A 56145-nucleotide genomic window follows, 5' to 3' on the forward strand; every position below is an offset into this window, starting at 1 on the left:
CGGTGTTCCGCGTCCAGCGCCTGGACAAGCTGCGGGCCGAACGCCAGGCGCGGCGCGAGCGGATGGGCAAGGTCAATCTGCAACTCGATGCCGGCGACAAGAGTGGCAAGCTGGTTGCCGAACTGGAGCATGTCGGCAAGTCCTTCGGGCAGCGGGTCATCGTCCGCGATTTCTCGATACGCATCCAGCGCGGCGACAAGATCGGCCTGATCGGGCCCAACGGCGCCGGTAAGACGACGCTGCTGCGGATGATCCTCGGCGAGTTGAAGCCCGACGCGGGCACGGTCCGCCTGGGCACCAAGATCGACGTCGCTTATTTCGACCAGTTCCGGACCCAGTTGAACCCGGATTCCACATTGATCGACGTCATCTCGCCAGGTTCGGATTTCGTCGAGATCGGCGGTGCGCGCAAGCATGTGATCGGTTACCTGGAGGATTTCCTGTTCGCTCCCGAACGCGCCCGTTCGCCGGTCAGTTCGCTCTCCGGCGGCGAGCGCAACCGCCTGCTGCTGGCCCGCCTGTTTGCCAAGCCGGCCAATGTGCTGGTGCTCGACGAGCCGACCAACGACCTCGATATCGAAACCCTCGAACTGCTCGAGGAACTGCTGGCCAACTATGATGGGACGCTGTTCCTGGTCAGTCACGACCGGACCTTTCTCGACAACGTGGTGACCCAGACCATCGCGGCCGAAGGTGATGGCCTGTGGCGCGAATACGCAGGTGGCTACAGCGATTGGGCGGCGTATCAGGCGAGCCGCGCGAAAGAGGCGATGAAGCTCAAGGCCGAGGCGAAACCGGTGGCGAAGGCCGCCGAGGCGACGAAGGCCAAGGGCGACAAGCTGTCCTGGAAAGAGCAGAAGGAACTCGAGACGCTACCCGAGAAAGTCGCTGCGCTCGAAAGTGAGCAGGGGAGGCTGAGTAAACGCCTCGAAGACCCGGCGATTTACCAGACCGATGCCCAGGGGGCGCAGGATGCGGCGGCGCGCCTGGCGGCCATCGACGACGAGTTGATGGTCTTGCTCGAACGTTGGGAAATACTGGAGGCGCGCGCCGCCGGTTCCGCCTGAGCTGCGGCGCTCGGCGCGGCGGGGCTAGTCGTCCTCGGCCTCGCGGGCCGGCATTGGCTCCAGGCCGAGGCGCTGGCGCACGGCTTCCGGGGTGATGTTGAGCAGATGGCCGATGTCCCGGTAATCGTCGGGTAGCGCCGGGTCCTCCCAGCCGTGCGACGAGTGCCGGGCCAGGCGAACGGCCAGGGCGACGTTCTGGACCCGCGGGTTGGCGGCGTTGGCATCGTCGAGCAGGCGCAGCAGCAGGTCCGGCAGGTGCCAGATCCGGCACAGTTCCGGCTGAATGTCCTGAAACGTGAAACCGATGGTTTGGGTCTGGGCGTCGACGCTGCGCATGGTCGGCTGGGCCAGTTGCTGGGCGCGAATATCCAGCCCCAGCTTCGGCGCGAAACACCAGACCAGGATTTCCGTAAGGTCGTGGAGCAGGGCGGCGATGCGCACTTCTTCCATATTGATGTCGTGGCGCCAGATCGCCCAGTCCTGGGCATAGTCGGCGGCGCGCTGGGCGCGGCGGATGACTTGCAGGACGCCGAGCAGGGCATGCGGGTCTTCCCCCTTCAGCATGCCTTCGACGGTGGGCAGATCTTCGAAGCGCCGGAAAAATGGATTCATGCCGGCCATCAGGACGGCGCTGGCAATGGTCGTGATGTCGTGCTGCAGGGCGCGGCCGCGCATCGGCTGGATGAAGGCCAGCACGCGCACCGTCATGATCGGATCCTGGAGGATGAGGTGGGCCAGTTCCCGGGTGTCGACGCGCTCTATATCCTCACGCATTTCGTCGAGCCGGCGCTTGGTGACGCGGAGCACGGGCAGGCTGTTGTTGCTGAAGAGCAGGGCCCAGGCGTCGATATCTGGCAGCGGGTGGTCGAGCATGTTTTTTGTTGTCCTCGAAAATGTGCGCCTTCCAACGCCGCGAGTTTAAGGGGCGCTGCCTTGCCGGGCAAGGTTCCTCGCATGCGATAATGCCGCCAAATCATACGTTTCGGGCTGGTTATGCGCTACAAGATCGTTCCTGTTACTCCATTCGAACAGAACTGCACCATTTTCTGGTGTGAAAAAACCAAACAGGCGGCGGTCATCGATCCGGGTGGCGATCTCGATCGGGTTCGGCAGGCGCTGGAGGCCGAAGGCCTGACGCTGGCCTGCATCCTGGTGACTCATGGCCATATCGATCACGCCGGCGCAGTGGCCACGCTTGCCGGACAGACCGGCGTACCGGTCGAGGGGCCGCACGAAGACGACCGTTTCTGGATCGACGGCATGGCTCAGCAGGGCAAGATGTTCGGTTTCGCCAATGGTCAGAGCTTCACGCCGACGCGCTGGCTGAAGGGTGGTGACAAGGTCCGTTTTGGCGAGGTCGAACTCGATGTGCTGCATTGCCCCGGCCACACGCCAGGCCATGTGGTCTTTTTCCATCCGCCAAGCCAGTTGGCACAGGTCGGCGATGTGCTTTTCCAGGGCTCGATCGGTCGCACCGATTTTCCCAAGGGCGATCACGAAACATTGATCGGTTCGATCAAGGAGCAGCTCTTTCCGCTCGGCGATGCGGTGGCATTCATCCCGGGCCATGGCCCGATGTCGACGTTTGGCGAAGAGCGGAAGTACAACCCCTTTCTGAGCGGGCGCTTCGGCTGATCGGGCAAGCGGCTGATTGTGCCGCGAGCCCCGTCTGACCATTAAGCGTTCGGGCGAATTTTTGCGGCCCAGCTAAATGCTTCCAACTGGGCGTCAAGATGGTCACTGCTCAGCACTTCAAGCTCGCACAGGCGTTGAGCAGCATTTCCCAGGTCACGTCCTTCGGCCGCTTCGATGGCCAGCAGCAAGCGGCCGAGCACTCCGCCATGGTCGGCCAGCGCCGAGCGCACAAGGTCGGAAAGCGGCAGCTGCTGGAGAATTTCCGTCATCGACATGTTGAGCAGGACATTGAGCAACGAGAAGGCGCCGATCATGAAGGCGGCATCAGCCAGGTTCTCGACTTGCGGTTGCGGTTTCAGCTGGGGGGCGAGCAGTTCGAGCAGGTGACCGCGGGCGGCGGCCTTCTGGAGCAGTGGGTTGGGTTGATTGCCATTGTTCGGATCGGCATAGACCAGTAGTTGCAGCCAGCGCTGCAACTGGCGTCGTCCGAGCAGGTTGATGGCCTGGGAAAAACTGGTAATCGGGGTACGCGGCGCGATCGCCGCCGAATTGACCAGGCGCAGCAGGCTGTAGGAAAGCTTGGGTTCCTGGCGGAAAATTGCTTCGAGGGAGCCAGTGTCGGCATCTTCGGCAATCAGGGCGAGCAGTTCTAGGAGTTTGATTCGGGTGGTGTCGGCCTTGGTGCTCGGTGCGCGCCGGGAAAGCAGGAACTCGCCGGTCGCCAGGGTGCAGGCGTTGTCGAGCAGCCACTGGCGATCAGCATGGCTATGAATATCGGTCGCAACCAGGATGGTGCGGCTGCATAGGCCGAGTAAGGCAAAGGGCGGCAGGCAACGGGCGTGGCTGGCACTGAGCAGCAGATAGTCCCAGGTTCCGGTTGCCGGTAGCTTGCAGTCGGGTGCGGCGCTTAGCCCGATCTTGCGGTTGGCCTGGCGCAGGCTGGTCTCAAACAGCTGCAATGTTTCGGCATCAGTGGCGGCGGGCCGGGCCGGGAAAATGACGACGGTGCGCTCATCCAGTCGGGATTTGGCGCTCGCTTCTGGGATTGCAGGGATCAACCATGGCAGGCGATGGTCGAATTCATCCAGCTTGTCCGCATCTTTCAACCGGCGCAGAGGGTCGGGGCTGGTTTTTCCGGGAGCGAACTCGACGCTGAAACCCGACCAAGCATCGTCCGCGCCGAGCAGCGGGTGTATGAAGAGAAAATCAGAAGAGGGCATTGCAGACTTTCCAGACTATTTCACATGATGTTAGCAAAGTAGCAGGGGGGGCGTCTTGGGGCGACAGAATTTTTAGTGGATTTCCCGCTTGGGCTGCGACTGTGGCAACTGGATGAATCGGTGTGAGTATTGTTGGTCTGGCGCGGCAAACGTTTAGGGTAAAATACGCGCCGACCTAGAAAACGAGCTGTCCATGAAAACAAGTTTCCTCGACTTCGAGCAGTCCATCGCTGATCTCGAAGCCAAGATCGAAGAGCTGCGCTTTGTTCAGGATGATTCCGCCGTCGATATCTCGGAAGAAATCGAACGTCTGGAAAAAAAGAGCGGTCAGCTGACCAAGGATATCTACGCCAAGCTCTCGCCCTGGCAGATTTCTCAGGTGGCCCGCCATCCGCAGCGGCCCTACACTCTGGATTACCTGTCGCTGATCTTCACCGATTTCGAAGAGTTGCACGGTGACCGCGCCTTTGCCGACGACCACGCGATTGTCGGTGGCTTGGCCCGCTTCAATGGCCAGCCGGTGATGGTGATCGGTCACCAGAAGGGGCGCGATACCAAGGAAAAAATCTACCGCAACTTCGGCATGCCGCGCCCGGAAGGTTATCGCAAGGCACTGCGCCTGATGAAGCTGGCCGAGAAGTTCGGCCTGCCGGTGATGACCTTCGTTGATACGCCGGGCGCTTATCCCGGCATCGATGCCGAAGAGCGCGGCCAGTCCGAGGCGATCGGCCGCAATCTCTACGTGATGGCCGAGCTCAAGGTGCCAGTGATCGTCACCATCATCGGCGAAGGTGGTTCGGGCGGTGCGCTGGCGATTGCCGTCGGCGATGTCGTGCAGATGCTGCAATATTCGACCTACTCGGTGATCTCGCCGGAAGGCTGTGCCTCGATCCTCTGGAAGAGTGCCGAAAAGGCCCCGGAAGCTGCGGAAACCATGGGGATCACGGCGCAGCGCCTGAAGACGCTGGGCTTGATCGACAAGATCGTCAATGAGCCCCTGGGCGGCGCCCACCGCGATCACGCGGCAATGGCACAGAGCCTGAAGAAGGCCCTGCAGGATGCGCTCAAGCAATTCTCCGGGCAGTCGGCCAGCGAGCTGGTGGCGACCCGTTACGAGCGGCTGATGAGCTATGGCCGCTTCAAGGAACAGGCTGTCAGCTGATCTCGGCGAGCGGGTCGGCGCTTTCCTGGCCACCCGCCTGGCGCTGCATGAGCGCCTTTGCGTCGCTCTTTCCGGCGGCTGCGATTCGGTCGTTCTGACCCATGTTCTGAGCCGGCTCCCGCTTGCCGGTCGTCTCTCCGCCATTCATGTCCATCATGGCCTGTCGCCCAACGCCGACGCCTGGGCTGATTTCTGTGCCCGCTATTGTCGGGATCTGAGTATTCCTTTGAACGTGCGCCGGGTCACGGTCGGCCTGGGGGCCGGAGAGGGCCTCGAGGCGGCAGCCCGTCGGGCGCGTTATGCCGCCTTTGCCGACGGTGCTGCCGGTTGCCTGCTGCTCGCCCAGCATCGGGGCGATCAGGCCGAAACATTGCTCCACAATCTGCTGCGTGGGACTGGCGTCACCGGTGCCGCCGCGATGCCGGGTGAGCGTCGGTTCGGTGGCTTGCGCCTGATCCGGCCGCTGCTCGATGTCTCCCGCTCCGAGATTGAGTCTTATGCACGTCAGCATGGTCTGGCATGGGTCGAGGATGAAAGCAATGGCGATCTTTCTCTGACTCGCAATTTCCTCCGCCACCAAGCGCTAGGTCTGTTGAGCGAACGTTTTCCTGCAGCCGAATCGGCGCTGGCGCAGGGCGCCGCCAACTTCGCCGAGGCTGCCGCCTTACTGGACGAGCTTGCTGAACTGGATTGGACTCGGGCCCGTGAAGGCGATGCGGTACGGCTCGTCGTCTTGCGCCAACTGTCTATGCCGCGGCTGAAAAATTTGTTGCGCCATCGGCTGCGGAAACTCGGCTGGCGAGTACCGGTAGCCGCGCGGCTCGACGAATTTGCCCGGCAATTGCAGACCGCGGCGCCGGATCGCCATCCGGAACTACTCTTGCCGGAGGGCACGATGCGTGCCGGGCGTGGTTTGCTGCGCTGGTTGTCGGAAAAATAACAAACAGTTACCAAGCGCCTTTCCGCTCTGAATGGCCATCAGTTACAATCGCCCGATTACTTATTCTCATAAACAGGCCATGATTACCGGATCCATTGTCGCCATCGTTACGCCCATGCATGAGGATGGCAGCCTCGATTTGAATTCCCTGCGCAAGCTCGTCGATTTTCATGTTAGCGAAGGTACCGATGCCATCGTGGTCGTCGGTACCACCGGCGAATCGCCGACGGTCAATGTTGATGAACATTGCGAACTGATCAAAGTGACGGTCGACCATGCGGCTGGCCGCATTCCGGTCATCGCCGGCACCGGAGCCAATTCGACAGCGGAAGCGATCGAACTGACAGAATTCGCCAAGAAGGCGGGCGCTGATCTGGCGCTCTCCGTCGTGCCCTATTACAACAAGCCGACGCAGGAAGGCCTCTATCGCCACTTCAAGACGATTGCCGAAGCCGTCGAATTGCCGGTGCTGCTCTACAACGTACCGGGACGCACCGTTGCCGACATGAGCAACGACACCATCCTGCGCCTGGCCCAAGTGTCCGGCATCGTCGGTGTCAAGGATGCGACCGGCAACCTGGACCGAGCTAGCGACCTGATTGCCCGCGCTCCGAAGGAATTCGCGCTCTATAGCGGAGACGACATGACCTGTGTCGCTTCGATCCTGCTCGGCTTCCACGGCAATATTTCTGTGACCGCCAACGTTGCGCCGCGCCTGATGCACGAGATGTGCGTCGCCGCTGCTGCCGGCGATGTCGCCAAGGCGCGGGAAATTCATTTCAAGCTGCTCGGTCTGCACCGCGACCTGTTCTGCGAAGCCAACCCGATTCCGGTCAAGTGGGCAGTCGAACAACTGGGTCTGATGCCGGGTGGCATCAGACTACCCTTGACCCGTTTGGCAGAAGCCAATCAGGGTCGCGTACTGGCCGCCATGCGCCAGGCTGGCGTGATCGCCTGACGGAGATAGAGAATGAATCGTCGGCTTTCCGGCCTTACGCTTTCCCTGCTGGCCATCGCAATGGCGGGGTGCAGCATTTTTCCTGATTCGCGCAAGATCGAGTACAAGTCGGCGGGCAAGGTGCCCACTCTCGAAGTTCCGCCGGACCTATCGCAAGTTGCCAAGGATGATCGTTTTTTGGTTCCCGACGCAGATGGCAAGGGCAGCGCGACATTCTCGGCTTATAGCGCCGATCGTACCCCGGCAGCGCAGGCAAAAAATGCGACAGTCCTGCCTGAGATCGATAAGGTTCGTGTCGAGCGTTCGGGTAATCAACGCTGGCTTGTGGTTGCCGTTCCGGCCGATAAACTGTGGGATACGGTCAAGGATTTCTGGCAGGAAACCGGTTTTATCATCAATGTCGAGCGCCCCGATGCTGGTGTGATGGAAACCGACTGGGCGGAGAATCGCGCCAAGATTCCGGACGACATTATTCGCAACACCATCGGCAAACTGCTCGACTCGCTCTATTCGACAGGGGAGCGCGACAAGTTCCGGACCCGTTTCGAGGCTGGCAGCGAGCCGGGCACCACCGATGTTTTCATCAGCCACCGCGGAATGGAAGAGGTCTACACCTCTTCGGCCAAGGATGACACACGCTGGCAGCCCCGTCCGCCCGATCCGGAGTTGGAAGCTGAAATGTTGCGGCGCCTGATGGTGCGTCTGGGTTCGGAGGAGAAGCGTGCCGAAGCGTCGCTGGCCAACGTCAAAGCCGAACCCCGCGCCAAGCTGGCCAAGGCAGACGACGGTTCCGGCACCCTCGAAGTTTACGAACGGTTCGACCGGACCTGGCGCCGGGTAGGTTTGGCGCTGGATCGTGTCGGCTTTACCGTGGAAGACCGGGACCGTTCGCGCGGGCTGTATTTTGTCCGCTATGTCGATCCCGAAGTCGATAACCGCAAGAAGGACGATGGCTTGATGTCCAAGCTTGCCTTCTGGCGGAGTTCGGAAGCATCGGCAAGTTCCAAGGTGCAGTATCGCATTCACGTCAGTGATGCCGGTCAGCAGAGTGTGGTTCAGGTGCTTTCCAGCGAAGGCGGTACCGACAAGTCGGATACCGCCAAGAAGATTCTCGGACTGCTCCTCCAGCAGTTGCAGTGATACGGTTCGCCTCGCTCGGCAGCGGCAGTGCGGGTAACTCGCTGCTGGTCGAGAGTGGCGACACCTGCCTGATGCTCGATTGCGGGTTCGGGTTGCGGGAAACCGTGGCCCGGCTTGCCCGACTTAGGCGTCAGCCGGCCGATTTGACCGGCGTCCTTGTCACTCACGAGCATGGCGATCACCTTGGCGGTGCTTGTCGACTCGCCCGGAAATTCTCGCTTCCAGTCTGGATGACTCATGGCACCTGGTGCGCAGCTCGTGAGCCCAATGCCGGACTGGATCTCCATGTAATCGACAGCAGTTGTCCGCTGGTTATTGGCCGGCTCGAGGTGCAGCCTTTTCCTGTTCCGCATGACGCGCGCGAGCCGGTCCAATACGTGTTTTCGGATTCGGCGCATCGTCTGGGGGTGCTGACCGACATTGGCGAAATCACGCCACATGTTCGTGACGTTTTGTCAGGCTGCGACGGTTTGGTTCTCGAGTGCAACCATGATGCTGCAATGTTGGCTGCATCGTCCTATCCACTTGCGGTGAAACGACGCATTGCCGGTCGTTTAGGTCATCTCGAAAATTCTGCGGCAGCCAACCTGCTCAGCCAGATTGATTGTTCCCGCCTGCAACATCTGGTTGCAGCTCACCTTAGCGAGCGCAACAACCTGCCGAAACTGGCGGTTGGTGCCTTAGCGCGGGTCTTGGGGTGCGCCGAGAGTTGGGTCGGTGTGGCTACGCCAGATTCGGGGTTCGACTGGCGGCAGATTGTATGAGTTGGAAAGAAATAAAAAAACGGGGCCGAAGCCCCGTTTTTGCGATGCAAGAAGATTACTTCTTTTCCTCAGTGGCCGGAGCAGCAGCCGGGGCCGGGGCAGCTTCGGCCGGCTTGGCAGCGTCAGCGGCCGGAGCCGGAGCGGCTTCAGCGGGCTTGGCGGCTTCAGGGGCCGGGGCGGCGGCAGGAGCCGGAGCAGCAACCGGAGCCGGGGCTTCCTTCTTGCCGCAAGCGGTCAGGGCAACAGCAAGCAGGGCAGCAACGAGTAGAGACTTATTCATGGGGTTTCCTTATCGACAAGTACCAGCAAAAGCCAAAAATTTTCGGAGATCAGAACTGCCTGATCAGCGCGCGATTATAGCAACGTTTTGGTTGTTTTGGCACCGAATGCTGCGCTGCGGCATGGCGATTGCGTATCAAAGACCTAGCGTGGAGCTGCTAATGGACTCGCCGCCCTCAGAAAGTATTTCCGCAAAGCGGATCAGGTAAGGCCTGACTTCATCGGCTTCATCGATCAGGAGTTTGCTTCTTGCTTGGTCGTGGTCGAAACGAATCAGCGCATGTCTGTCATCAACGAGAATCATGCTGTCACGCAGATGCGCAAGCTGCTCGGATGTTTGCTGGGCCAGCAGACGGTGGCTGTATGTTGTCAGCAAGTTGTTGAGCAAGGGATGCACCTTGCGCAGAGCCGTTGCATCGCGTACGGCTATTTGCAGAGCATCCTGCTCTGGGCCTTGCAGTACGCGTTTCAACGCATCCAGGCGGGAAGGCGTTTCCAGCTTGAGTTGGCCGATATCCTGGTCATAGATTTGGATTTTTCGACAGGCCAAGCCCAGCAGGCGGTCGATCGCCACCTGATAGTCACTCCAGGATGTAATCAATTCACGAGCCATAGCGCTTAGTGTAACCGATTGATAGAATTCGTGCTTTTTCGGAGCTGACCGTGCCGATCGGGATCATCGAATCGCTGGATCACGAAGCGAGGGGTATCACCCGCCTCGAAGGCAAGACTGTATTTGTCGATAGCGCCCTGCCCGGGGAGACCGTTGAATATGCCAGCTTTCGGCGAAAACCGAGCTACGAGTTGGCACATCTGGTTGCTGTTCTAAAGCCTTCGACGGCACGGGTGATTCCGCGTTGTGTGCATTACGGCGTTTGCGGCGGCTGCGCCATGCAGCATATGGAGCCATCGGCTCAGGTCGCAGCCAAGCAACGGGTGCTGGAAGACAGCCTTTGGCATATCGGGCGCGTTCGACCGGAGACCATTTTGCCGCCGATTCACGGCGCGCCCTGGGGATATCGGCATCGGGCGCGGCTCGCTGTACGTAAGGTGGCAAAAAAAGGTGGGGTGCTGGTCGGTTTTCATGAGCGGCGCAGTAGCTACATCACCGACATGCGGGGATGCGATGTATTGCCGCCGCATGTTTCGGCATTGCTCGTGCCTTTGCGCGAATTGTTCGCTGTGCTGTCGGTCGCCGAGCGCTTGCCGCAGGTAGAAATCGCTGTTGGCGAGAAATGTACTGCTCTGCTTCTGCGTATCCTGGAGCCGCTGAATGCTCGCGACGAACAACTTCTGCGCGATTTTGCCGATCGCCACGATATCGTGTTCTATCTGCAACCGAAAGGACCGGATACAGCTTATCGTTTCTATCCGGTGCCAGGGCCGCGCCTGTCGTACACCTTGCCCGAGTTTGATCTTGAGCTGGATTTTCGGCCAACCGATTTCACCCAGGTCAATCATGCGGTCAATCGCCTGCTCGTCCGCCGGGCATTGCGTTTGCTCGACCCGCAAGCCGGCGAACGCATCGCCGACATGTTCTGCGGCCTCGGCAACTTCACCCTGCCGATTGCCCGTTCCGGCGCCACCGTGGTTGGTATCGAGGGTAGCGAAGCGCTGGTTCGGCGCGGGCGCGAAAGCGCAACTGAAAATGGTTTGGACGGCAATGTCGCGTTCGGTGTCGCCAATCTGTTCGAATGTACCGAGGCGTCGCTGGTCGCACTGGGGCGCTTCGACAAGATGCTGATCGATCCTCCACGCGAAGGTGCGCTTGAGCTCGTCAAGGCGTTGGGCGAGGATGCACCGCGCCGCATCGTCTACGTCTCCTGCAATCCGGCAACGCTGGCCCGCGATGCGGCCGTTCTGGTGTCGGACAAGGGTTACCGCTTTGTTGCGGCCGGAGCGGTCAACATGTTCCCGCATACGGCGCATGTCGAGTCGATCGCCGTATTCGAACGGCCATGAAAAAGGGCGGCCGTGGCCGCCCTTGTCGATTCCGTCGGGAACGGCTTAGTCGCGATCGCCCGTGAAGGCCATGATCAGGTGCAGCAGACTGACGAATACATTGTAGATGTCGAGATAGACCGCCAGAGTCGCGCTGACATAATTGGTTTCGCCACCTTGCATGATGCGGCTGATGTCATACAGGATGTAGGCCGAAAAGATCATCACGGCGGCGGCCGAAATGGCCAGCGCGAGCGCCGGAATCTGGAAGAAGATGTTAGCGAGGGCGGCGAGCAGGATGACGATCATGCCGACGAACAGGAACTTGCCCATGTTGCTGAAGTCACGCTTGCTGACGCTGGCAATACTGGCCATCGTGAAGAAGACTGCGCCGGTGCCGGCGGCCGCCATCGCAATCATCGAGCTGCCATTGGAAAAACCGAGGGCGACTTGCAGGATGCGGGAGAGCATCAGGCCCATGAAGAACGTAAAGCCGAGCAGCAGGCCAACCCCCAAGGCGCTGTTCTTGTTCTTCTCGATTCCGTACATGAAGCCCCAGGCGACGCCGAGGAAAAGCATGAATGCAATAAAGGGGCTGCCGGCCAGGAAGCTGAACTGCAGCTGGATGCCGACCAATGCGCCGATAACCGTCGGCACCATGCTCAAGGCGAGCAGCATGTAGGTGTTGCGGAGAACGCGGTTCTGTTGCAGAGCAAGGCCGGATGAGCCTTGATTGATTGTCTCGAAGTGGGTGTTCATGCGGGAAGCTCCCTTTCTGTGGATTGCTCAGCCGGTAAGACTAGCGGAGTCGGGTAGAAGTTTCAATAATTGCCTACTGAATCAGTCGGATATTCTCCGCGGCCTTTATGCTATCATGCGCGCCGTCTGGGGTCTGTGGCAGAGCGGTTGAATGCACCGGTCTTGAAAACCGGCGTGGAGAAATCCATCGTGAGTTCGAATCTCACCGGACCCGCCAGATACCAACGACAAAAGCGCCTACCCGGGCGCTTTTTTTCTGCCCGTCGGTTGGAGAACGCCTTCCCGTAAGCGTTTCCAGCCCTGCACATATTTTGTGCAGGACCAAAAGACGCTGACGAATCAGCTTTGTGCGAAGCTTGCCAAGCGCTAACCCACAAGCTTATCCACAGATTTCGGGGGTAACTGGCGGATGATGGCTTTTGTGGCCATTCACGGGTTTCCTGTAGCGTGACTACAGATCGTCAGAGTCTAATTTTGCTATTGGTCTGACATTGGTGGGGTTGAGAAAAGTAGAAAAATGACCGGAAACCATTCTTGTTGCCAATTTTTAGTCGAGAAATCTTACATATTGTTTGTGATTTGTGAATTTCGGCAATTCGCAAAAATTCAAAAAACGTTCTGAATCAATTGTATGGTGTGTATTTCGGGTGGCTGGCGTACTTGTTGCTGATAAGGCTTGCGCGTCATGTGCCCGGCGCAAGCAGCGTTATCCCAATCGAGGTCAAGCCATGAAATTTCTCTTACTCCCTTTGCTGACGGCGGTGGCCTTGTCCGTTTTTGCACCCTGGGCGCAGGCGGGAACTGTCACGGTCACATTTGCCGGCACGGTCAGTGGCTATTGGTCACTACCGATTGTCGAGGATGATTTTCCGATTGGCACTTCAGTTGGAATGACCCTAGTTTATGGCGACGGGTTTATCGGTCTGCCGGCATCTCAGCTTTATCTGGGGATGAGTACAACGGCAAGTGGAACCCTGACACTCGGCTCCTCCAGTTACATGCTCAACGCCATGGAACTGACGTCCTATAGCTTTGGCTCCACTCTTGATGATCCTGCGCCAATTATGAGTTTTCATGTGACTGGTACGGGCCCGGCTACGGACGAAAATGAGCCGTTCTCAGGGCTAATGTTCTCGATATTCAACAGCAATCCTCAGGGAGGCGCCCCCCTTGTCGGCTTTGGGAACGTGAATTGGATGGTCGCAGATAACGGCTACCTGTTTGCATCGGGTAGTTCGAGCTATGTTCAGATCGAGAATCCGATTCCGGAACCGTCTTCCTTGTTGTTAACCCTGGCGGGGCTGGCGTTGTTGAGGCGGCGCTTCCCTAGAACTTGAAAATCGGCGCGGGGAAACCCCTCGTGCTTCGAATCACACCGGACCCACCAGATACCAAAGACATAAGCGCCAATTCTGGCGCTTTTTTTGTGCCCATCGATTGGAAAAGGCCTTCCTGCAAGCGTTTTCAGCATTGCATATATTTTGTGCAGGACCAAAAAACGCTGATGAATCAGCTTTGTGCGAAGCTTGCCAAGCGCTAACCCACAAGCTTATCCACAGATTTCGGGGGTAACTGTTGGCGCAGAGCCGGAGTCTGTTCGGAAAATTGTTATACTGTAAAAATGAACAGCATTCGTCGAATTGCCCACCTCGATATGGATGCCTTTTTCGCATCAGTCGAATTGCTGCGTTACCCGGAACTGCGCGGGCAGCCGGTGGTGGTTGGCGGACGTAATGTCCATCGGCCGTTGGAGCAGGTCGATGGCAGCCGGTGTTTTGCGCGTCTGCGTGATTATGTCGGTCGTGGCGTGATCACCACGTCGACCTACGAGGCCAGGGCTCTTGGCGTGCATTCGGGGATGGGGCTGATGAAGGCGGCGCGACTCGCGCCCGATGCCATTCTTCTGCCCGCCAATTTCGATGCTTATCGTGACTGCTCGCGCCGTTTCAAGGATGCGGTAGCGACAATTGCGCCGCAGATCGAGGACCGGGGTATTGATGAGATCTATATTGATCTCAGCGACTTGGCGGAAGAGACCGAATCGCTGGCGCTACGGATCAAACAAGCCGTATTTGAAGCTACAGGGCTGACCTGTTCGATTGGCATTACCCCAAACAAGCTGCTCTCGAAAATCTGTTCGGATCTGGACAAGCCGGATGGTCTCACCATCCTCGGCATGGACGAGGTTCCGAACCGGATCTGGCCGCTGCCCGCCAGGAAAATCAACGGGATCGGCCCCAAGGGCACGGAGCGGCTGAGCCGACTCGGTATCCATACAATCGGCGAACTGGCGGCGACCCCGGTGGAATTTCTGGTCCGCCAGTTTGGCCGGACTACCGGCGCTTGGCTGCACCGGATCGCGCATGGCATTGATGAGCGGCAACTGCTGGCCGATTCGGCGCCCAAGTCGATCAGCCGCGAAAGCACCTTCGAGCGCGATTTGCATGCCAGGCAGGACAGGAATGAGTTGTCGGAGATTTTCACGTCCTTGTGCGTGCGCGTGGCGGATGACCTGAAGCGGAAAGGTTATACCAGCCGAACCATCGGCATCAAGCTGCGCTACGCCGATTTCCACTCAGTGACCAGGGATGTCACGTTACCCGTTGAAGTGAGTGAGGCGGAGGAGATTCGCAAGGCGGCAGGGGAGTGTCTGAAACGCGTTCCCTTGGCACAGAAAATCAGGTTGCTCGGTGTGCGGGCCGGCGGTTTAATTCCTTGCAATCAAGCCAAGCTTGAGGTTTGCCCGGTGCAGGCGGAATTGCCGTTTTAGTCTGCCCAGGATGGTTTAGGTGTGCGGGCGAGGGGAGCAAGTGGTGAAAATTAAAATATTTTTTGCATTTGGTGCGCAACGCATAGCCCTGTCCTCTGGTCAAATGAAGTAGCAAGATGAATGGTCGGGTCGGCTTCACCGGCCGGGCTTGGCTGTCAGGCCGGTGAATTTGCTTTGCTTGTCCTGCTTCGAATTGCTGCTCGCGATCGCTTGATTGTTTCTCGTTGCCATCGAGTTTTAAGCCCGTTGGGCGGGAGGTGCCATGTGAACCTGTTCAACAGAATCCCCGGCTTCGTGGTGACGCCGCCGGGAATGGAGCGCCGGGTGCTGGCCCTGCTGCCGAAGGCGCTGGTCGTAGGCAGCCTGCTGCTTGCCCTGCCATCATTGGTGATACGCCTGTTGGTGAACGATGCGTTGGAATTGGGCACGTCGACACTAGTGTCTACGGTCGACATCTATGGCATCAGCCTACTGCTCCTGCATTGGGCCGTGGTGATCACCGTGGCCATCGCGGCCTTCATTGTCATGGTCATGAAAGGCCCGGCCTATGTGGCCGATCCTTACCCGTTGATTGAAACCGATGAACCCAGCCCCTCAAAGCTGCAGGAAGTCCCCGACCTCGACTGATCTCGCCATGGTGTCGGCGTAGCCCAGATCGATCAAGGCTCTGGTGTAGGGCTGTTCGAATAGCAGGTAGCTAGTAAGTGCGCCACCGTGGCGGTTCATCGCGCCGACGCCGCGCAGCAAACCCCGGACCGCCCAAGGCAAAGCTCTGGCATGTTCGGCCGCGATGCGATCCAGCCGGTCGGAGGGGGCGATGACTAATGTCTTGATGGGGCGGAGCGGGATGCCCGTATGCTGGCGAATCTCCGGCGGTATTGCCGAAAGCGTCTGGTTGATGCGCTGCATGCGTTCGATATCGACGGCGAGGCCGTCGAGAAAGATACTGGAGAGGGCGTGACCGGCAATCTGGGCGAGCGAGGGGTGCATGTCGACGCGTTGTCGATCCTGATGTTCGTTCTTCCGGCTGGCGCCGATTATCAATACCCGCTCGGCGCCAAGGTGGATGGCTGGGGAGATCGGTGCCAGCTGGCGCATCGAGCCATCGCCAAAGTACTCGCGGTGAATCCGGGTGGCGGGAAAAATGAAGGGGATCGCGCTTGAGGCGAGCAGGTGATTGACGCCAATCCGCGAGCGAATGCCCATGCGTTGGACCCGGCGCCAGGGCTGGGCTGACGGGTGCGCCTGGAAGAAGCTGATGCTTTCTCCCGATTCGTAGCCGGAGGCAGAAATGCTGACGGCGTGCAGTACGCCTTTATTGATCGAGCGCTCGATGCCTTTAAAGTCGAGGTGGCGGGTGAGCAGGTCATGGAGCGGCGAGTTGTCGAGCAGCGAGCGCGGCGGGTTGCGGGTTAGCCAGCCGAGGGCCAGCAGCGACATCCAGCGGACGCCAGAGAGACCGATGCCAAGCGCGTCGGCGCGATAGATGTCGCCCGCGTGCATGTTGCGCCAGACGCTGGCCAGGATGGCGACCGCCTTGCCGAAGTTGTCGGCCAGGCAGGCAATACCTGCCGCGTTGATGGCCCCGGCCGATGTTCCGCAGAGGATGGGGAAAGGATTATGGTGGCGGTTTGTCGACAGCTTGGAAACTGCGGCCAGAACGCCGACCTGGTACGCGGCGCGGGCTCCGCCGCCAGTCAGGATCAGCGCGGTCCGGGGCGATTGTTGACGAGCGGCGCTGTCCATGTCGATGGTGCGTTCAGCTGGCGAAGGCCAAACCTGCGCCCGGTGGTCGATGCGATCCCATGTCCCCTCCTGTTGGCATCGGAACCGATGCTATTGCTTTATTGGAGCAGTATAGGGAGAACTGAAGTTCTGCTCAATCGAGGCGGGAGCGAACGGCATCGGCCCAGCAGTTGGGCGTTTCGTAGAGGCGAACCTGTTCGAGTTGTAAATGGTTGCCATAGGTGTCGCGATAAACCGCATCGAGTCGTTCGAACGCGATTCGCGCCAGGTTTTCGGCGGTCGGCACCCGGTCGAGGATGACCGTTTTATGGTCGGGCAGCGCGTTCAGGAAATCGACAATGGCCGTGTCGCCGGCGAAGGCAAGAAAAGCATGGTCCCAGGCATCGACCAGATGGTTCTTGGCCAGATCTTTGACCTGTGAAAAATCCATCACCATGCCGTTGGCGGCGTCGCCGGCCTTGTCGATGATGCCGCCGGACAGCGTGATTTCGATGACGTAGCGGTGCCCGTGCAGATGGCGGCACTGGCTTTTGTGGTCCGGGATGCGGTGCCCGGCATCGAATTCGAGACGGCGGGTGATAAACATGGGTATGAGGCTCAACAATGCGGTCGCGGATTATACAATGCACCATGCTCACCACCGATGATCACCGCCGCGACAGCGCCGGCCTGCGCTATGTTTATCCGGTCATTTCCCGGCGCGCCGGCGGGGTGTCGATCGGCATCAACCTCAATACCAACAATGCCTGCAACTGGGCCTGCGTCTATTGTCAGGTCGAGAGCCTGACCCGTGGCGGACCGTCACCGATCGATCTCGATCTGCTGGAAAGAGAACTGGCCGGCTTTCTTGAAGATGCACTGCATGGTGACTTCATGCAGCGCCAGGTGCCGCCGGAAGCCCGGCGGCTGATGGATGTCGCCTTCTCGGGCAACGGCGAGCCGACCAGTGCGTCGGAGTTTGCTGAAGCGGTCGAGCGGGTCGGGAATGTCCTGCGGCATTTCGGGCAACTGAGCAACCTGGTCGTGCGCTTGATCACTAATGGCAGCTTGATGCATCGCCCTGAAGTTCAGGCCGGTATCCGCCAACTCGGCCAACTGGGTGGCGAGGTCTGGTTCAAGATCGACCGTGCCGAGGCGGGCGATATTGCCGAGATCAACGGCGTTCCGCTGTCGCCGGAAAAAATGGCCCGCCATCTCGACATTTGCGCTCGTCTGGCGCCAACCTGGATACAAACCTGCTGGTTTGCGCTGGATGGTGAGGTTCCCTCGGTCACGGCCAGGGATGCCTACTGCCAATTATTAAAGCCGTTGGCCAGCCGGCTTGCCGGCATTCACCTCTATGGCCTGGCGCGACCGTCGATGCAGCCGGCGGCGCCACGTCTTGGCCGCCTGTCGGCTGACGACCTGGCCGCTTTCGCAAAAGAAGTGCATGAAAAAACGGGCATCCGGGTAACAATCTCCCCGTAATGCCCGTTGCTGAGGTCGACGGCCTTGTCAGGCCGTTGTTCAGGCTGCTTTCTTGGTCCGGCTGCGGGCCGACTTCTTCAACGACTTGAAAAGTTCCGGTTCCTGCGACTTCAGGTACTCGATGACATCCCAGTCTTCACGCTTGATGGTCTTGATGTCGATCTGTTCAACGTGCACCAGGCGCAGCAGTTCGCGCACCGGTTTCGGCATGTTGCGGCCGCTCTCGTAACGGGAGCCGCCGCTCTGGGTCACGCCCAGAGTCGACCAGAATTGTTGTTGGTTGAGGCCAAGTTTGCGACGGATCTCACGAGCGTCGATTTTTTCGATGGTTTTGACAGAGGTCATATCCAATCTCCATACGCTAGTGTTGTAGGCTTACCCAAGTATCCTAGCGACTTATTACTTAGGTAATATAACTAAGTGTATAGATGCTTATGACGTTTCGCAAGTGCATATGCCATATTTTTTTTGACATTGGCGTTTGAAAATGATTCGATTTGGCGCCTGTTTACCTGCCTGGTGCTGGCCCCTGGCTTTCTGTCCGCCCTTCCCGAAAACGACTCGATGCTCTAAGATCGATTCGCTCAAACGAAATTCTTAGCCGGGGAGACTTCAATGCAGGTGCGCGAGATCATTCAACTCAAGGGTGGAACGCTCTATACGGCGACGCCGGGGCAACTGCTGGCTTCGGCTATCGATACCATGGCCGATCTCGATGTCGGGTCGCTGGTTGTGATTCAGGACGGCAAGTTGGCCGGTATGCTGACCTTTCGCGAAGTGCTGAAGGCCATGAAGCAACACGATTCCTGTCCGGTTGGCGTGACCGTCGGCGACGTCATGGTCAAGGATCCGGTGACGGCTTTCCCGGACATGGAGGCCAACGACCTGCGCCGTCTGATGATCGAAAAACACTCGCGCTATTTGCCGGTCCTCGAAGGCAACACGCTTCTGGGTGTGATTTCCTTCCTCGATGTCGCAAAGGCCGTACTCGAAGAACAGAGCTTCGAGAACCGGATGTTGAAGAGCTATATCAAGAACTGGCCGGACGAACCGCAGGCCTGAACTTTCCGGCTCGATGGCGGGGCAGCTTCGGCTGCCTTTTTTGTTGCCGGAGAGGGCTCCTGCCTGGCATGGTAAACTCCTTGTTCCACTTCCGAGCCTCGCTTCCCATGTCCGGCAATACTTTTGGCACCCTGTTTACTGTCACTTCCTTCGGCGAATCGCATGGCCCGGCCATCGGTTGCGTAGTCGATGGTTGCCCCCCGGGACTGGCGCTCTGCGAGGCCGATATCCAGGCCGAACTGGACCGCCGCAAACCCGGTACTTCGCGCCATGTGACACAGCGGCGCGAACCGGACACGGTTGAAATTCTGTCCGGCGTTTTCGAAGGCAAGACGACCGGTACACCGATTGCGCTGCTGATCCGCAACCAGGACCAGCGCAGCAAGGACTATGGCAATATCGCTGATACCTTCCGCCCCGGCCACGCCGACTACACCTACACCCACAAATACGGCTTTCGCGACTATCGCGGTGGTGGCCGTTCCTCGGCCCGTGAGACGGCGGTTCGCGTCGCTGCCGGGGCGATTGCCCGCAAGTGGCTGAACGAGCGCTACGGCGTGACAATCCGCGGCTGGATGAGCGCGCTCGGCCCGATCGAGATTCCTTTCGTTTCGGCCGACGACATCGATGGCAACGCTTTTTTTGCGCCCAACGCCGGCCTCGTGCCGGAATTGGAAAGCTACATGGACGGCCTGCGCAAGTCGCTGGATTCGGTCGGGGCGAAGATCACGGTCAGCGCGACCGGCGTGCCGCCGGGCTGGGGCGAGCCGGTGTACGATCGGCTGGATGCCGAGATCGCTTACGCCATGATGGGCATCAACGCCGTCAAGGGGGTCGAGATCGGTGCTGGCTTCGCCTCGGTGGCCCAGCGGGGCAGCGAACATGGCGACGAGATGACGCCGCGGGGTTTTCTGAGTAACCACGCCGGGGGTGTCCTCGGTGGCATTTCCACAGGCCAGGACATCGTCGTCAATATGGCGATCAAGCCGACCTCGTCGATTGCCCAGCCGCGGCGCTCGATCGACAGCCAGGGGCAGGCTATCGAAGTGGCGACCGAAGGGCGGCACGACCCCTGCGTCGGCATTCGCGCGACGCCGATTGCCGAAGCCATGCTGGCCCTGGTACTGATTGATCACGCCCTGCGGCATCGGGCGCAGTGTGGCGACGTGTCATGCCAGACGCCGCGGATTCCGGGGAAAGTCGCGTAAGATTCAGGCTTGTCGGCCGCTTTGCCAGCGGCAAAATCGAAAGAGGGAGCCCACATGCAAGTTGATCATCATGACCTCCATCAGGAGTTTCCAGAGATGAAGGATGCAATCGAAATCCTGAAGGCCGGCAATGCGCATTTCGCCAATCTGTTCGCGAGCTACACCCGGCTGACCGGCCGGGTCGAGGATCTGGAAGAGCAGGATATGCCAGTAGCCGATTTCACCATCGAAGACATGAAGAAGCAGCGGGTCAAGCTCAAGGACGAGCTTTATCACCTGCTGCTGGCGTTCCGCGCCGGCCAGCAATCGGCAAGGGCCTGATCGAGGCCTTTGTCCGTAACGGCATCCGGTAAAATTGCCGGATGCACGTTTTGCCTTACTGGCGCCTCTCTGGCTATTACTTTTTCTACTTCGCCTTTATCGGCGCCTTTTCGCCCTATTTTGGGCTTTATCTCCAATCCCTGGATTTCTCGGCTTGGGACATCGGCCTGCTGATGTCGCAGATGCAGTTGATGCGCCTCTTCGGTCCCAATCTCTGGGGCTGGCTGGCCGATCATTTTGGTCGCCGCATGGCGATCATCCGGCTGGCGGGGGTGATTGCCCTGGCCGGGTTCACGGCCTTCTTCTGGCTCGACAAACTTCCTGCCATGCTGGTTGCCATGGCGGTGCTGGCCTTCTTCTGGAGTGCCGCCCTGCCGCTGGTCGAAACCTTGACATTTGACCACCTGCGGGAGGATCGGGGGCGTTACAGCCGCGTTCGCCTGTGGGGGTCGATCGGCTTCATCGTAGCTGTTATGGGGACCGGTGCGGTGCTTGATCTGGCGCCGCCGGTCGCTGTCCTCTGGGTGTGCTGGGGAATTCTGGTCGGCATTCTTGTTCTAGCCACCGTGCTGCCGGAGGTTCCGTCAGTGCATCATGCCCAGGCGACCCAGCCGATTGGGCAGATCCTTCGTCAGCCGCGGGTCGCAGCATTGATGGCGGCCTGCTTTTCGATGTCGGCGGCGCACGGCGCCTTTTATGTCTTCTACTCGATTCATCTGGCCGGCCATGGCTACAGCAAGACCGAAGTCGGCGCACTGTGGTCGCTGGGCGTGCTTGCTGAAATTGCCGTGTTCATGCTGATGGCGAGACTGTCACGGCGTTTTTCGTTGCGCAGCATTCTGCTGGCCTGTTTCGCGGCGGCAATCCTGCGCTTTCTGCTGATGGGCTGGGGAGTCGAGTCGGTGGCCGTCATGGTAGTGGTTCAACTGCTGCATGGGCTGACTTTTGGTGCCTATCACGCCTCGGCCATCGCGGCGGTCAATGACTGGTTCCCCGGTCGGGCACAGGGCCGGGGGCAGGCGCTCTATTCCAGCTTGTCGTTTGGGGCGGGCGGTTTGCTTGGCGCGCTGATCAGCGGGCTGACTTGGGATGATTGGGGGGCGGGCTGGACGTTTGCGCTGAGTTCCAGCTTTGCATTTGCCGGCTGGTTGCTGGTCTGGCGCTGGGTGCGCGAGGGCTCAGCGGCCGACATTTCCGATCTCAAAAAAACGTCCGATCCTGTGCCATAATCCGAGGCTTTCTGGCCTATTTGAAGCGTTTCATGGCGAAGACACTTTACGACAAACTTTGGGAGAATCACGTGGTCCATCAGGAAGCTGATGGCACGGCGCTCCTTTATATCGATCGTCACCTCGTGCACGAAGTGACCAGCCCGCAGGCCTTCGAGGGACTCAAGCTGGCCGGGCGCAAGCCGTGGCGCGTTTCCTCCATTGTCTCGACACCGGACCACAATACGCCGACCGACCACTGGGACGAGGGCATCAAGGATCCCATTTCGCGGCAACAGGTCGAGACGCTCGACGCCAATATCCGCGAAGTCGGCGCGCTCGCCTATTTCCCGTTCAAGGATCCGCGCATGGGCATTCTCCATGTCGTCGGTCCGGAAAACGGCGCGACGCTGCCCGGCATGACCGTGGTCTGCGGTGATTCGCACACCTCGACGCACGGCGCCTTCGCCTGCCTGGCGCACGGCATCGGCACCTCGGAAGTCGAGCATGTGCTGGCTACCCAGTGCCTGCTGCAGAAGAAGTCTAAGACCATGCTGATCGCCGTCGATGGCAAGCTCGGCAAGGGCGTCACGGCCAAGGATGTGGCGCTGGCCATCATCGGCAACATCGGCACGGCCGGCGGCACCGGCTACGCCATCGAATTCGGCGGCAGCGCCATTCGCGGCCTGTCGATGGAAGGTCGCATGACGCTGTGCAACATGGCCATCGAAGGCGGCGCCCGCATGGGCTTCGTGGCGGTCGACGACACCACGATCAATTACCTGAAGGGCCGCCCTTCTCGCCGAAAGGCGAGGTCTGGGACCAGGCTGTCGCCTACTGGCGCACCCTGCACTCCGACGCCGGCGCGCAGTTCGACCGTGTCGTGACGCTGAAGGCGGAAGATATTCAGCCGCAGGTTACCTGGGGAACCTCTCCGGAAATGGTTGTCGCGGTCGGTGCCGTCGTGCCCGATCCGGCCAAGCAGACCGATCCGGTCAAACGCGAAGGCATGGAGCGCGCGCTGCAGTACATGGGCCTCAACCCGAATACGCCGATCACGAGCATCGCGGTGGACAAGGTATTCATCGGTTCCTGTACCAATTCCCGCATCGAGGATCTGCGCGAGGCGGCTTCAGTCCTGAAGGGCCGCCACGTCGCCGCCAACATCAAACTGGCCCTGGCCGTGCCGGGTTCCGGCCTGGTCAAGCGCCAGGCCGAAGCCGAGGGGCTGGACAAGGTCTTCGTCGCCGCCGGCTTCGAGTGGCGGGAGCCGGGTTGTTCGATGTGTCTGGCGATGAATGCCGACCGTCTGGAACCGGGCGAGCGCTGCGCCTCGACGTCGAATCGCAATTTCGAAGGTCGTCAGGGTCCGGGCGGCCGTACGCATCTGGTCAGCCCGGCGATGGCGGCGGCGGCGGCGATTGCCGGGCGCTTTGCGGACGTCCGTGACGTTCTGTAAGGCCATGACTGCCGTGCGTTGCGCCCTGCTGGTGCTGTTTCCCCTGGTCTTCGTGGGGTGCAACACGGCGCAGGGAGTCAAGAAAGATGTCGCGATCGGTGCCGAAAAGACCGGTGAAGCCCTGCACAAAGGGGGCGAGGCGGTTGGTGGTGCACTGAATAAGACCGGTGAAGTGGTCGGCGGAGCCCTCAAGAAGAGCGGCGAAGCGGTACAGAAGGTGGTGGATTAATGGAAAAATTTGTTCGTCTGGAAGGTCTGGTTGCTCCCCTCGATCGTAACAACGTCGATACCGATGCGATCATTCCCAAGCAGTTCCTCAAGTCGATCAAGCGTTCCGGCTTCGGCCCGAACGCCTTCGACGAATGGCGATACATGGATGTCGGTCAGCCGGGGCAGGATGCTTCGCAGCGGCCGAAGAATCCGAAATTTGTGCTCAATTTGCCACGCTATCAGGGCGCCCAGGTATTGCTGACCCGGGCCAACTTTGGTTGCGGCAGTTCGCGCGAACATGCGCCGTGGGCGCTGCTCGATTTCGGTTTCAAGGCAATCATTGCCGAGTCGTTCGCCGATATCTTCTTCAACAACTGCTACAAGAACGGCATCGTGCCTATCATGCTGCCGGCCGCCGAAGTGGAAGCACTGTTTCAGCAGGTTGAGGCGACTCCGGGTTACAAGCTGACGGTCGATCTGCAGGCGCAAGCCGTGATTCGCCCGGATGGCTACGGCATCGCCTTCCAGATAGATCCTTTCCGCAAGGAGTGTCTGATCAATGGCTGGGATGACATCGGCCTGACCCTGCGCCACGCTGAGAAGATCCGCGAGTTTGAAGACAAGCGTCGTATCAACCAGCCCTGGCTGTTTGCGTAACAAGGAATGATTATGAAGATTTGTGTTCTGCCGGGTGACGGCATCGGTCCCGAAATTACCGCTCAGGCGGTGCGCGTGTTGAATGCTCTCGATCTCAAGTTCGAGATGGAAGAGGCGCTGCTCGGCGGCTGTGCGGTCGATGCCACCGACAACCCCTATCCGGAAGCGACCCAGAAGCTGGCGCGCGAAGCCGATGCCATATTGCTGGGCGCCGTCGGCGGTCCGCAGTGGGATACGCTGCCCCGCGAAAAACGCCCGGAGCGCGGCCTGCTCGGCATTCGCAAGGACCTTAACCTGTTCGCCAATCTGCGTCCGGCAATTCTGTACCCGGAACTTGCCAATGCCTCGACGTTGAAGCCGGAAGTCGTCGCCGGCCTGGATATCCTGATCGTCCGCGAACTGACCGGCGATATTTACTTCGGGCAGCCGCGCGGCATCCGCGAGGAAAATGGCGAGCGCGTCGGCTTCAACACCATGGTCTATAGTGAGTCGGAAATCCGCCGCATCGGCCATGTCGCGTTCCAGGCTGCGCAGAAACGCAACCGGAAATTGTGCTCGGTCGACAAGATGAACGTGCTCGAGTGCACCCAACTCTGGCGCGACGTGATGATCGAGACTAGCAAGGATTACCCGGATGTCGAGCTCAGCCACATGCTGGTCGACAACGCCGCGATGCAACTGGTCAAAGCGCCGAAGCAATTCGATGTGATGGTCACCGGCAACATATTCGGCGACATCCTGTCCGACGAAGCGTCGATGCTGACCGGCTCGATCGGCATGCTGCCGTCGGCCTCGCTCGACGACAAGAACAAGGGCCTCTACGAGCCGTCGCACGGTTCGGCGCCGGATATCGCCGGCAAGGGCGTGGCCAATCCGCTAGCTACCATCCTGTCGGCTGCAATGATGTTGCGTTACACCTTCGGCCTCGAAGAGCAGGCACTGCGCGTCGAAAATGCGGTCAAAAAGGTTTTGGCACAGGGCTATCGCACCGGCGACATCTACGAGCGCGGCACCAACAAGGTCGGGACTAAGGAAATGGGCGATGCCGTGCTGGCGGCGCTGGCGTAAACCGAACCTCACGTTCGTGCGTTAAATACAGGTTCTATTCGGAGAGTAAGTCATGAAGAAGGTTGGTCTGGTCGGTTGGCGTGGCATGGTTGGTTCCGTGCTGATGCAGCGCATGGTCGAAGAGGGCGATTTCGCCCATATCGATCCGGTGTATTTCTCTACCTCCGCCGCTGGCGGCAAGGCTCCGGTGTTCGGCGGCAAGGAAGCTTCACTGCCGTTGCAGGATGCGTCCAACATCGATGCCCTGAAGGCCTGCGAGATCATCATCACCTGCCAAGGCGGTGACTACACCAAGGAAGTCTTTGGCAAGCTGCGTGCTACCGGCTGGAGCGGCCACTGGATCGACGCCGCTTCCTCGCTGCGCATGGCCGAAGACGCGGTGATCATTCTCGACCCGGTTAACATGCACGTGATCAAGGACGCGCTCGCCAAGGGCGGCAAGAACTGGATCGGCGGCAACTGCACGGTATCGCTGATGCTGATGGGCCTTGGCGGCCTGTTCCAAAACGACCTGATCGAATGGGCGACCTCGATGACTTATCAGGCGGCTTCCGGTGCCGGCGCGCAGAACATGCGCGAGCTGATTGCCCAGATGGGCGCCATCCACTCGTCGGTCGCCGACCTGCTGGCCGACCCGGCTTCAGCCATTCTCGACATCGACCGCAAGGTCGCCGAGACCATTCGCTCCGATGCTTTCCCGAAGAAGAATTTCCGCAACACGCCGCTCGCCGGTTCGCTGATTCCGTGGATCGACGTGCCCTACGAGAACGGCCAGTCCAAGGAAGAGTGGAAGGGCGGTGCCGAATGCAACAAGATCCTCGGCAAGCCGGCTTTCCGTTCCGCCGGTTCGATCCCCATCGATGGTCTGTGTGTGCGTATCGGTGCCATGCGCTGCCACAGCCAGGCGCTGACCATCAAGCTGAAAAAGGACGTGCCGCTCGATGAAATCAGCGACATGCTGGCCAAAGCCAATCCGTGGGCCAAGGTCGTGCCGAACGATCGTGAAATCTCCGAGCGCGAACTGACGCCGGCTGCAGTGACCGGCACGCTGACCGTGCCGGTTGGTCGTCTGCACAAGATGGCGATGGGGCCGGAGTACTTGGCTGCCTTCACCTGCGGCGACCAGTTGCTGTGGGGGGCTGCCGAGCCGCTGCGCCGCATGTTGCGCATCCTGCTCGATGCCTGATTGTTGATTTATTACGGAAAACGGGCTGCGGCCCCGTTTTTTATTTGTTGGGAATATGCAAAAAGTCAGGCATGAGAAGAGGGTTTAGCTTGCATTGCTAAGTCCATGATGTTAATTTGAAAGTCCCAAAATCGACGCTCAGGGTTTCGCTGTGAACGAAACGAATTGCTCCAAATTCAAGAAGCGTGCAGCCGCACTCGCGGTGGCATCTTGTCTTTCTTTCGCACCATGGGTTGCTGAGGCTGCCGGCCTCGGAAAACTCACCGTGTTATCGGGCCTCGGGCAGCCTTTGCGGGCAGAACTTGAGCTCGGTGCCAATCGCGACGAACTGGCCGGCATGACGGCGCGCCTGGCACCGCAGGATGCCTTCCGGCAGGCTGGTATCGACTTTGCCAGCAGTTTGCTCGATCTGCGTTTTTCTATTGAAAAACGCGCCAACGGACAGGCTGTGGTCAAGGTGACGTCGGCTAAACCGGTCAATGAGCCTTTCCTCGACTTTCTCGTCGAGCTGAACTGGCCGGCCGGCCGCCTTGTTCGCGAATATACATTCCTGCTCGACCCCCCGATATGGCCACCAGGCAGCCGGTGCGCTCAATCGCCGATGCGAAGGTGGTCGAAACTGTCCAAGGAGGTGGCATGCAGGCCGAGCGCCCGGCGGCTGTTAGAGCTGCCCCGCGTGCAAAAGTGCCGGCAGATGCGCCGAAGCCAGACTCAACCGGGACGAGAGTTGTTCAGCCGGGTGACACCCTGCGCAAGATTGCCGTTGAGACTCAGCATAATGGCGTTTCTTTGGAACAAATGCTGATTGGTCTGCTGCGGAAAAATCCTGAAGCTTTCGCAGGCAACAATATCAATCGCCTGAAATCCGGGGCCATCCTGGGGATTCCGGAAAAAGCGGAGGTCGAGGCGGTCAGTCCGGCTGAAGCGAAAAAAGTTTATGTTGCTCAGGCTGCTGACTGGAGCGCTTATCGCCAGAAACTGGCGACTACGACAGCCAAAGGGCCGGCCAAGGAAGAGGTGGTCAGCCAATCAAGTTCAGGCAAGATCACTGCTCGGGTCGAGGAAAAGGTGGTGCCCGCTGAGCAGGCCAAGGATCAGGTCAAGGTCTCGCGCACCGAACTGGCTGCCGGCGCTGCTGCTAGCAAGGCGACGGCCGATGCCGAGGCGGAGCGGATTGCCAAGGACAAGTCGCTCAAAGAAGCGCAGGAGCGCTTGGCGATGCTTGAAAAGAATGTCAATGAGTTGCAGAAACTCGTTGAAATGAAAAATCAGAAGCTTGCTGAACTGCAACAGCAGACGGCTGCCAAGAAAGACGAAGCCAAGCCGGTCGAAGCGCCCAAACCCGCGGTCGCACCGCCTGTTGCCGAACTGCCTAAGGTTGCTGAAGCCGTCAAGCCCGCCGAGTTGCCCAAGCCGCCGGAAGAGGTAAAGCCAGCCGTAGTAGATAAGCCAATCGAGGTGCCCAAGCCGGTTGCGCCGCCGAAGCCTGCCGTCCAGCCAGTGCCCGAGCCGGAACCCGAGGTCAGCCTGTTTGACGATCCGTTGCCGCTTGCCGCTGGTGGTGGCATTCTGGCGCTTCTGGTCGGTTACCTGCTATTCAAGCGTCGGCGTGATCGTTATGCCTCAGTCGAGACTACAGCCGCGCCAGGGCCCTCCAGCCTTGGTCCGAATTCGGTCTTCCGCATGACCGGCGGGCAGAGCGTCGATACGGGCAATACGCCACCGCAAACCGGTGATTTCAGTCAGACCGGACCGGGAACCATCGATACCGACGAAGTCGATCCGGTTGCAGAAGCCGATGTTTACATGGCGTATGGCCGCGATACACAGGCCGAGGAAATCCTGCTAGAGGCATTGCAGAAGGATCCGCAGCGCCTTGCCATTCATGCCAAGTTGCTGGAGATTTATGCCAACCGGCGCAGCCTGAAGCAATTCGAGACGCTGGCTAGCGAACTGTATGCGCAAACCGGAGGTGTTGGCACCGAATGGGAAAAAGTCGCTGCCCTTGGCGCCGGTCTCGATCCCAAAAATCCGCTTTATTCTGGAGCCTCCGGGCGGGCACCAGCCCCGGCCTTCGATCCCGACGCAACGATGATTGTCGCAGCGGGGACGATAGCTGCGGCAACATTGGCCATGCCCGGAGAGGCTGTTCAAATTGCCGAAACTGCAGTTGCCGAGGAGACGCCCGAAACGGCTGGTGAATTCGAGCGGGAGACGCAGGTTATGCCGGAACCGACTGACATCCAGCCTGACCTCACGGAACCCGTGGTCGCCGCGGATGACATGGATGTTATGAGTCTTGATTTCGATCTCGGCTCGCCGGCCCTTGCACCCGAAGCTATTGTCGAAGATCAGCCCGCGGTCGCCGATGAGCCGTATGCGGATACGTTAGTCATTGCTGATGGCGGTGATGCACTCGATTTTGACTTGGGAGGCGAAACCCAGACTACCCCAGTTACCGTGCCGTCAGCTGTTGAACCGCTGATGCCGGAAAACCTGAGCGGCGATTTTGACCTGACCGTGGACGACAGTCCGCTACCGGAAGAGTTGGTCGATGATGCTCATGACTTCTCGCTTGAAGGCACATTGGTGATGCATTCGGGTCTTGAACATGAGCTGGAGTCGGTGGCTAGCACCTATATCGGCGGTGAGGCGGTGCCCGAGGTTCCGGCAGCCGAGCCAGCACAAGAAGATGTAGCAATGGTCGATTTCGATCTGGATATGGACTCGCCAGCAACACAGACCTTGGTCAATTCGATCGCTGATGTCAGCGAGACTGAACCTGTTCCTTCTATTGAGGTTGCGGAGGAAGTAACCGCTGTCGACAGTACGCATCTGGAAAATACCGTAGTCAACACGGGGGTGCTGGGTGCCGATTCGCTCGAGTTCGATGTCAATCTGACCGATTCGGTGTTTCTGGGACAGCCGATGATCAATCCGGAATTCGATATCGGCTCGATCAATCTCGATCTCGGTGCAGAGCCGCCGCCGGCAGCTCCCTCGCCGGTAATTGAGCAAGCCACCGAAGTGTCAGCGGCAGGGCCTGAAGTCGCCAATGAAGAGCCCGTCCGTGATTCTCATTGGGAAGAAGTCAATACCAAGCTCGATCTGGCCAAAGCCTATGAGGAAATGGGCGATCTCGAAGGGGCGCGCGAGCTGCTCCAGGAAGTGCTCGGCGAAGGCTCGTCTGATCTGGTTGAGCAGGCGCGTGCGATACTTGGCCGAATAGGCGAGTAAAATCACAGGCTTGTGATCGGCACATGGCCCCGCAAGGGGCTGTGTGCATTTTGGGGCCTGATTTTGCATCCATCTACTGCGTTAATCGCCTGGCTGGCCGCCGTGTTGGCCATGCAGTTTGTCGGCTATGTCGGACTCGCGATCATGGCGCTTGTCGTTATGTTTTCGCCGTTCTCGGTAACCCGTTCCTGGTGTTTCAATATTTATCGCGCTCGCTGGCTGCTGTTCACCCTTTGGTTGATCCTCTCGTACAACACGCCGGGTGAGGCCGTGATGGGGGCGCTCTGGGCACCGACCTACGAAGGTGTCGCCGACGCCAATCTGCAGGCGGCACGTCTGGTGCTGATGCTGGGCTTTCTGGCGTGGCTCTCCGTTCGCCTCGGTCGCGACGGGCTGGTCAGCGCGCTGTGGGGAGTTTTGCAGCCCTTGCAGGTGCTGGGTGTCGATACCCGGCGACTGGTTATCCGGCTCTCGCTGGTCCTGGCCAATCTGCAAACGCCCCAAGAAAAAGGCAGCTGGCGGCGGATGATGGCGGCCGATGCACCGCTTAGGGACGGTCCGAACATGGTGCATGTCGTCTTGCCGCAGTGGGCCACTATCGACTCCTTGATCGTCGGGGTGGCCACTACGTTCCTGATTGGAGCTATCGTTCTGTGAGAATAGCCTTGGGTGTCGAGTACTGCGGTAGCACATTTCATGGCTGGCAGAGTCAGCCGCAGGGCAATACCGTGCAGGATGTCCTTGAATCGGCCTTGCATGCAATTGCCGGTCAGCCGATCGGCGTGATTTGTGCCGGGCGGACCGATGCCGGCGTCCATGCCAGTCACCAGGTCGTCCATTTCGATGCCCCGGTCGAGCGTCCCTTGACGGCCTGGGTACGCGGCGTCAATTCGAATCTGCCGGAAGGTGTCGCCGTGCGTTGGGTGCAGCCGGTCGGCGACGAGTTCCATGCCCGCTTCAGCGCGCGTGGCCGGCGCTATCGCTACCTGCTTCTCAACCGGCCGCAGCGTCTGGGGCTGTGGCATGGTCGGGCCGGCTGGTTCCATTTGCCACTCGATCTGACCGCCATGCAGGCGGCGGCGGCGCGCCTGCCCGGGGAGCACAATTTCTCGGCTTTCCGTGCCGCCGGCTGTCAGGCCAAGACGCCGGTCAAGACAATGTGGCGGGCCGAAATCCGGCAGCAGGGCAATCTGATCGTCTTCGATTTCGAGGCCAGCGCTTTCTTGCATCACATGGTGCGCAATCTGGTCGGTAGCCTGGTCTACATCGGCAAGGGGGCGCAGGCCCCGGGCTGGATCGACGAGTTGCTGCAGGCCCGGGATCGCAAACTGGCGGCGCCGACCTTTTCGCCGGACGGCCTCTATTTTCGCGGGCCGATCTACGAAGCGCACTGGGGTTTGCCCGACCCGGACGACGATTTTCTCGATGGGGTGTTGAAGTGACCAGAATTAAGATCTGCGGCCTGACCCGCGAAGCTGATGTCGATGCTGCCGTGGCGGCCGGGGCCGACGCAATCGGTTTCGTCTTCTATCCGCCCAGCCCGCGCTATGTGACACCGCAGCGGGCGGCCGAACTGGCACAGCGGATTCCGCCGTTCGTGGACGTCGTCGGGCTGTTCGTGAACGAGTCACCGGAAAGCGTGATGGCGGCCTGTGCAACCTTGCCGCTTAACGTTCTGCAGTTTCATGGCGATGAGGATGCCGCCTATTGCCGGCAGTTTGCGCGCCCCTATCTGCGGGCGGCACGGGTGAGGCCGGGTTTCGATCTGGTAGAATTCGCCCGCTCGTTTCCGGACGCCCGGGGGCTGTTGCTCGATGCCTTTGTCGAGGGTTACGGCGGCGGTGGCCATGTCTTCGACTGGACGCTAATTCCACCCGGATTGCCCGGCTATCTGGTGCTCTCCGGTGGACTGAACGCGGACAATGTTGGTGCGGCAATCAAGCAGGTCCGACCGGTTGCGGTCGACGTTTCTTCCGGTGTCGAAATGGGCAAGGGCATCAAGGATCACTCGAAAATCGCTGCCTTCGTGGCGGCCGTACGGAAAGCCGATGAGTCAATATAACTTCCCCGACGCCAAGGGCCATTTTGGTCCCTACGGTGGTGTCTTCGTCGCCGAGACGCTGTTCGGCGCGCTTGATGAACTGAAGGCCGCCTATGCCGCCGCGCAGGCTGACCCGGCCTTTCGCGCCGAGTACGACTACGAGCTCAAGCATTTCGTTGGTCGTCCGTCGCCGATCTATCACGCCAAGCGCTGGTCCGACCTGCTCGGCGGCGCCCAGATTTACCTGAAGCGTGAAGACCTCAACCACACCGGCGCCCACAAGGTAAACAACTGCATCGGCCAGGCCATGCTCGCCAAGCGCATGGGCAAACCGCGCGTTATCGCCGAAACCGGCGCCGGCCAGCACGGCGTGGCGACGGCAACAGTCGCCGCCCGCTACGGCATGGAATGCGTGGTCTACATGGGCAGCGAAGACGTCCGCCGTCAGGCCGCCAACGTCTATCGCATGAAGCTGCTCGGCGCCACCGTCATACCGGTCGAGTCCGGCTCGAAGACGCTGAAGGATGCACTCAACGAGGCGATGCGCGACTGGGTGACCAACATCCACAACACCTTCTACATCATCGGCACGGTGGCCGGGCCGCATCCCTACCCGATGCTGGTCCGTGATTTCCAGAAGATCATCGGCGAGGAATGCCTGACCCAGATGCCGGAAATGGCCGGTCGCCAGCCGGATGCGGTGATTGCCGCAGTCGGCGGCGGTTCCAACGCGATGGGTATCTTCTACCCCTACATCAACGTCGAGGGCGTCCGCCTTATCGGCGTCGAGGCGGCGGGCGAGGGCATCGCGACTGGCCATCACGCCGCCTCGCTGACCGCCGGCGTGCCTGGCGTGCTGCACGGCAACCGCACCTATCTGCTGCAGGATGAAGACGGTCAGATCATCGAAACCCATTCGATCTCAGCCGGCCTGGACTATCCGGGCGTCGGTCCGGAACACGCCTGGCTGAAGGATCTCGGTCGTGCCGAATACGTGCCGATCAACGATGCTGAAGCGCTCGAGGCCTTTCATAACCTGTGCCGCCTCGAAGGCATCATCCCGGCGCTCGAATCCAGTCATGCGCTGGCCTACGCCGCCAAACTGGCGCCGACGCTGGCCAAGGACAAGATTCTGCTGGTTAACCTCTCCGGCCGGGGTGACAAGGACATGCATACCGTGGCCGAAAAATCCGGGATCGTCTTCTGATGTCGCGCATTCAAACCGCTTTCCAGCGCCTCCAGGGCGAAGGCCGCAAGGCGCTGATTCCCTTCATCACCGCCGGCGACCCAGATGCCGACCTGACGGTCCCGCTGATGCAGGCGCTGGTCGCGGCCGGGCCGACGTCATCGAGCTCGGCGTGCCGTTTTCCGACCCGATGGCCGACGGCCCCACCATTCAGCGCGCTTCCGAGCGTGCATTGGCGCGCGGCATGACGCTGCGCAAGGTGTTGCAACTGGTCTCCCGCTTCCGCACGCTCGACGACAAGACGCCCGTGGTCCTCATGGGCTACGCCAATCCGATCGAGGCCATGGGCCTGGAACGCTTTGCCGAGAAGGCTGCGCAGTCGGGGGTCGATGGCGTGCTGGTCGTCGACTATCCGCCGGAAGAGGCGGAAAGCTTTGGGGCAGCGATGAAGGCGCACGGCATGGATCCAATTTTCCTGCTCGCCCCGACTTCGACCGCCGAGCGCATTGAGCAGGTTGCGGCTATCGCCAGCGGCTACGTCTATTACGTTTCGCTGGCCGGGGTGACCGGTTCCGGCGCCTTGAATGTTGAGGCGGTCGCCGAGCGTCTGCCGTTGATCCGCGAAAAGACTGGCCTGCCGGTCGGTGTCGGCTTTGGTATTCGCGATGCCGCGACGGCGTCACGGATCGCCGCCTTTGCCGATGCGGTGGTGGTCGGTAGCCGGATTATTGAAGAAATTGAAAAATCCACGGTCGAAACCGCCTGTGCCAATGTTAAGGCTCTGGTTGCGGATATTCGTCGTGGGGTGGATGAGGTAAGAAAATGAGTTGGTTGACCAAACTGCTGCCCCCAAGATCAAGCGTGAACAGGGTGTCCAGCGCCGCGGCGCGTTGCCCGAAGGCCTGTGGAGCAAATGCCCGTCCTGCGAGGCGGTGCTCTATGCCACCGACCTCGAGAACAACCTCCAGGTCTGTCCCAAGTGCGGCCACCACAATCGTCTGAATTCTCGTCAGCGGCTCGATCTGCTGCTCGATGCCGAGGGCCGTTTCGAGATCGGGGCCGAAGTGCTGCCGGTCGATAGCCTGAAGTTTAAGGACAGCAAACGCTACCCGGATCGCCTTATGGAAGCCAACCAGTCGAGCGGTGAAAGCGATTCGCTGGTCGTCCTGCAAGGGGCAATCAAGACCATGCCGGTGGTGGCGGCGGCCTTCGAGTTCGACTTCATGGGCGGCTCAATGGGCTCGGTGCTCGGCGAACGTTTTGTGCGGGGCGTCGATGCGGCGATCGAGCAGAAAATGCCTTTCATCTGCATCACCGCTTCCGGCGGCGCGCGCATGCAGGAAGGACTGTTCTCCCTGATGCAGATGGCGAAGACGACGGCATCACTGACCAAGCTGTCAGCTGCCGGCCTGCCCTTCATCTCGATCCTCACCGATCCGACCATGGGCGGCGTCTCCGCCTCCTTCGCCTTCGTCGGCGACGTGGTGATCGCCGAGCCCAAGGCCCTGATCGGCTTTGCCGGTCCGCGCGTTATCGAGCAGACCGTGCGCGAGACCTTGCCGGAAGGCTTCCAGCGCTCCGAATTCATCATGGAGAAAGGCGCCATCGACATGATCGTCGATCGTCGCCAACTGCGCGACCAGGTGGCCCGCGTGCTGGCCCTGCTGCAAAAACTGCCGGCCGCAGCTTGAGGTCTCTCGAAGACTGGCTGACCCACCTCGAGGGCCTGCATCCGAAGGGTCAGGCCGGTATCGAGTTGGGCCTCGATCGGATCCGCAAGGTCAAGACAGCGCTGGGCCAGGTCCAGCATTGCCCGGTGATCGTCGTCGGTGGTACCAATGGCAAGGGCTCGACCTGTGCCTATCTGGAAAGCATCATCGGCCATGCCGGCTACAAGGTCGGCTGCTACACCTCGCCGCACCTGCTGGCTTACAACGAACGCGTCCGGCTCAATGGCCGCCCGGTCGACGATGCCGCCCTGTGCGCGGCTTTCGCCCGGGTCGAGGCGGCGCGCCAGCAGGCCGGCGATATCGCACTGACCTACTTCGAATTCGGCACGCTGGCCGCCTGGGAGGTGTTCTCCGCCACCGGGGTCGAGGCGGCCATCCTCGAGGTCGGACTGGGCGGACGGCTGGATGCGGTCAATGCCTATGAGCCGGACGTAGCCATCGTCACCACGGTGGCGCTCGATCACACCGACTGGCTGGGAGCCGATCGCGAGAGCATCGGCTTCGAGAAGGCAGGCATTTTCCGGACGGGGCGGCCGGCCCTGTGTGCCGACCCGAATCCGCCGCAGCGCTTGCTCGACCACGCCGCTGCCATTGGCGCCGATCTGCGCCTGATCGGTCGCGATTTCGGCTTCGAACGGCCGGCCGCGGAAACCGGCGAGAACCGCCTGCAATGGCGCTGGTGGTGCCGTTCCGGCGACAAACTGATCAAGCGCGCCCTGGCCTATCCCGGCCTGCGCGGACCGACCCAGCTCTACAATGCGGCTGTCGCCCTAGCTGCGCTCGAAGCGCTCGGCGATCGTTTGCCGGTGACTATGCAGGCGATTCGCCCGGGGCTGATCGAGACCGAACTGGCCGGGCGTTTCCAGGTCGTTCCGGGCAAGCCGGCCATCGTGCTCGATGTCGGCCACAACCCGCAGGCGATCAAGGTGCTGGCCGACAACCTGTCGGGTATGGGCTTTTTCGATCGCACCTACGCCGTGGTCGGCATGTTGAACGACAAAGATATCGTGGGCGCGCTGTTGCCGATGAAGGGCAAAATCGATTTCTGGCATGTCGCTACCTTGAGCGGTCCGCGCGGGACATCGGCGGATTTCCTGGCCTCCGTTATCACCAGCGCCGGCCTGGGCGGCGAGATCATCTGCCATGCTTCGCCGGCGGCCGCCATGCAGGCAGCCAAGGGGGCGGCTGCCGAAAGTGATAGAATCCTGGCCTTTGGTTCGTTCTACACGGTGGCCGGAGCGCTCGAAACGCTGCGGAAGAAGCCCTAGTTTATGGAAGACAACGACGCCCAGTTGCAACTCAAGAAGCGCGCTCGCCGCCGGCTGGTGGGGGCGGTCGCCTTCGTTTCCGTGGTCGCCGTCGTGCTGCCTACGGTGATGGATCACGAGCCGCGCCAAGCGGTTCAGGATGTCGAAATCCGCATTCCGGGCCAGGACGAAAAACCGTTTGCCCCCAAGTTTGCTGTTTCACCGGTCGAGAAGTCGGTCGAAAAGCCGGCCGACGCGGCCGTCGCCAAACCGGCAGCGGATGTATCGGAAGCCAAACCGGTCGCTCAGCCGACGGCGCGGGTTGCCGAGCCGACCAAGGATAAGCCGGCCGACAAGCCCGTCGTTAAATCTGAAAAGACACCCGAAAAGCCTGCTCCCAAGCCGGCCGACAAAGCCGCGGAAAAGCCGGTGGCCAAGGAGGGGGATGCCAAACGGGCCGCCGCCATCCTCGCCGGGCAAGCCGCCGAGGCCAAGCCAGCCGCGAAATCCGGCGAATTTTTGGTGCTGATTGGGGCATTTTCCAACGAAGCCAATGTCAAAAACCTGAAGGCCAAGTTGAGCGAGCAGGGTATCAAGACGTTTAGCGAGCCGCTCGATACGCCGCAAGGCAAGAAAACCCGGGTCCGGGCCGGACCTTTTGCCAGCCGCGAGGCGGCCGACAAGGCCTTGGAAAAAATGCAGCGGATTGGCGTCTCCGGGGTTGTGTCGGCAAAGTAATGACGGTTTTTGATTATGTCGTGATCGGTGTCGTCGGCGTGTCTTTGCTCTTCGGGCTGTGGCGGGGTGTCGTTGGCGAGATCATCGCCTTGCTCGCCTGGTTGCTCGGGGTGTTGGCAGCCATCGAGTTCGGCGGTCAGGTCGGGCAGATGCTGTTCCCGGGAATTGGCGACCCCTCGGTGCGCATGCTGGCCGGTTGTGTAACGATATTTGTCGGCGTGCTGGTCATTATGGCGCTGATCGGTCTGGTGGTTCGGCGGATGGTCAAGGCCCTTGGCCTGAGTATCTCGGACCGCCTGTTGGGTATGGTATTTGGCTTGGTGCGCGGGGTTCTCGTCATCATGGTGCTGGTCGCGTTGGGTGGCATGACGGCGGCCCCGAAGCAGCCTTGGTGGCGGGATGCAACGCTCGCACCGCCGTTGGAAACAGCAGTTCTGGTCGCCAAGCAATGGCTGCCGGGCGATTTGGCAAAACGAATTCGATTCAGCTAGGCAGGAAAAGACTATGTGCGGGATTCTCGGTGTAGTGGCGACATCTCCGGTTAACCAGTTGCTTTATGACGGCCTGATGGTGCTCCAGCATCGTGGTCAGGATGCGGCCGGGATCGCAACGGCCGAAGGTAATACCTTCAATTTGCATAAGGGGCCCGGTCTGGTGCGCGATGTCTTCCGCACCCGCAACATGCGCGCGCTGCCCGGCAACTGGGGGATCGGCCATGTCCGCTACCCGACCGCCGGCTCGGCCTACAACTTCGCTGAAGCCCAGCCGTTCTATGTTAATTCGCCGTTCGGCATCGTCCTCGGCCACAATGGCAATCTGACCAATGCCGAGCAGTTGAAGGGCGAGATGTTTCGCCTGGACCGCCGCCACATCAACACCAATTCCGACTCCGAAGTCCTGCTCAACGTGCTGGCCCACGAACTGCAGTCGGCTTCGCATGGCTACGAACTCGATGTGGACAGTATCTTTCAGGCGGTAGCCGGCGTGCACCGCCGCTGCCGCGGCGCCTATGCCGTGGTCGCACTGATTGCCGGCTACGGTCTGCTTGCCTTCCGTGATCCGAACGGCATTCGCCCGCTGGTCTATGGCAAGAACGAAACGCCGGAGGGTACTGAATACCTGGTTTCCTCGGAGTCCGTGGCGCTCGATACCCTGGGCTTTGAAATGGTTCGTGACGTCGAGCCCGGCGAGGCGGTTTTCGTCAGCCTGGATCACCAGCTTTACAGCCGCCAGTGTGCCCAGCAGCCGACCTACGCACCCTGTATTTTCGAGTATGTCTATCTGGCCCGTCCGGATTCCGTGATCGATGGTGTTTCCGTCTACGAAGCCCGTCTGGCGATGGGCGAGTTTCTCGCCGAGAAGGTCAAGAAAAACATTCCGGTCGACGAGATCGATGTCGTGATCCCGATTCCCGACTCCAGCCGTCCTTCGGCCATGCAACTGGCCCAGGTGCTCGGCATCCCGTTCCGCGAAGGCTTCGTCAAAAACCGCTATGTCGGCCGTACCTTCATCATGCCCGGCCAGTCGATGCGCCGGAAATCGGTGCGCCAGAAGCTCAACACGGTCGGCCAGGAATTCAAGGGCAAGCGCGTGTTGCTGGTTGACGACTCCATCGTGCGTGGAACGACCAGCCGCGAGATTGTCGAAATGGCCCGCGCCGCCGGTGCGGTCAAGGTCTATTTCGCTTCCGCAGCGCCACCGGTGCGTTTCCCCAATGTGTACGGCATCGACATGCCGACCCGGGCAGAACTGATCGCCACCGGGCGCAGCGATGCCGGCATCGCCGAGGAAATCGGCGCCGATGCGCTGGTCTATCAGGATCTCGACGCCCTCAAGCAGTCCGTGACCTCGATCCGCGCCGATCTGACGGTATTTGACGCTTCCTGTTTCGATGGCTGCTACATTACCGGCGACATCGACGAGTATTACCTCGATGCCGTCGAGGGCAAGCGCGGCGGCAAGGCCGGCAAGAGCGACGAAGACGGCGACGGCAAGGCCTCGCAACAACTGGTGCTGCAACTGGCTTCCGAGGCGCAGGACTGATGGAAGAGTTCGACCAAGCGCGGCCCGACTATCGCCTGGAGACGCTGGCCGTTCGTGCCGGGCAGGAGCGCAGCCAGTTCGGCGAGCATTCCGAAGCCCTGTACCTGACCTCCAGCTTCGTTTTCAAGAGCGCCGCGCAGGCAGCCAAGCGTTTCTCCGGTGAGGAGGAGGGTAACGTCTACGCCCGCTTCTCCAACCCGACCGTGACCATGTTCGAGGAACGCCTCGCCGCGCTGGAAGGCGCCGAGGATTGTGTCGCCACGGCCAGCGGCATGGCAGCGATCATGGCGCTTTGTCTAGCCCATCTGAAGCAGGGCGATCACATCGTCGCTTCGAACAGCCTGTTCGGCGCCACCGTGCAGTTGTTCAACAATATCCTGTCGCGTACCGGCATCACGACGACCTTTGTTTCCCATACCGACCCCTCGGCCTGGGAAGCGGCGATCCGTCCCGAAACCAAACTCTTCTTCCTCGAGACGCCGTCCAATCCGCTGACCGAAATCGCCGATATCCGGACCTTGAGCGCCATCGCCCATGCCCGGGGCATCCTGGTCGCGGTCGACAACTGTTTCTGTTCGCCCATCCTGCAACGCCCGCTCGAGTTGGGCGCCGACCTGGTCGTCCATTCGGCCACCAAGTACCTCGACGGTCAGGGCCGCGTGCTGGGCGGCGCGGTCTGCGGCCCGAAGCAGCTGACCGAAGAAGTTTTCAAGTACCTGCGCACCGCCGGCCCGACCCTGTCGGCCTTCAATGCCTGGGTGCTGCTCAAGGGCCTGGAAACGCTGAAGATCCGGATCGAAGCGCAGGCAGCCAATGCGGCAAGACTGGCGAGCTGGCTCGAAGCGCATCCCAAGGTGGCGCGCGTCTTCTATCCGGGATTGCCCTCGCATCCGCAATATGAGCTCGCCAAGACCCAGCAGAAGAGCGGCGGCGCGATCGTCTCCTTCGAAGTCAAGGGCGCTCGCGACCAAGCCTGGCAGGTCGTCGACAACTGCCGTCTGCTATCCATTACCGCCAATCTCGGCGATACCAAGACCACCATTACCCACCCCGCCTCCACCACGCATGGCCGCATCTCTCCCGAAGCCCGGGCTGCGGCCGGCATCAGCGAGGGTCTGCTGCGCATCGCAGTCGGCCTCGAAGCGGTGGAGGATCTTCAGGCCGATCTCGAACGCGGCCTTTCCTTGATTTGAAGCTGTAGTTTCATTGCAGAGGCGCAGGGAATCGATTTCCTCCGCGCACTTCGCCCTCGTCGCAACGCTGCGGCGAGGACTTTCTGAAAGACTCCCATGCAATTCACCGATCTCGGCCTCAAGGCCGAACTCCTGCGCGCCGTCAGCGAGCAGGGCTACGACACGCCGACCCCGATCCAGCAAAAGGCGATTCCCGCCGTGATGGCCGGCCATGACCTGATGGCTTCGGCGCAGACCGGCACCGGCAAGACCGCTGGTTTCACGCTACCCATCCTGCATCGGCTGTGTAGCGGTCCGAACGACCGCCTGACCCGCGTTGCCAAGACGCCGCGCGTCCTGGTCCTGACCCCGACCCGCGAACTGGCCATCCAGGTCGAGGAGAGCGTCCGTACCTACGGCAAGCATCTACCGATCAACTCGCTGGCCGTCTTCGGCGGCGTCGGCATCAACCCGCAGATCGCTAACCTGCGGCGTGGTGTCGATGTCCTGGTGGCGACGCCGGGTCGCCTGCTCGACCATGTCCAGCAGCGCACGGTAGATCTCTCGAAAATCGAGATCTTCGTCCTCGACGAAGCTGACCGCATGCTCGACATGGGTTTCATCCGCGACATCCGCAAGATCATCGCACTGCTGCCCAAACAGCGGCAGAACCTGATGTTCTCGGCCACCTTCTCGCCGGATATCCGCGAACTGGCCAGCGGCCTGCTCAACAATCCGGTTTCGGTCGATGTCGCCACCCGCAACACGGCAGCCGAAACCGTCACCCAGCGTGTCATCGAAACCAATCGCGAGCAGAAGAAAGAATTGCTCTGCCACCTCTTCGCGACGCGCGGCTGGCATCAGGTCCTGGTCTTCGCCCGCACCAAGCATGGCGCCGACGCCTTGGCCAAGACGCTGGAAAAATCCGGCATCAAGTCGGCGGCCCTGCATGGCGACAAATCGCAGGGGGCTCGCACCCGGGCGCTGACCGATTTCAAGGACGGCAAGCTGGTCGCGCTGGTCGCCACCGACATCGCGGCGCGTGGGCTGGATATCGATGCCTTGCCCTTTGTGATCAATTTCGAACTGCCCAATATCGCCGAAGACTATGTGCACCGTATCGGCCGCACCGGCCGGGCCGGCATGGAAGGCGAGGCGATCTCGCTGGTCTGCCACGACGAGCGCGGTAGCCTGCGCGACATCGAACGGCTGATCAAGCGCGATCTGGAGCGCGAAGTCGTCGCCGGTTTCGAACCCTCGGCCCATGCCGCACCGCGTCCGGTCCAGCCGCCGCGCGGTGCCCGCAAGCCGCAACAGCCGGGGCGGCCACAGGGACAGAAAGCGCCGCAAAAGCCGGGCGGGCCGCAGCAGCATCGCAGTGGCGCCCGCCATCGCTAATTGAATCGTGGTTCACGCACCTCACGGGTTCTTCCCGCGGGGTGCGCCAGCAGAAACCAAAAATTAGCTCCCAATCGCCAGAGTGCTGGCTTGTCGCGCCTCTAAAAAACGTCTACTGTGTAAACTGTTGCCATAATTTCATACTGTTAGCGCAGTTTCTTAAGGTTTTTTGGAGGTTGGGATGCCCCCCCCGCAGAAAGTCCGTCTCGGAGATTTGCTGATCCAGCAAGGTTTGCTGACCGACGAGCAGCTCAAGCTGTCGCTCGATGAGCAGAAGCGTACCGGGCGCAAACTCGGGCGGGTTTTCGTCGAAAGCGGCTATGTCACGGAAGAGGGTATCTCGCAGGCGCTGGCCCGGCAGTTGCGCATCCCCTTCATCGACCTCAAGAGCTTCACCCCCAAACCCGAGCTGATCAAGCTCCTGCCGGAAGCGCCGGCCCGCCGTTTCCGGGCGCTGGTCCTCGATCGGTTGCCGGATGGTCGCCTGCAGGTCGGCATGTCCGATCCGACCGACCTTCAGGCTTATGACGAGATCAGCCGCCTGGTGAAATGCGAGATCGATCTCGCCGTGCTCACCGAAAGCCAGTTGCTGGCCATGGTCGACCGGGTCTATCACCGTGGCGAGCAGATCACCGGGTTGGCCAAGGAACTGACCGCCGAACTCGGCGATATTCCCATCGAATTCGGCGATCTGCTCGGCCTGACGCCGGGTGCTGAGGATGCGCCGGTCGTCAAGTTGCTGCAGACCGTGTTCGAAGAAGCGATGCGCCTGCGCGCCTCGGACATTCACTTCGAACCGCAGGAAAAAGGCTTGCGCATCCGCTTCCGCATCGACGGTGTGCTGCATATCCAGACCGAGGCCGATGCCAAGATCGCCTCCGCCGTTGCGCTGCGCCTGAAGCTGATGTCCGGTCTCGACATCTCGGAAAAACGCCTGCCCCAGGATGGCCGCTTCAACATCAAGGTCCGCACCAGTCCGGTCGATGTCCGGATCTCGACGCTGCCGACCCAGTATGGCGAGTCGGTCGTCATGCGCTTGCTCAACCAGAATACCGGACTGCTCGGGCTGGACAAGACGGGCATGCCAGAACGCGTGCTCGAGCGCTTCCGCCATTCGCTGAAGCGGCCGAGCGGCATGGTGCTGGTTACCGGGCCGACCGGTTCCGGCAAGACGACGACGCTTTACGCCGCGCTCAACGAACTGAACAGCCCGGAAAAGAAGGTCATTACCGTCGAGGACCCGGTCGAGTACCGCCTTCCCGGCCTGAATCAGGTCCAGGTCCATGAAAAGATCGACCTCTCGTTTTCGCGCGTGCTGCGCACCGTGCTGCGGCAGGATCCGGACATCGTGCTGATCGGCGAAATGCGCGACCAGGAGACCGCCGAGATCGGCATGCGGGCCGCGATGACCGGTCACCTTGTGCTCTCCACCCTGCATACCAACGACGCGATTTCAACGCCGATCCGCCTGCTCGACATGGGCGTTCCTCGCTACATGGTGGCCCTGTCGGTGCATATGGTCATTGCCCAGCGGCTGGTTCGCGTGATCTGCGCCAACTGTCGCGAAGCTCACGTCCCGACGCCGGCCGAACATGAGTGGCTGCGTTACGAACTGGGCGCCGAGGTCGATCGGCACACCTACCAGCACGGTCGCGGTTGTGCCCATTGCGGCAACAACGGCTATCAGGGGCGGACCGGCGTCTATGAGTTTCTCGAAATGAACGATGCCGTGGTCGAGGCCATCAATCATGACGATCCCGGTGAGTTCATGCGTGTCGCCCGCCAGCAGATGGCTGGCGACACACTGCGCCGCGATGCCGTGCGCCTGGTCCTGGCCGGGACGACGACCGTTGCCGAAGCCATGCGCATCAGCAATCAGTACGAGGAATAAGGGCGCGTGGCCAATTTCGCCTACACCGGCCGCGATGCCGGCGGCAAACTGATCGAAGGGGTGGTCGACGGCACCTCGGCCGGCGGTGTGGCAGACATCCTGCAGGGGCGCGGCGTCACGCCGCTGAGCATCAAGGAAACGCGGGCCGGCCGGTCGGCCGATATCAACCTGAACCTGTCGTTCTTCAAGCCCAAGGTCGAGCATGTCGATGTGCTGCTCTTCTCGCGGCAGATCCATACCCTGCTCAAGGCCGGCGTGCCGATCATGCGCGCCTTGGGTGGCCTGCAGGATTCAGCGACCAACCCGGCAATGAAGGCGGTGATCGCCGACGTCAAGGAGAGCCTGGAGGCCGGGCGCGAACTGTCGGTCTCGCTGGCCCGCCATCCCAAGGTCTTCGGCTCCTTCTACATCTCGATGGTGCGGGTCGGCGAAGCGACTGGCCTGCTCGACGAAATCTTCCTGCGCCTCTTCGACCACATGGAGTTCGAGCGCTACATGCGCGAACAGGTCAAGTCGGCCCTGCGCTACCCGATGTTCGTCGTGCTCGCCATGGCGGCCGCCATCGTCGTCGTCAATCTGTTCGTGATCCCGGCCTTTGCCAAGGTCTTTGCCGGTTTCGGCGCGGAGTTGCCGCTGATGACGCGCATTTTGCTCGGCTTCTCCAACTTCATGATCACTTGGTGGTCGGCCATGCTGGTCGGCCTGGTCGTTGCCATCTTTGCCTTCCGCGCCTGGGTCGGTACCCGGAGCGGGCAAATGCAATGGGAAGCCTTGACCCTGCGTTTCCCGATCGCCGGGAAAATCGTCAGCAAGGCCGCCATGGCCCGTTTTTCCCGCAGTTTCGCCTTGAGCATGCGGAGCGGGGTGCCGGTCATGCAGGCCCTGACCAATGCGGCGCAGACCGTAGACAACAGCTACATCGCGGCCAAGATCGAGAGCATGCGCGATACGGTCGAACGCGGCGAAAGCGTGCTGCGTGCCGCCATTGCCTCGCGCTTTTTTACGCCAGTGGTGCTGCAGATGATCTCGGTCGGCGAAGAGTCGGGCGCGCTCGACGACATGCTGGATGAAGTCGGCCAGATGTATCAGCGTGAAGTCGAGTATGAATTGAAGACCCTGGGCCAGCAGATCGAACCGATCCTGATCGTCTGCCTGGGTGCCCTGGTGCTGGTGCTCGCACTCGGCATCTTCCTGCCGATGTGGGACCTCGGCAAGGTAGCGGTCAAGCGATGAGATGGCGATGCGACGTTATTACGAATTCGCCGTGGTCGTCATTCTGCTCAGCATCCTGGCCTTGCTCCTGATGCAATCCCTGGGGCGGACCAGGAGCGATATGGAGGAAGCAGGTGTCCAGGTCGAGGCGGCGGTAATGCGGACTGAATTGATGGAGGTGCTGGCGCATCGGGAAACCTTTGGCGGGGTGTTACCGGCGACCGACAACCCGGTCGAATGGGTCACCAGCAAGCCTAGGAACTATCGGGGGAAGTCGATGAAATACCCGATGAGAAGGCGGTCTGGTATTTCGACCGCCGTGCCGGTGAACTGGTTTATCGCTATGAGGATGGACGGCGGGCGCGTTTTCGCCTGAGCCGGGAAGCGGGACCGAGCACTGCCCGGGGCGTGATTGCCGGTGTCGGGCTGCTCCGAATTGATGATAAGCCGGAATAGGCCTTGAGAAAGAAGGGGTATATGACTAAAGTAACAGGCTTGTCAGCCAATAACGAAAATATGGAAAAACGAGACAAGGCTTTGGGGGGCAACGCCAGTCGGGCTTCACGCTGATCGAACTGATCGTCGTCGTGATCATCCTGGGCATATTGGCCGCCGTCGCCTTGCCGCGCTTCATCAACCTCCAGCGCGATGCTCGCATCGCCAAGCTGCAGGCAGCGCGAGGCAGCGTTTCGGCCGGTTCGGCGCTGGTACATGCCACCACGCTGTCGCGCAGCGGCGTCGCCGATGCCAATAATTGCGTCACCAGCGGCATTGCTGCCAACAACAACAGCGGGGCGACGGGCACCGTCTGTACCGAGAACGGCCTGATCTTCATGGTCTTCGGTTATCCGCAAGTCACCGCCTTCGGTGGCAACCCGGGCATCCTGGCGATGGCCGGCCTGACCGGCATCTACAACCCGACCCAGGCCCAACTCGAGGCCGAGGGCTACACCTACACCGCGACCGGCGGGGTGGCAACCTTCGGGGTCGTCGGCGCGACTGATCCCACAACCTGTTTCTTTACCTATACCCAGCCGGTCGCAGCCAATACCGCCGCAATGATTAGCGGGCTGACTCTTGCCGGGTGCTGATTTTCAAATTGAGGAGCAACAAATGAAAACGATGCAAAAAGGTTTTACGCTGATCGAACTGATCGTCGTGATCGTCATTCTCGGCATCCTGGCCGCAACGGCGTTACCGAAATTTATCGACCTTAGCTCGGACGCGCGGCAGGGTGTATTGAATGCTGTTGGCGCCTCGATGCGGGGTGTGAACACCATGGTCTATGGAAAGGCAGCAGCGCAGGGGAAGTTGGGTCCTGCTGAGACGGTGACGATTAACGGTGCGGCCGTCAGCACCGTCTGTGGCTATCTGGCGACCGGGGCGATGACGGGACAACTTGACCTGAATCCGGCATCGGATTTCACCGTTACCGCGGCGACCGGCGTCGTTGCCCACGCCAAGGCGCCGACAGTGGCCAACTGTAGCGTCACCTATACTCAGCCGCCGCTCTCTGCGACCAGTACGTGCGATGCTGCCAGCATTCCGGCGTATGCCTCTGTTGTCACTGGTTGCTAAACCGCAAGCCAGCCAGCGTGGCCTGGAACCAGGGGGCCGCCTGGCTGTACTGAACCTGTTAAATCCGGGCGCCAGCCCGGGTTTTTCGATGAGTATCGGGAAAATCAAGCCGCGGCGTTGCCGCGGTTTTACCATCGTCGAGCTGATCGTGGTGATCACTATTGCCGGCATCCTGGCGGCTTTTGTCGTTCCCAAGTGGCGGGGCGGTACTGGCTTTGAAGAGCGCGGTTATCGCGATCAGGTAGCCGCCGCCCTGCGCTATGCGCAGAAGTCGGCCATCGCGGCGCGGCGGACGGTATGCGCCAATTTCACGACGACGCCCAGTGTGTTGAGCGTGCAGATTTCAAGCGCCCAGGGGGCGGCCAATTGCGCGGTTGGCGGACCTCTGCTCGGGCCGGATGACCAGAACCTGATACTTGCCGCGACGTCGCCCGCCGCTTTTGCGGCGGCACCGGCCAGTGTGGTCTTCGATGCGGCAGGCCGGCCGAATGCGGCGGCCATCATCAGTTTCGCCGGCCTGCCGGGTACGCTGGATGTGATCGTCGAGGCCGAGACTGGTTATGTCCATTGATATCGCCCTGCGGCAGCGGGGTGTGACGCTCGTCGAACTGATCGTTTTCATCGTCATCGTCAGTGTCGGCGTGGTCGGGCTTATCTCGGTGATTAGTCCGATGGTGCGTACCAGTGCCGACCCGATGGTGACCAAACAGTTGGCCGCCATTGCCGAATCACTGCTCAACGAAGCAATCCACCAGCCTTACACCTGGTGTGATCCGGACGATACGGCGGCGACCACGGCCCAGTCCTACGCCGATTGCGCCAATCCCCAGAATACGCTCAAGGAAGTCCCGGCTGGTGGCGAGGTCCGTGGCGGTACGCCCCCCGGCACCGGCTTGGACAATGTGGCCGACTATGGGAGCGTTGTCGGCGTCAATAACATCGGCGATGCTGCCGGCAACAATGCAATGGCCGGCTATAAAGCCGATATTGTGGTCGCCCATGCCGGAAAGGCGCTGCTCGGGGCGGCAGCTGACGACACGGCGGCCCTCAGCGTCACCGTCACGGTGACCCGCAATGGCGAGACGTTCTCGCTCACTGGCTACCGTTTTCGCTATGCGCCGCGCATCTGATTTTCGCCCCTTGGGCATCGCGCGCGGCTTCACGCTGGTCGAGATGATCATCGCCATCGTCATCACCGGTATCCTGGTGGCCATGGTCTCGATGTTCGGGCGTCGCCAGATCGATTCCTATCTCGATATCGCCAACCGGGCCGAATTGTCCGATGCGGCCGACACCGCCTTGCGCCGCATCTCCCGCGACCTGCAATCGGCCCTGCCGAACAGCCTTCGCAATGATTCCGCCAATTTTCTGGAATTCGTGCCGATCCTGGATGCCGGCCGCTATCGGGCCGATATCGGCGGCGGGGCCGGCGACGACCCGCTGGAATTTGGCAACAACTCCGACGGCAGTTTCGATGTCTTCGGGCCGCCGGTGACGATCGGGGCCGGCGAGCAACTGGTCATCTTCAACCTCGGGCAGGACGGCTCGGATGTCTATGCCGGCACCAGTCGCCGCAGCGCGACAGCGGGTGCCAACCTGACCAAGGTGACTTTCGCCCCGGCCGGAACACAGTTTCCGCTGGCGTCGCCGCAAAACCGCTTCCAGATCGTCGGTACGCCGGTGACCTACGAGTGCGCCGCCGACGTTGCCAATCCAGCCAACGGCCGGCTTGTCCGGCATTGGGGCTACGGTTGGGCGCAGCCGCCGGCCCTTGGCGCCGGTGCACAGTCGGCGGTACTGGTCGGCAATGTCGCAGCCTGTTCGTTCAGCTATGTATCGGGTGTCCTGCAACGTAACGGAATGGTGGTGATCCGCCTGACCCTGACCCGCAACGATGAATCAGTCGACCTGCTGCATCAGGTCGATGTGTTGAATACGCCATGAGACGCTGCGGCCGGACGCTTCCCGATCGACTGCAGCGCGGCGTTTCACTGATCGCGGCAATCTTCCTGCTGCTCCTGATGGCGGGGCTGGCGGCTTTCATGGCCAGCATCCTGATGGCAACGCATGTCAACTTTGCGGCAGACATTGGCGGTTCGCGGGCCTACCAGGCGGCGCGGGCCGGTGTCGAGTGGGGCATGTTCCAGCTCGACTCCAATGCTGCTACGGCCGGCCTGCCCAACTGCCCGGCTTCCCCCGCCAGCATCAATACCATTCCCGGTCATAGCATCGAGGTGACTTGCCAGGCCTTTCCCGACGCTGCGACCTGGTATCAGGAGGGTGGCAAGCGGATTCGGATCTTCAGGCTGGTTTCGACAGCGACCGCCCTTGGCGTTCGGGCTCCAGGAATCGAGCGGCAAGTTGTCGTGACCATCGAGAAATGCCGTGACACAGCAATTACGACAGCGCCCTATGACTGTTAATGCAGCTTCCGGGGCGGGAGGAAACCCATGCGCCTAATCGAAGTGTTGAAAAATTCCCGTGCCCATTTGTTTGCGGTTGCGCTGCTCCTCATGCCGACGGCGGTTTTGGCTGGCATGACAATAAGCTCGGCGACGGTAAATGGCGGCGTAACGACCACGGTTGTGCCGGGTGCGACGATTGCCGCGACACTTCAAGTGGCGCTCGCTGGCAACGGCGACAAATGGGGTTCTGTCTCCTGGGTAATTGGCAGCTCGCCGGCAGTCTGCGACTCATCAGTGGATTTTGACGGTCCTGGAACCTATAGCCACACCTTCGATATGGTGGCGCCGGCGACGGCGGGGACTTATGACGTCAGATTCATCGCCTACAAGAATGGAAACTGTTCGGGAAATACTAATGACTCGCGGAGCCTGCCATCAGGGGTTATCGTTTCTCCCGCACCGGCTGCTTGTGCTCAACCAGCGAATACCCCCAGCGGATTGACGCTGACTTGCCAGTGCGACAGCTTTGGTCGCAGCGCGCTGAACCCTTCGCCAATTTTTACCAGTAGCAACTGGACCGTGTCGACCAGCGACAGCACGGGCGTCGTTCCTTACATCAATCCGTCCACCGGCTTCCTGCGCTTGACCGAAAAAACCGGCAACAACGCCAAGGCTGCGACTGCTCCCGGATTCTTTCCGGCTGCCGGCAATTACATTTCAGTCGAATTCAAGCACTACGCCTACAACGGCAGTGGCGCTGACGGTATCGCCGTGACGCTTTCCGACTACTCGGTGCCGGCGGTTCCCGGCGGTTTTGGTGGTTCGCTCGGCTACGCCCAGAGAAGCGGAATCAGTGGCTTTGCCGGCGGCTGGATTGGTGTGGCGATTGACGAATTCGGAAATTATTCCAATCCCACCGAGGGGCGGGTCGGTGGCATCGGATTGGTTCAGGACGGGGTTGCTGTTCGTGGATCGGGTTCGGGCACCAGCGGCTATCCTTATCTCAGCGGCACCCCAAGTTTCATCTCGCCAAGAGTCGACAATGCCGGTTCGACCTCGCCCGCCTATGGCCACTACTATCAGATCATTGTCGATGCCCGGAATACGGTTGCCGGCCAAACCTGGGTGGCGGTCAATCGCGACACGAGCGGAACGGGCGGCAGTTATGCCCCGCTGGTTGCCTCTTTCGATGCCTATGCGGCGGCGGCCAATGCGGGCTACACCCAGGCGGTCGTGCCGGCCAACTGGCAGTTGTCATTCACCGGCTCGACCGGCGGCTCGACCAATATTCACGAACTCGACGAGGTGAGGATCTGTGCCCAGTATTACGTGCCGCCGGATGGCGGTGTGGCGGGTGGGTTCAGTGCCATTGACGATGCCTATTCCAGCACTGTGCAGAATTTCCTCTCGGGCCATATCTACACCAAGCTGGTCGCTACGGCATTCAAGCTCAAGGTGGCTGCGCTTGCCAACAGCCAGATCCAGACGACATACGCGGCCAGCGGTACGAAAAACGTCACTATCAAGCTGGTAGACAATAGCGATGGGCAGTGCGGCACCGATGCGACTCGCGCAACGGCATGTGCCACAACGGCGTGTAACGGCAAGCCGGCGGTGGCTGGCGGCAGCCAGACGCTGGCATTCTCTTCCACCGACAAGGGGGTCAAGACAACCGGCAATTTCACGCTGAATTCGGCTTATCCCAATCTGGTGGCCGTGATGACCGAAGGTGCGGTGACCGCATGTTCGGTCGATACATTCGCCGTCCGGCCAAGCAAATTCATGAGTGTCAGTTCGTCGGCAACGAATGCGGCCCTGACCGGGACGCCAAAATTCAAAGCCGGTACCGACAGCTTTACCCTCTCCGCCACGGCCAACGCAGGTGGCTACACCGGAACACCGAAAATCAATGCCGCGGCGATGGCGGCGAGTGGCGTGGGCTGGACGGTCGGCGCCTTAATGCCAACGACCTTCCCGAATGCGATATCCGGCGCCTCGACATCGGTCGCCACCGGCTATTTCAAGTATGGCGAAGTCGGCAATTTCCGTTTTCTGGGCTTTGACCCGGCGACCAATGTCGCCTCGGCACGCGGGATCTATGACGACGACTGGGTGACGGTCGACAGCGTAGCGACCAAGAACGATTGCGTGGCGAACAGCTATGCCAATACCAAGGATGGCAGCGGCAAATACGGCTGCCTCTTCGGCTTGCAGGACACCGGAGCTTCGGGGCCGAACTCCGACCTCTTCGGGCGCTTCGTGCCGGATCGCTTCGTCTATCTCGGTGGCGGCCTAACGCCTTTTTGCAGTAGTGCCTCGCCGTTCACCTACATGGGGCAGCCAGGTCTGGGCGTGGCTTATCGCCTTCAGGCCGTCAACGGGGGAGGGGTAGTGACCACCAACTATTCGCAGGCACTTGGCTATCCGGTCGCCAACCCGGTGCTGGTTGCCGAAGATCAGGCCGCCACCAACCAGGGCTGCGATCTGGCCAGCCGGATAAGCGGGGTACCGGCCGGTCAATGGTCGGCTGGTGTCTACGCGGTCAATGACGCCAATGCCAATAACGTGCCGGATACCGCCAGCGCGACCTTCTCGCGGCCCACGACACCCGTGGCGCTGACGTCGGCCACTTGTGCGGCCAACCGGGCGAGTGCCGGCGGACCGTTCTGGTTGCTCGACATCGGGGTTTCGATGAGCGACAGCGATGCCGGTGCTGCGTTGATCGCACCGGACATGGATGCCGCAACCGGTGGGACATGCTCAACCTGTACGGCACGAAAAATTGGCGCCACCGGATTTGCCTACGGTCGCCTATGGCTCAATAACGCCTATGGTTCCGAAATGCTGCCGCTGCCGCTGCCGGTGCATGCGCAGTACTGGGGGGCTTCAGGATGGCAAAAAAACACGGCGGATAGTTGTACGGCGCTGACCCAGCCAACGCGGCAGGATACGGGAAATGGTGGTTTGAAGTTTTATGCCCCACCCGATATGCCGAGAAATGCCTTGGCGCCTGGCGAGGTGGTATCCCAGATGGGCGGCTCGACCAGTGCCAGTGTGACGCTACTCGCCGGCGATGCGCGGCTGCTGTTACGTAGCCCGGGTTCCGCCACCCAAGGTCCAGGGAACGGAAATTTCGGTTATCTGGATGTAATCGGCAGCAAGTTGTTTCCATCCGCCTGGTTACCATCCTCTGGAAATGCCCGCGCCTGCTTCGGCGCATGCGGCCCGCGCTCGCCCGTGATCTATTTGCGGGAAAGCTACTAGTTTTAAGAAAAAACCATTGAAAAATAATGTGTTACTGGATATCCTTGCGAAAAAACATGAGGTACAGGGGCGATGTGGCCGAAGTTTGCGGCGAAATATGACGAGGGGTGGTTGGCAGTCGTCCGTCAGGGGGATCGCCTGGATCTTGCCCATGTCATTCGCGCCGTCGGCAAGTCCCCGGAAATCCGGCTCTGCGACTCGTTCCGGATCGAGAAGGACGAGGCCGATGCCTTGTCCCGACTGGCTCAGAGCCGCAGTCTGAAACGCTATCGTTGTGCCAGCTTGCTCGACGAGCGCGATTACCGTATCGTGCAGGTCGAGGCGCCCAACGTGCCGGCTGCGGAGCGCCTGCAGGCGACGCGCTGGCGCCTCAAGGATCAACTCGATTTCGCGGCCGAGAGCGCCGCCCTGGCCGTTGCCGAGATACCGACCGAAGGCAACCGGCAGGCCAATGTTTTTGCGGTGGCCGCGCCGGCCGAGGTGATCGGCGAGCGCATGGCGCTTTTTCAGGAAGCCAAGGTGCCCCTGGAGGCGATCGACATTCCCGAAATGGCGGTGCGCAACGTGGCGGCCCTGTTCGAGGAAGAGAATCGCGGCCTGGCCTTCCTGGCGCTAAGCGAAGGCAATGGTCTGCTGACCATCACCTATCGCGGCGAGCTCTACCTGTCGCGGCGCATCGAACTCTCCTCGGCGGTGCTGGCCGGGGCCGACGATGAAAAGCGCGGCCAGTTGCTGGAGCGCCTGGCGCTGGAACTGCAACGCACGCTGGATAATTTCGATCGCCAGTACGGCTTTATTTCGGTATCCCGCCTGCTGGTCGCTTCCGATCACGATTGTGTCGGAATGGTTGCGGCGCTGGCCGGCAATCTCTATCTGCCGGTACAGGCGGTCGATCTCGCCCCGGTGCTCGATTTCACGGCGTTGCCCGAACTGCGCTCGCTCGAACGCCAGGGGCAAAGCCTGCTGGCGATCGGTGCCGCCTTGAGGACGGCGCCATGAGCAGGAAGCAGGGGCCCCGCGCAGCGGGGATGCGACCGCCCGCGAATGTCGCCCACCGCCGACCCACAGTGGCCAGGAGACCGATGGCCGGCAAGGAAGCGGCGCCATGAGCCAGCAGATCAACCTGTTGCTCCCCGAGCTGCGCCCGCGTTTCGACTGGCTGGGCTTGCCGGTCGTCGCCTCGGCGGCGCTTGCCGGCCTGCTGCTGGTCGCCGCTCTTGGGTCTTACGCGGTCTGGCAGGCCAACCGCCTGCAGGCGCGGGATGGCGAGCTGGGCAGCCGCTTGCTCGCCTTGCAAGGCCAGGTCCAGGCCCAGGCCAAGGCCCTCGCAGGTCGCCAGGGCGACCCCGCGCTGCCCGGAGAAATCGCGGCGACCCGTCTGGCGGTCAGTCAGCGGCGGGAGGTGATGGCGGTGATCGAGCAGGGAGCCACCGGCGACGCGCCGGGTTACACCGCGCTTTTGCAGGGTTTCTCGCGCCAAGTCGCCGCCGGCGTCTGGCTGGTCGGCTTTTCCTTTGCCGGCAAGGATGTCGAAATTCGTGGCCGACTGACCGATCCGGGCCTGTTGCCGCCCTACATCAGCCGACTCAACGACGAGCCGGCCTTTGCCGGCCGGCGTTTTGCCCGGCTCGACATGAAGGGGGTCGATCCGGCCGCCGATGTGCGCGATGGCGCCCCGGCCACGGCCAAACCCCAGGTGCCCGGCCGCTATACCGAATTTGCCCTGCGTTCCGAGCAGCTACCGGCCGGCGAGGGGCGCCCATGAGTGCTCCACTCCCGGGTTGGGCTAAGCTGAAGGAGCGTTATGGCGCGCTGCAGCCCCGCGAACGCGGCCTGGTGGCGGCCGCCCTGATCCTCGGGCCGCTGCTGATCGGCTATTCCCTGGTCGTCGACCCGCGAACGGCCGCGATTCGCCGCCTGGAGCAGAGCATCGTTCGCCAGAGTGCTTCGGTCAGCGAGATGGAGGCCCAGATTGCCACCTTGCAGCAGCAGTTGCAGATCGATCCGGATGCCGGCCGCAAGGCGGAACTGACGGCACTGATCGCCGAGCGCGACGGGCTGGATGGGCAGTTGAAACAATTCGGCAGTGCCCTGGTCCGTCCGGAGCAGATGAATGCCCTGCTCGAAGGTTTGCTGAACCGGCATGCCGGTCTGCGCCTGCTCAGCCTGAAAACGCTGGCGCCGCAGAGCATCCTGGGTCAGAAGCCTGCCGAAGGCGACAAGAAGCCGGTCGAACGCAGTTTCGATCTTTACCGGCATGGTGTCGAAATCCGCCTCGAAGGCCGCTATGGTGACCTGCAGGCCTATCTCGAGCAGCTCGAAAAGCTGCCGCAACGCCTGCTCTGGGGCAGCTTGAGCTATCGGGTGGTCGACCACCCGCGGGCTGAAATGACCCTCACAGTCTATACCTTGAGCCCGGAGCGGACATGGCTGGCCTTGTGAGACTGTTCGTGGTCGCCGCATTAGCCCTGGCGGCGCCGACTTTCGCCGAGGCCGATGATCCGACGCGGCCGCCGGCCGCCTGGTCAGCCCCGGCCGATGACGGTTCGTCCGCGGCGAACGATGCCGGCGGCCTGCGCTTGCAGTCGGTCAAGTTGCCGCAGCGCGGCAAGGCGGTCGCCGTCATCGGCGGCAAGACCGTGGTGGTCGGCGAGCGCATCGGCGATGCGACGCTGATCCGGCTCAGCGAGCGCGAGGCCGTGTTACAGGGGGCGGATGGGGTGACCCATCTTTACCTGACGCCGGATGTGGAAAAACAGATGATCGTTACGCCCAAATCCCGCAAGGCAGGGAAAACCGGGCAAATGAAGGATGTGCCATGAGCAAGATGTGGATCGCTGCCTTGTCGGGGCTCGCGCTGGCTGGCTGCAGCAACCAGTACGCCCAGCGGGGCGAGGCTTTCGACCGCATAGACCAGCAACTCGCCGCGGCGTCGGCCAGCAAGGCGAAACCGGCGTCGGCCGATATCGTCGGCCAGGCCATGGTGCCTCCGCTGCAACTGGAACAGCCGGTCGCGCCCAAGGCGGAAGCGCGCTTCAACCTGGCGGTGAATAACGCACCGGCAACCCAGGTCCTGACCGCACTGGTCTCCGGCACCCCGTACAGCATGGTCTTTCCGCCAGAACTGTCGGGGACGGTCAGCCTCAACCTGAAGAACATCACGGTGCGCGAGGCGCTCGACACCTTGCGCGACGTCTATGGCTACGACTACCGCGTTCAGGGCAATCGCATCTACGTCCAACCGAATACCATCCAGACGCGGATTTTCAAGATCAACTACCTGGCCAACCGCCGCCAGGGCAGCAGCGACATGCGGGTGACCGGCAGTTCGCCTTCGACCTCAGGTCCGACGACGAGCGGCAGTTCGGCCACCGGGCAGGCGGTGAACAACCCGGCTGGCGGCCCGGGGGGCAACCAGGGACAGCGTGCGAATGACAGCGCCCGTGTCCAGACCACCTCGGACTACGATTTCTGGAAGGATCTCGGGGCCGCGCTGAAAACCATCATCGGCGATGCCGATGGGCGCAACGTCATCGTCAACCCGGCTTCCGGTGTTGTGCTGATCAAGGCCATGCCGGGCGATCTGCGCTCGGTCGAGGAATATCTGAAGGCGACGCAACTGGTGGTCGAGCGTCAGGTCATGCTGGAAGCCAAGATCCTCGAGGTTTCGCTCAATGACTCGTTCCAGACCGGTATCAACTGGAGCAAGTTCGGTGGCCTGACCAATCACTTCGGCCTGGGGATCGTCGCCCCCGGCGCCAACCTGAGCGTCACCGGCAATCTGGTCGGCAGTGCGGTCGGTATTCCTTCCTCCACCGGTTCGACCACCACCGGATTCGCCCCGAATGCGGCCGGTACCCTGGTGACCAGTGGCGGCCGGGGATTCTTCGGACTCGCTTTCCAGTCCAGCAATTTCGCCGCACTGCTTTCCTTCCTCGAAGGCCAGGGCGATGTGCAGGTGCTGTCCAGCCCGCGCATCGCGACGACCAATAACCAGAAGGCCGTGCTCAAGGTCGGGACCGACGATTACTTCGTTACCGGCATCAGCACCAACACGACGACCAGCGCCTCGGGCAACGTCGTGACCCCGAACATCACGCTGCAGCCCTTCTTCTCCGGCATCGCCCTCGACGTGACGCCGCAGATCGACGAGGGCGGCAACATCATTTTGCATGTCCATCCCTCGGTCAGTGTCGTCGAGGAAAAGACCAAGAACGTCAATCTTGGCGACCTCGGCACCTTCACGCTGCCGCTCGCCTCGAGCAGCATCAACGAGACCGACAGTATCGTCCGCGTCCAGGACGGCAGCATCGTCGCCATCGGCGGCCTGATGAGCCAGGAGCAGTCGACCAGCCGTAACGGTCTGCCCGGGATCAGCGGCGTGCCCGGACTGGGCCTGTTGTTCGGCCAGAAATCCGGAGCCAATCGCAAGCGCGAACTGGTGATCCTGATGCGCTCGACGATCATCCACGGCGACGAATCCTGGCGCGAAGCGGCGGCTGAAAGCCAGAGCCGCCTGCAAGGGCTCGATCCGCGCAGCCAGCGCAGCGTCGGCTGGCAATAGCCAGCGGCGCAGGGAAAGGGGCACGCCGTTTGTATCTCGACCATTTCGGCCTGAGCGAACTGCCGTTCGGCATTACCCCAGATACCAGCTTCACGGTCATCACGCGCAGCCATCAGGAGGCGCTCAATACGCTGCTCGTCGCCTTGGGCAGCGGCGAAGGTTTTATCAAGATCACCGGCGAGGTCGGCACCGGCAAGACCCTGCTTTGCCGC

The 56145-nt window shown here is 61.0% G+C and carries 56 protein-coding genes, 1 tRNA gene and 3 pseudogenes (2 of these 60 cut by a window edge); 52 read left to right on the plus strand and 8 right to left on the minus strand.

Annotated features, from left to right (window positions below):
- Nucleotides 1-1067, plus strand: the 3' portion of a protein-coding gene (locus tag NQE15_RS08265; protein WP_265948337.1) for an ATP-binding cassette domain-containing protein. The gene continues 856 nt to the left of window position 1, outside the view; the window shows 1067 of its 1923 coding nt (coding positions 857-1923); its start codon lies off the left edge, out of view; its stop codon occupies nt 1065-1067.
- A gap of 24 nt (nt 1068-1091) precedes the next feature.
- Here NQE15_RS08265 and NQE15_RS08270 read toward each other — a convergent pair whose 3' ends face one another.
- Nucleotides 1092-1940, minus strand: coding sequence for an HDOD domain-containing protein (locus NQE15_RS08270; RefSeq protein WP_265948340.1), 849 nt, complete (start codon nt 1938-1940; stop codon nt 1092-1094).
- Nucleotides 1941-2060: 120 nt separating this feature from the next.
- Here NQE15_RS08270 and NQE15_RS08275 point away from each other — a divergent pair, with 120 nt between their 5' ends.
- Nucleotides 2061-2702, plus strand: a complete 642-nt coding sequence (locus NQE15_RS08275; protein WP_265948342.1) for an MBL fold metallo-hydrolase — start codon at nt 2061-2063, stop codon at nt 2700-2702.
- Between the two features lie 41 nt (nt 2703-2743).
- On the opposite strand, the gene NQE15_RS08280 is transcribed toward NQE15_RS08275, so the two are convergent.
- Complete coding sequence (locus NQE15_RS08280; protein WP_265948345.1) at nt 2744-3922, minus strand: EAL and HDOD domain-containing protein; 1179 nt, start codon at nt 3920-3922, stop codon at nt 2744-2746.
- A 193-nt stretch (nt 3923-4115) separates the two neighbouring features.
- On the opposite strand from NQE15_RS08280, the gene NQE15_RS08285 reads away from it, so the two are divergent.
- The 5 genes from NQE15_RS08285 (at nt 4116) to NQE15_RS08305 (ending at nt 8886) form a co-directional block, all read left to right on the plus strand.
- Nucleotides 4116-5084, plus strand: coding sequence for an acetyl-CoA carboxylase carboxyltransferase subunit alpha (locus NQE15_RS08285; RefSeq protein WP_265948347.1), 969 nt, complete (start codon nt 4116-4118; stop codon nt 5082-5084).
- Nucleotides 5053-6024 carry a tRNA lysidine(34) synthetase TilS gene (gene tilS, locus NQE15_RS08290; RefSeq protein ID WP_265948349.1) on the plus strand — a complete coding sequence of 324 codons (972 nt, stop codon included), beginning with the start codon at nt 5053-5055 and terminating at the stop codon, nt 6022-6024. Before NQE15_RS08285 ends, tilS begins: the two co-directional genes overlap by 32 nt.
- Nucleotides 6025-6103: 79 nt before the next feature.
- Nucleotides 6104-6982, plus strand: a complete 879-nt coding sequence (dapA, locus tag NQE15_RS08295; RefSeq protein ID WP_265948351.1) for a 4-hydroxy-tetrahydrodipicolinate synthase — start codon at nt 6104-6106, stop codon at nt 6980-6982.
- A gap of 12 nt (nt 6983-6994) precedes the next feature.
- Nucleotides 6995-8122 carry an outer membrane protein assembly factor BamC gene (bamC, locus tag NQE15_RS08300; RefSeq protein ID WP_265948353.1) on the plus strand — a complete coding sequence of 376 codons (1128 nt, stop codon included), beginning with the start codon at nt 6995-6997 and terminating at the stop codon, nt 8120-8122.
- A complete protein-coding gene (locus tag NQE15_RS08305; protein ID WP_265948355.1) occupies nt 8119-8886 on the plus strand; it encodes an MBL fold metallo-hydrolase in 768 nt (255 codons plus the stop codon). Before bamC ends, NQE15_RS08305 begins: the two co-directional genes overlap by 4 nt.
- A 55-nt stretch (nt 8887-8941) precedes the next feature.
- On the opposite strand, the gene NQE15_RS08310 is transcribed toward NQE15_RS08305, so the two are convergent.
- Nucleotides 8942-9166 carry a hypothetical protein gene (locus NQE15_RS08310; protein ID WP_265948356.1) on the minus strand — a complete coding sequence of 75 codons (225 nt, stop codon included), beginning with the start codon at nt 9164-9166 and terminating at the stop codon, nt 8942-8944.
- A 135-nt stretch (nt 9167-9301) separates the two neighbouring features.
- Complete coding sequence (locus NQE15_RS08315) at nt 9302-9739, minus strand: hypothetical protein (RefSeq protein WP_265948357.1); 438 nt, start codon at nt 9737-9739, stop codon at nt 9302-9304.
- A gap of 89 nt (nt 9740-9828) precedes the next feature.
- Here NQE15_RS08315 and rlmD point away from each other — a divergent pair, with 89 nt between their 5' ends.
- Nucleotides 9829-11127 carry a 23S rRNA (uracil(1939)-C(5))-methyltransferase RlmD gene (gene rlmD / locus NQE15_RS08320; RefSeq protein ID WP_265948359.1) on the plus strand — a complete coding sequence of 433 codons (1299 nt, stop codon included), beginning with the start codon at nt 9829-9831 and terminating at the stop codon, nt 11125-11127.
- Between the two features lie 45 nt (nt 11128-11172).
- On the opposite strand, the gene NQE15_RS08325 is transcribed toward rlmD, so the two are convergent.
- Nucleotides 11173-11865: a Bax inhibitor-1/YccA family protein gene (locus NQE15_RS08325; protein ID WP_265948362.1), complete on the minus strand. Its 693-nt coding sequence runs from the start codon at nt 11863-11865 to the stop codon at nt 11173-11175.
- Between the two features lie 129 nt (nt 11866-11994).
- Between NQE15_RS08325 and NQE15_RS08330 the strand changes: the two genes are divergently transcribed.
- The 4 genes from NQE15_RS08330 to NQE15_RS08345 all read left to right on the plus strand — a co-directional run bounded on the left by NQE15_RS08330 (nt 11995) and on the right by NQE15_RS08345 (nt 15262).
- A tRNA-Ser gene (locus NQE15_RS08330) sits at nt 11995-12082 on the plus strand.
- Between the two features lie 511 nt (nt 12083-12593).
- Complete coding sequence (locus tag NQE15_RS08335; RefSeq protein ID WP_265948364.1) at nt 12594-13202, plus strand: PEP-CTERM sorting domain-containing protein; 609 nt, start codon at nt 12594-12596, stop codon at nt 13200-13202.
- 284 nt (nt 13203-13486) lie between these two features.
- On the plus strand, nt 13487-14635 hold the full coding sequence (dinB, locus tag NQE15_RS08340; protein ID WP_265948368.1) for a DNA polymerase IV: 1149 nt from the start codon (nt 13487-13489) through the stop codon (nt 14633-14635).
- Nucleotides 14636-14899: 264 nt separating this feature from the next.
- Nucleotides 14900-15262, plus strand: a complete 363-nt coding sequence (locus NQE15_RS08345; RefSeq protein WP_265948370.1) for a hypothetical protein — start codon at nt 14900-14902, stop codon at nt 15260-15262.
- Here NQE15_RS08345 and NQE15_RS08350 read toward each other — a convergent pair.
- Nucleotides 15230-16381, minus strand: a complete 1152-nt coding sequence (locus NQE15_RS08350; RefSeq protein ID WP_265948373.1) for a patatin-like phospholipase family protein — start codon at nt 16379-16381, stop codon at nt 15230-15232. The genes NQE15_RS08345 and NQE15_RS08350 overlap by 33 nt on opposite strands.
- A 133-nt stretch (nt 16382-16514) precedes the next feature.
- The gene (gene queD / locus NQE15_RS08355) at nt 16515-16967 is read right to left on the minus strand and encodes a 6-carboxytetrahydropterin synthase QueD (RefSeq protein WP_265948376.1); all 453 of its coding nucleotides are present in this window, start codon (nt 16965-16967) and stop codon (nt 16515-16517) included.
- 44 nt (nt 16968-17011) lie between these two features.
- Between queD and NQE15_RS08360 the strand changes: the two genes are divergently transcribed.
- Entirely contained in the window at nt 17012-17848 is an 837-nt protein-coding gene (locus NQE15_RS08360; RefSeq protein WP_265948378.1) for a radical SAM protein, read from the plus strand.
- Between the two features lie 39 nt (nt 17849-17887).
- On the opposite strand, the gene NQE15_RS08365 is transcribed toward NQE15_RS08360, so the two are convergent.
- On the minus strand, nt 17888-18193 hold the full coding sequence (locus NQE15_RS08365) for a helix-turn-helix domain-containing protein (RefSeq protein WP_265948382.1): 306 nt from the start codon (nt 18191-18193) through the stop codon (nt 17888-17890).
- 270 nt (nt 18194-18463) lie between these two features.
- Here NQE15_RS08365 and NQE15_RS08370 point away from each other — a divergent pair, with 270 nt between their 5' ends.
- The 39 genes and pseudogenes from NQE15_RS08370 to NQE15_RS08560 all read left to right on the plus strand — a co-directional run.
- The gene (locus NQE15_RS08370; protein WP_265948384.1) at nt 18464-18910 is read left to right on the plus strand and encodes a CBS domain-containing protein; all 447 of its coding nucleotides are present in this window, start codon (nt 18464-18466) and stop codon (nt 18908-18910) included.
- 107 nt (nt 18911-19017) lie between these two features.
- Nucleotides 19018-20118, plus strand: a complete 1101-nt coding sequence (aroC, locus tag NQE15_RS08375; RefSeq protein ID WP_265948387.1) for a chorismate synthase — start codon at nt 19018-19020, stop codon at nt 20116-20118.
- Nucleotides 20119-20214: 96 nt separating this feature from the next.
- A complete protein-coding gene (locus tag NQE15_RS08380; RefSeq protein ID WP_265948389.1) occupies nt 20215-20439 on the plus strand; it encodes a YdcH family protein in 225 nt (74 codons plus the stop codon).
- Nucleotides 20440-20480: 41 nt separating this feature from the next.
- Nucleotides 20481-21668, plus strand: a complete 1188-nt coding sequence (locus NQE15_RS08385) for an MFS transporter (RefSeq protein WP_265948392.1) — start codon at nt 20481-20483, stop codon at nt 21666-21668.
- Nucleotides 21669-21700: 32 nt separating this feature from the next.
- Nucleotides 21701-23106 (plus strand): annotated as a pseudogene (gene leuC / locus NQE15_RS08390) (3-isopropylmalate dehydratase large subunit).
- Between the two features lie 4 nt (nt 23107-23110).
- The gene (locus NQE15_RS08395; RefSeq protein ID WP_265948395.1) at nt 23111-23335 is read left to right on the plus strand and encodes an entericidin EcnAB; all 225 of its coding nucleotides are present in this window, start codon (nt 23111-23113) and stop codon (nt 23333-23335) included.
- Entirely contained in the window at nt 23335-23973 is a 639-nt protein-coding gene (leuD, locus tag NQE15_RS08400; RefSeq protein ID WP_265948398.1) for a 3-isopropylmalate dehydratase small subunit, read from the plus strand. Before NQE15_RS08395 ends, leuD begins: the two co-directional genes overlap by 1 nt.
- Before the next feature lie 12 nt (nt 23974-23985).
- Complete coding sequence (gene leuB / locus NQE15_RS08405; protein WP_265948400.1) at nt 23986-25041, plus strand: 3-isopropylmalate dehydrogenase; 1056 nt, start codon at nt 23986-23988, stop codon at nt 25039-25041.
- Nucleotides 25042-25093: 52 nt separating this feature from the next.
- The gene (gene asd, locus NQE15_RS08410) at nt 25094-26227 is read left to right on the plus strand and encodes an aspartate-semialdehyde dehydrogenase (RefSeq protein ID WP_265948402.1); all 1134 of its coding nucleotides are present in this window, start codon (nt 25094-25096) and stop codon (nt 26225-26227) included.
- A gap of 151 nt (nt 26228-26378) precedes the next feature.
- Nucleotides 26379-27032: a FimV family protein gene (locus tag NQE15_RS08415; RefSeq protein ID WP_265948404.1), complete on the plus strand. Its 654-nt coding sequence runs from the start codon at nt 26379-26381 to the stop codon at nt 27030-27032.
- Nucleotides 27026-29464 carry a FimV/HubP family polar landmark protein gene (locus tag NQE15_RS08420; protein WP_265948406.1) on the plus strand — a complete coding sequence of 813 codons (2439 nt, stop codon included), beginning with the start codon at nt 27026-27028 and terminating at the stop codon, nt 29462-29464. The genes NQE15_RS08415 and NQE15_RS08420 overlap by 7 nt, the downstream gene beginning before the upstream one ends.
- A gap of 63 nt (nt 29465-29527) precedes the next feature.
- Nucleotides 29528-30121, plus strand: coding sequence for a hypothetical protein (locus NQE15_RS08425; protein ID WP_265948408.1), 594 nt, complete (start codon nt 29528-29530; stop codon nt 30119-30121).
- Nucleotides 30118-30906 carry a tRNA pseudouridine(38-40) synthase TruA gene (gene truA, locus NQE15_RS08430; RefSeq protein ID WP_265948410.1) on the plus strand — a complete coding sequence of 263 codons (789 nt, stop codon included), beginning with the start codon at nt 30118-30120 and terminating at the stop codon, nt 30904-30906. The genes NQE15_RS08425 and truA overlap by 4 nt, the downstream gene beginning before the upstream one ends.
- Nucleotides 30903-31526, plus strand: coding sequence for a phosphoribosylanthranilate isomerase (locus tag NQE15_RS08435; protein ID WP_265948412.1), 624 nt, complete (start codon nt 30903-30905; stop codon nt 31524-31526). Before truA ends, NQE15_RS08435 begins: the two co-directional genes overlap by 4 nt.
- The gene (gene trpB / locus NQE15_RS08440) at nt 31513-32712 is read left to right on the plus strand and encodes a tryptophan synthase subunit beta (RefSeq protein WP_265948416.1); all 1200 of its coding nucleotides are present in this window, start codon (nt 31513-31515) and stop codon (nt 32710-32712) included. Before NQE15_RS08435 ends, trpB begins: the two co-directional genes overlap by 14 nt.
- A pseudogene (gene trpA, locus NQE15_RS08445) lies at nt 32712-33517 on the plus strand (tryptophan synthase subunit alpha). The gene trpB and the pseudogene trpA overlap by 1 nt, the downstream one beginning before the upstream one ends.
- Nucleotides 33514-34382, plus strand: a pseudogene (accD, locus tag NQE15_RS08450) (acetyl-CoA carboxylase, carboxyltransferase subunit beta). Before trpA ends, accD begins: the two co-directional pseudogenes overlap by 4 nt.
- Nucleotides 34379-35689 (plus strand): bifunctional tetrahydrofolate synthase/dihydrofolate synthase, encoded by a 1311-nt coding sequence (gene folC, locus NQE15_RS08455; protein WP_265948418.1) that lies wholly within the window; start codon nt 34379-34381, stop codon nt 35687-35689. Before accD ends, folC begins: the two are co-directional and overlap by 4 nt.
- 3 nt (nt 35690-35692) lie before the next feature.
- Nucleotides 35693-36406 (plus strand): SPOR domain-containing protein, encoded by a 714-nt coding sequence (locus NQE15_RS08460; protein WP_265948420.1) that lies wholly within the window; start codon nt 35693-35695, stop codon nt 36404-36406.
- Nucleotides 36406-36897, plus strand: a complete 492-nt coding sequence (locus NQE15_RS08465) for a CvpA family protein (protein WP_265948422.1) — start codon at nt 36406-36408, stop codon at nt 36895-36897. Before NQE15_RS08460 ends, NQE15_RS08465 begins: the two co-directional genes overlap by 1 nt.
- 13 nt (nt 36898-36910) lie before the next feature.
- Nucleotides 36911-38449, plus strand: coding sequence for an amidophosphoribosyltransferase (gene purF / locus NQE15_RS08470; RefSeq protein WP_265948424.1), 1539 nt, complete (start codon nt 36911-36913; stop codon nt 38447-38449).
- The gene (locus tag NQE15_RS08475; RefSeq protein ID WP_265948426.1) at nt 38449-39642 is read left to right on the plus strand and encodes an O-succinylhomoserine sulfhydrylase; all 1194 of its coding nucleotides are present in this window, start codon (nt 38449-38451) and stop codon (nt 39640-39642) included. Before purF ends, NQE15_RS08475 begins: the two co-directional genes overlap by 1 nt.
- 96 nt (nt 39643-39738) lie before the next feature.
- Nucleotides 39739-41019 carry a DEAD/DEAH box helicase gene (locus NQE15_RS08480; RefSeq protein ID WP_265948428.1) on the plus strand — a complete coding sequence of 427 codons (1281 nt, stop codon included), beginning with the start codon at nt 39739-39741 and terminating at the stop codon, nt 41017-41019.
- Between the two features lie 181 nt (nt 41020-41200).
- Nucleotides 41201-42910, plus strand: coding sequence for a GspE/PulE family protein (locus NQE15_RS08485; protein ID WP_265948431.1), 1710 nt, complete (start codon nt 41201-41203; stop codon nt 42908-42910).
- 6 nt (nt 42911-42916) lie between these two features.
- Nucleotides 42917-44143: a type II secretion system F family protein gene (locus NQE15_RS08490; protein WP_265948433.1), complete on the plus strand. Its 1227-nt coding sequence runs from the start codon at nt 42917-42919 to the stop codon at nt 44141-44143.
- A 7-nt stretch (nt 44144-44150) separates the two neighbouring features.
- Nucleotides 44151-44498 (plus strand): hypothetical protein, encoded by a 348-nt coding sequence (locus NQE15_RS08495; RefSeq protein ID WP_265948435.1) that lies wholly within the window; start codon nt 44151-44153, stop codon nt 44496-44498.
- 199 nt (nt 44499-44697) lie between these two features.
- The gene (locus NQE15_RS08500; RefSeq protein ID WP_265950192.1) at nt 44698-45213 is read left to right on the plus strand and encodes a type II secretion system protein; all 516 of its coding nucleotides are present in this window, start codon (nt 44698-44700) and stop codon (nt 45211-45213) included.
- Nucleotides 45214-45235: 22 nt separating this feature from the next.
- Complete coding sequence (locus NQE15_RS23835; RefSeq protein WP_323054959.1) at nt 45236-45700, plus strand: type II secretion system protein; 465 nt, start codon at nt 45236-45238, stop codon at nt 45698-45700.
- A gap of 88 nt (nt 45701-45788) precedes the next feature.
- Nucleotides 45789-46271: a pilus assembly FimT family protein gene (locus NQE15_RS08510; RefSeq protein ID WP_265948437.1), complete on the plus strand. Its 483-nt coding sequence runs from the start codon at nt 45789-45791 to the stop codon at nt 46269-46271.
- On the plus strand, nt 46261-46830 hold the full coding sequence (locus NQE15_RS08515) for a prepilin-type N-terminal cleavage/methylation domain-containing protein (protein WP_265948439.1): 570 nt from the start codon (nt 46261-46263) through the stop codon (nt 46828-46830). The genes NQE15_RS08510 and NQE15_RS08515 overlap by 11 nt, the downstream gene beginning before the upstream one ends.
- A complete protein-coding gene (locus tag NQE15_RS08520; RefSeq protein WP_265948441.1) occupies nt 46814-47644 on the plus strand; it encodes a type II secretion system protein in 831 nt (276 codons plus the stop codon). Before NQE15_RS08515 ends, NQE15_RS08520 begins: the two co-directional genes overlap by 17 nt.
- Complete coding sequence (locus NQE15_RS08525) at nt 47641-48123, plus strand: hypothetical protein (RefSeq protein ID WP_265948443.1); 483 nt, start codon at nt 47641-47643, stop codon at nt 48121-48123. The genes NQE15_RS08520 and NQE15_RS08525 overlap by 4 nt, the downstream gene beginning before the upstream one ends.
- Nucleotides 48124-48150: 27 nt before the next feature.
- Nucleotides 48151-51369 (plus strand): DUF6701 domain-containing protein, encoded by a 3219-nt coding sequence (locus NQE15_RS08530; protein WP_265948445.1) that lies wholly within the window; start codon nt 48151-48153, stop codon nt 51367-51369.
- Between the two features lie 111 nt (nt 51370-51480).
- The gene (locus NQE15_RS08535; RefSeq protein WP_265948447.1) at nt 51481-52368 is read left to right on the plus strand and encodes a hypothetical protein; all 888 of its coding nucleotides are present in this window, start codon (nt 51481-51483) and stop codon (nt 52366-52368) included.
- Between the two features lie 106 nt (nt 52369-52474).
- Entirely contained in the window at nt 52475-53134 is a 660-nt protein-coding gene (locus NQE15_RS08540; protein WP_265948449.1) for a hypothetical protein, read from the plus strand.
- Nucleotides 53131-53811: a type II secretion system protein GspM gene (gene gspM / locus NQE15_RS08545; RefSeq protein WP_265948451.1), complete on the plus strand. Its 681-nt coding sequence runs from the start codon at nt 53131-53133 to the stop codon at nt 53809-53811. The genes NQE15_RS08540 and gspM overlap by 4 nt, the downstream gene beginning before the upstream one ends.
- A complete protein-coding gene (locus NQE15_RS08550; protein ID WP_265948454.1) occupies nt 53796-54191 on the plus strand; it encodes a hypothetical protein in 396 nt (131 codons plus the stop codon). The genes gspM and NQE15_RS08550 overlap by 16 nt, the downstream gene beginning before the upstream one ends.
- Nucleotides 54188-55933, plus strand: a complete 1746-nt coding sequence (mshL, locus tag NQE15_RS08555) for a pilus (MSHA type) biogenesis protein MshL (RefSeq protein ID WP_265948457.1) — start codon at nt 54188-54190, stop codon at nt 55931-55933. The genes NQE15_RS08550 and mshL overlap by 4 nt, the downstream gene beginning before the upstream one ends.
- Nucleotides 55934-55962: 29 nt before the next feature.
- On the plus strand, nt 55963-56145 hold the 5' end (the start) of the coding sequence (locus tag NQE15_RS08560) for an ExeA family protein (RefSeq protein ID WP_265948459.1). Its footprint extends 645 nt past the window's final position; only the first 183 of its 828 coding nucleotides appear in the window; the start codon lies at nt 55963-55965; its stop codon lies beyond the right edge, outside the window.

This window comes from Dechloromonas sp. A34 (assembly GCF_026261605.1).
Taxonomy (GTDB): domain Bacteria; phylum Pseudomonadota; class Gammaproteobacteria; order Burkholderiales; family Rhodocyclaceae; genus Azonexus.

Excerpts from the sequence above, each read along its gene's own strand:
- NQE15_RS08530 (WP_265948445.1), top strand. The coding sequence starts at position 48,151 with ATGCGCCTAATCGAAGTGTTGAAAAATTCCCGTGCCCATTTGTTTGCG.
- NQE15_RS08420 (WP_265948406.1), top strand. The coding sequence starts at position 27,026 with ATGCTGATTGGTCTGCTGCGGAAAAATCCTGAAGCTTTCGCAGGCAAC.
- NQE15_RS08520 (WP_265948441.1), top strand. The coding sequence starts at position 46,814 with ATGCGCCGCGCATCTGATTTTCGCCCCTTGGGCATCGCGCGCGGCTTC.
- NQE15_RS08385 (WP_265948392.1), top strand. The coding sequence starts at position 20,481 with ATGCACGTTTTGCCTTACTGGCGCCTCTCTGGCTATTACTTTTTCTAC.
- leuB (WP_265948400.1), top strand. The coding sequence starts at position 23,986 with ATGAAGATTTGTGTTCTGCCGGGTGACGGCATCGGTCCCGAAATTACC.
- asd (WP_265948402.1), top strand. The coding sequence starts at position 25,094 with ATGAAGAAGGTTGGTCTGGTCGGTTGGCGTGGCATGGTTGGTTCCGTG.
- NQE15_RS08495 (WP_265948435.1), top strand. The coding sequence starts at position 44,151 with ATGCGACGTTATTACGAATTCGCCGTGGTCGTCATTCTGCTCAGCATC.
- NQE15_RS08285 (WP_265948347.1), top strand. The coding sequence starts at position 4,116 with ATGAAAACAAGTTTCCTCGACTTCGAGCAGTCCATCGCTGATCTCGAA.
- NQE15_RS08515 (WP_265948439.1), top strand. The coding sequence starts at position 46,261 with ATGTCCATTGATATCGCCCTGCGGCAGCGGGGTGTGACGCTCGTCGAA.
- NQE15_RS08270 (WP_265948340.1), bottom strand. The coding sequence starts at position 1,940 with ATGCTCGACCACCCGCTGCCAGATATCGACGCCTGGGCCCTGCTCTTC.
- trpB (WP_265948416.1), top strand. The coding sequence starts at position 31,513 with ATGAGTCAATATAACTTCCCCGACGCCAAGGGCCATTTTGGTCCCTAC.
- mshL (WP_265948457.1), top strand. The coding sequence starts at position 54,188 with ATGAGCAAGATGTGGATCGCTGCCTTGTCGGGGCTCGCGCTGGCTGGC.
- NQE15_RS08350 (WP_265948373.1), bottom strand. The coding sequence starts at position 16,381 with ATGGACAGCGCCGCTCGTCAACAATCGCCCCGGACCGCGCTGATCCTG.
- NQE15_RS08395 (WP_265948395.1), top strand. The coding sequence starts at position 23,111 with ATGACTGCCGTGCGTTGCGCCCTGCTGGTGCTGTTTCCCCTGGTCTTC.
- NQE15_RS08525 (WP_265948443.1), top strand. The coding sequence starts at position 47,641 with ATGAGACGCTGCGGCCGGACGCTTCCCGATCGACTGCAGCGCGGCGTT.
- NQE15_RS08360 (WP_265948378.1), top strand. The coding sequence starts at position 17,012 with ATGCTCACCACCGATGATCACCGCCGCGACAGCGCCGGCCTGCGCTAT.
- NQE15_RS08550 (WP_265948454.1), top strand. The coding sequence starts at position 53,796 with ATGGCTGGCCTTGTGAGACTGTTCGTGGTCGCCGCATTAGCCCTGGCG.
- NQE15_RS08480 (WP_265948428.1), top strand. The coding sequence starts at position 39,739 with ATGCAATTCACCGATCTCGGCCTCAAGGCCGAACTCCTGCGCGCCGTC.
- NQE15_RS08365 (WP_265948382.1), bottom strand. The coding sequence starts at position 18,193 with ATGACCTCTGTCAAAACCATCGAAAAAATCGACGCTCGTGAGATCCGT.
- NQE15_RS08540 (WP_265948449.1), top strand. The coding sequence starts at position 52,475 with ATGAGCCAGCAGATCAACCTGTTGCTCCCCGAGCTGCGCCCGCGTTTC.
- NQE15_RS08380 (WP_265948389.1), top strand. The coding sequence starts at position 20,215 with ATGAAGGATGCAATCGAAATCCTGAAGGCCGGCAATGCGCATTTCGCC.
- NQE15_RS08460 (WP_265948420.1), top strand. The coding sequence starts at position 35,693 with ATGGAAGACAACGACGCCCAGTTGCAACTCAAGAAGCGCGCTCGCCGC.
- NQE15_RS08510 (WP_265948437.1), top strand. The coding sequence starts at position 45,789 with ATGAGTATCGGGAAAATCAAGCCGCGGCGTTGCCGCGGTTTTACCATC.
- leuD (WP_265948398.1), top strand. The coding sequence starts at position 23,335 with ATGGAAAAATTTGTTCGTCTGGAAGGTCTGGTTGCTCCCCTCGATCGT.
- queD (WP_265948376.1), bottom strand. The coding sequence starts at position 16,967 with ATGTTTATCACCCGCCGTCTCGAATTCGATGCCGGGCACCGCATCCCG.
- NQE15_RS23835 (WP_323054959.1), top strand. The coding sequence starts at position 45,236 with ATGAAAACGATGCAAAAAGGTTTTACGCTGATCGAACTGATCGTCGTG.
- purF (WP_265948424.1), top strand. The coding sequence starts at position 36,911 with ATGTGCGGGATTCTCGGTGTAGTGGCGACATCTCCGGTTAACCAGTTG.
- NQE15_RS08310 (WP_265948356.1), bottom strand. The coding sequence starts at position 9,166 with ATGAATAAGTCTCTACTCGTTGCTGCCCTGCTTGCTGTTGCCCTGACC.
- NQE15_RS08275 (WP_265948342.1), top strand. The coding sequence starts at position 2,061 with ATGCGCTACAAGATCGTTCCTGTTACTCCATTCGAACAGAACTGCACC.
- tilS (WP_265948349.1), top strand. The coding sequence starts at position 5,053 with ATGGCCGCTTCAAGGAACAGGCTGTCAGCTGATCTCGGCGAGCGGGTC.
- dinB (WP_265948368.1), top strand. The coding sequence starts at position 13,487 with ATGAACAGCATTCGTCGAATTGCCCACCTCGATATGGATGCCTTTTTC.
- NQE15_RS08485 (WP_265948431.1), top strand. The coding sequence starts at position 41,201 with ATGCCCCCCCCGCAGAAAGTCCGTCTCGGAGATTTGCTGATCCAGCAA.
- aroC (WP_265948387.1), top strand. The coding sequence starts at position 19,018 with ATGTCCGGCAATACTTTTGGCACCCTGTTTACTGTCACTTCCTTCGGC.
- NQE15_RS08475 (WP_265948426.1), top strand. The coding sequence starts at position 38,449 with ATGGAAGAGTTCGACCAAGCGCGGCCCGACTATCGCCTGGAGACGCTG.
- bamC (WP_265948353.1), top strand. The coding sequence starts at position 6,995 with ATGAATCGTCGGCTTTCCGGCCTTACGCTTTCCCTGCTGGCCATCGCA.
- NQE15_RS08280 (WP_265948345.1), bottom strand. The coding sequence starts at position 3,922 with ATGCCCTCTTCTGATTTTCTCTTCATACACCCGCTGCTCGGCGCGGAC.
- NQE15_RS08335 (WP_265948364.1), top strand. The coding sequence starts at position 12,594 with ATGAAATTTCTCTTACTCCCTTTGCTGACGGCGGTGGCCTTGTCCGTT.
- dapA (WP_265948351.1), top strand. The coding sequence starts at position 6,104 with ATGATTACCGGATCCATTGTCGCCATCGTTACGCCCATGCATGAGGAT.
- gspM (WP_265948451.1), top strand. The coding sequence starts at position 53,131 with ATGAGTGCTCCACTCCCGGGTTGGGCTAAGCTGAAGGAGCGTTATGGC.
- NQE15_RS08465 (WP_265948422.1), top strand. The coding sequence starts at position 36,406 with ATGACGGTTTTTGATTATGTCGTGATCGGTGTCGTCGGCGTGTCTTTG.
- NQE15_RS08370 (WP_265948384.1), top strand. The coding sequence starts at position 18,464 with ATGCAGGTGCGCGAGATCATTCAACTCAAGGGTGGAACGCTCTATACG.
- NQE15_RS08325 (WP_265948362.1), bottom strand. The coding sequence starts at position 11,865 with ATGAACACCCACTTCGAGACAATCAATCAAGGCTCATCCGGCCTTGCT.